The 57,671-nt window shown below is 71.6% G+C and carries 43 protein-coding genes and 1 pseudogene (1 of these 44 running past the window's edge); 13 read left to right on the top strand and 31 right to left on the bottom strand.

Translation table 11 applies throughout. From position 1 onward, the window contains the following. Positions 1-1,448: the 3' portion of a S9 family peptidase gene (locus AAW13_RS38620; protein WP_046733848.1), read on the top strand. Its footprint begins 673 nt before the window's first position; 1,448 of the gene's 2,121 nt are visible here — the last part of the coding sequence; its start codon lies beyond the left edge, outside the window; its stop codon occupies positions 1,446-1,448. Positions 1,449-1,600: 152 nt separating this feature from the next. Here AAW13_RS38620 and AAW13_RS38615 read toward each other — a convergent pair whose 3' ends face one another. From AAW13_RS38615 to AAW13_RS38595, 5 genes are read right to left on the bottom strand one after another with little or no spacing between them, the layout of a single operon-like run. After that, positions 1,601-2,674: an ABC transporter ATP-binding protein gene (locus tag AAW13_RS38615; RefSeq protein WP_046733849.1), complete on the bottom strand. Its 1,074-nt coding sequence runs from the start codon at positions 2,672-2,674 to the stop codon at positions 1,601-1,603. Beyond that, the gene (locus AAW13_RS38610) at positions 2,667-3,641 is read right to left on the bottom strand and encodes an ABC transporter ATP-binding protein (RefSeq protein ID WP_046733872.1); all 975 of its coding nucleotides are present in this window, start codon (positions 3,639-3,641) and stop codon (positions 2,667-2,669) included. Before AAW13_RS38610 ends, AAW13_RS38615 begins: the two co-directional genes overlap by 8 nt. A gap of 8 nt (positions 3,642-3,649) precedes the next feature. After that, on the bottom strand, positions 3,650-4,630 hold the full coding sequence (locus tag AAW13_RS38605; protein ID WP_046733850.1) for an ABC transporter permease: 981 nt from the start codon (positions 4,628-4,630) through the stop codon (positions 3,650-3,652). Further along, on the bottom strand, positions 4,623-5,546 hold the full coding sequence (locus AAW13_RS38600) for an ABC transporter permease (RefSeq protein ID WP_046733851.1): 924 nt from the start codon (positions 5,544-5,546) through the stop codon (positions 4,623-4,625). The genes AAW13_RS38605 and AAW13_RS38600 overlap by 8 nt, the downstream gene beginning before the upstream one ends. Positions 5,547-5,552: 6 nt before the next feature. Further along, positions 5,553-7,181 (bottom strand): peptide ABC transporter substrate-binding protein, encoded by a 1,629-nt coding sequence (locus tag AAW13_RS38595; RefSeq protein WP_046733852.1) that lies wholly within the window; start codon positions 7,179-7,181, stop codon positions 5,553-5,555. 361 nt (positions 7,182-7,542) lie between these two features. Here AAW13_RS38595 and AAW13_RS38590 point away from each other — a divergent pair, with 361 nt between their 5' ends. The 5 genes from AAW13_RS38590 to AAW13_RS38570 are packed head-to-tail and all read left to right on the top strand — an operon-like array spanning position 7,543 to position 13,425. Then, the gene (locus AAW13_RS38590; protein ID WP_079179139.1) at positions 7,543-9,414 is read left to right on the top strand and encodes an ABC transporter substrate-binding protein; all 1,872 of its coding nucleotides are present in this window, start codon (positions 7,543-7,545) and stop codon (positions 9,412-9,414) included. Positions 9,415-9,417: 3 nt separating this feature from the next. After that, a complete protein-coding gene (locus tag AAW13_RS38585) occupies positions 9,418-10,494 on the top strand; it encodes an ABC transporter permease (RefSeq protein ID WP_046733853.1) in 1,077 nt (358 codons plus the stop codon). Next, complete coding sequence (locus AAW13_RS38580) at positions 10,491-11,441, top strand: ABC transporter permease (protein WP_046733854.1); 951 nt, start codon at positions 10,491-10,493, stop codon at positions 11,439-11,441. Before AAW13_RS38585 ends, AAW13_RS38580 begins: the two co-directional genes overlap by 4 nt. Next, positions 11,438-12,436: an ABC transporter ATP-binding protein gene (locus tag AAW13_RS38575; RefSeq protein ID WP_046733855.1), complete on the top strand. Its 999-nt coding sequence runs from the start codon at positions 11,438-11,440 to the stop codon at positions 12,434-12,436. Before AAW13_RS38580 ends, AAW13_RS38575 begins: the two co-directional genes overlap by 4 nt. Further along, positions 12,433-13,425, top strand: a complete 993-nt coding sequence (locus AAW13_RS38570; protein WP_046733856.1) for an ABC transporter ATP-binding protein — start codon at positions 12,433-12,435, stop codon at positions 13,423-13,425. Before AAW13_RS38575 ends, AAW13_RS38570 begins: the two co-directional genes overlap by 4 nt. On the opposite strand, the gene AAW13_RS38565 is transcribed toward AAW13_RS38570, so the two are convergent. The 9 genes from AAW13_RS38565 to AAW13_RS38525 form a co-directional block, all read right to left on the bottom strand. Continuing rightward, the gene (locus AAW13_RS38565; protein WP_046733857.1) at positions 13,415-13,822 is read right to left on the bottom strand and encodes a VOC family protein; all 408 of its coding nucleotides are present in this window, start codon (positions 13,820-13,822) and stop codon (positions 13,415-13,417) included. The two genes, AAW13_RS38570 and AAW13_RS38565, sit on opposite strands and share 11 nt — an antisense overlap. Positions 13,823-13,896: 74 nt before the next feature. Then, positions 13,897-15,045, bottom strand: a complete 1,149-nt coding sequence (locus AAW13_RS38560; protein ID WP_046733858.1) for an ABC transporter ATP-binding protein — start codon at positions 15,043-15,045, stop codon at positions 13,897-13,899. Continuing rightward, on the bottom strand, positions 15,038-16,087 hold the full coding sequence (locus AAW13_RS38555; protein WP_046733859.1) for an ABC transporter ATP-binding protein: 1,050 nt from the start codon (positions 16,085-16,087) through the stop codon (positions 15,038-15,040). Before AAW13_RS38555 ends, AAW13_RS38560 begins: the two co-directional genes overlap by 8 nt. 11 nt (positions 16,088-16,098) lie before the next feature. Further along, a complete protein-coding gene (locus AAW13_RS38550) occupies positions 16,099-17,052 on the bottom strand; it encodes an ABC transporter permease (protein ID WP_046733860.1) in 954 nt (317 codons plus the stop codon). Further along, positions 17,045-17,977, bottom strand: coding sequence for an ABC transporter permease (locus AAW13_RS38545; protein WP_046733861.1), 933 nt, complete (start codon positions 17,975-17,977; stop codon positions 17,045-17,047). Before AAW13_RS38545 ends, AAW13_RS38550 begins: the two co-directional genes overlap by 8 nt. Positions 17,978-18,115: 138 nt before the next feature. Beyond that, complete coding sequence (locus AAW13_RS38540) at positions 18,116-19,741, bottom strand: peptide ABC transporter substrate-binding protein (RefSeq protein WP_046733862.1); 1,626 nt, start codon at positions 19,739-19,741, stop codon at positions 18,116-18,118. Between the two features lie 531 nt (positions 19,742-20,272). Further along, positions 20,273-22,180 (bottom strand): translational GTPase TypA, encoded by a 1,908-nt coding sequence (gene typA / locus AAW13_RS38535; RefSeq protein WP_046733863.1) that lies wholly within the window; start codon positions 22,178-22,180, stop codon positions 20,273-20,275. 158 nt (positions 22,181-22,338) lie between these two features. Continuing rightward, positions 22,339-23,004: a hypothetical protein gene (locus AAW13_RS38530; protein WP_143145072.1), complete on the bottom strand. Its 666-nt coding sequence runs from the start codon at positions 23,002-23,004 to the stop codon at positions 22,339-22,341. A gap of 100 nt (positions 23,005-23,104) precedes the next feature. Beyond that, positions 23,105-25,360, bottom strand: coding sequence for an ABC transporter family substrate-binding protein (locus AAW13_RS38525; RefSeq protein WP_046733864.1), 2,256 nt, complete (start codon positions 25,358-25,360; stop codon positions 23,105-23,107). Between the two features lie 334 nt (positions 25,361-25,694). Between AAW13_RS38525 and AAW13_RS38520 the strand changes: the two genes are divergently transcribed. From AAW13_RS38520 to AAW13_RS38505, 4 genes are read left to right on the top strand one after another with little or no spacing between them, the layout of a single operon-like run. After that, positions 25,695-25,985, top strand: coding sequence for a hypothetical protein (locus tag AAW13_RS38520; protein WP_046733865.1), 291 nt, complete (start codon positions 25,695-25,697; stop codon positions 25,983-25,985). 48 nt (positions 25,986-26,033) lie between these two features. Continuing rightward, a complete protein-coding gene (locus AAW13_RS38515) occupies positions 26,034-26,855 on the top strand; it encodes a hypothetical protein (RefSeq protein ID WP_046733866.1) in 822 nt (273 codons plus the stop codon). A gap of 16 nt (positions 26,856-26,871) precedes the next feature. Continuing rightward, entirely contained in the window at positions 26,872-28,803 is a 1,932-nt protein-coding gene (locus AAW13_RS38510) for a fumarate reductase/succinate dehydrogenase flavoprotein subunit (protein ID WP_046733867.1), read from the top strand. Then, the gene (locus tag AAW13_RS38505) at positions 28,800-29,576 is read left to right on the top strand and encodes a succinate dehydrogenase/fumarate reductase iron-sulfur subunit (RefSeq protein WP_046733868.1); all 777 of its coding nucleotides are present in this window, start codon (positions 28,800-28,802) and stop codon (positions 29,574-29,576) included. The genes AAW13_RS38510 and AAW13_RS38505 overlap by 4 nt, the downstream gene beginning before the upstream one ends. Here the strand turns inward: AAW13_RS38505 and AAW13_RS38500 are convergent. Both AAW13_RS38500 and AAW13_RS38495 read right to left on the bottom strand, forming a co-directional pair. Then, entirely contained in the window at positions 29,551-30,540 is a 990-nt protein-coding gene (locus tag AAW13_RS38500) for a phosphotransferase family protein (RefSeq protein ID WP_046733869.1), read from the bottom strand. The two genes, AAW13_RS38505 and AAW13_RS38500, sit on opposite strands and share 26 nt — an antisense overlap. Continuing rightward, positions 30,537-31,595: a glycoside hydrolase family 18 protein gene (locus AAW13_RS38495; RefSeq protein ID WP_046733875.1), complete on the bottom strand. Its 1,059-nt coding sequence runs from the start codon at positions 31,593-31,595 to the stop codon at positions 30,537-30,539. Before AAW13_RS38495 ends, AAW13_RS38500 begins: the two co-directional genes overlap by 4 nt. Positions 31,596-31,995: 400 nt before the next feature. Here AAW13_RS38495 and AAW13_RS47545 point away from each other — a divergent pair, with 400 nt between their 5' ends. Next, complete coding sequence (locus AAW13_RS47545) at positions 31,996-33,543, top strand: hypothetical protein (protein ID WP_046733870.1); 1,548 nt, start codon at positions 31,996-31,998, stop codon at positions 33,541-33,543. 439 nt (positions 33,544-33,982) lie between these two features. Here the strand turns inward: AAW13_RS47545 and AAW13_RS38485 are convergent, their stop codons facing one another. The 6 genes from AAW13_RS38485 to AAW13_RS38460 all read right to left on the bottom strand — a co-directional run bounded on the left by AAW13_RS38485 (position 33,983) and on the right by AAW13_RS38460 (position 40,511). Next, on the bottom strand, positions 33,983-36,571 hold the full coding sequence (locus AAW13_RS38485) for a SpoIIE family protein phosphatase (protein ID WP_046733998.1): 2,589 nt from the start codon (positions 36,569-36,571) through the stop codon (positions 33,983-33,985). Between the two features lie 259 nt (positions 36,572-36,830). Next, positions 36,831-37,274, bottom strand: coding sequence for an ATP-binding protein (locus AAW13_RS38480; RefSeq protein WP_079179137.1), 444 nt, complete (start codon positions 37,272-37,274; stop codon positions 36,831-36,833). A 148-nt stretch (positions 37,275-37,422) separates the two neighbouring features. Further along, entirely contained in the window at positions 37,423-37,827 is a 405-nt protein-coding gene (locus tag AAW13_RS38475) for a (deoxy)nucleoside triphosphate pyrophosphohydrolase (protein ID WP_046733996.1), read from the bottom strand. Positions 37,828-37,848: 21 nt separating this feature from the next. Beyond that, positions 37,849-38,052: an SPOR domain-containing protein gene (locus AAW13_RS38470; protein ID WP_046733995.1), complete on the bottom strand. Its 204-nt coding sequence runs from the start codon at positions 38,050-38,052 to the stop codon at positions 37,849-37,851. Between the two features lie 329 nt (positions 38,053-38,381). Next, a complete protein-coding gene (locus tag AAW13_RS38465) occupies positions 38,382-39,134 on the bottom strand; it encodes a GntR family transcriptional regulator (protein ID WP_046733994.1) in 753 nt (250 codons plus the stop codon). 147 nt (positions 39,135-39,281) lie between these two features. Continuing rightward, a complete protein-coding gene (locus AAW13_RS38460) occupies positions 39,282-40,511 on the bottom strand; it encodes a DUF4190 domain-containing protein (protein WP_046733993.1) in 1,230 nt (409 codons plus the stop codon). Positions 40,512-40,799: 288 nt separating this feature from the next. On the opposite strand from AAW13_RS38460, the gene AAW13_RS38455 reads away from it, so the two are divergent. Continuing rightward, complete coding sequence (locus AAW13_RS38455) at positions 40,800-41,969, top strand: serpin family protein (RefSeq protein WP_046733992.1); 1,170 nt, start codon at positions 40,800-40,802, stop codon at positions 41,967-41,969. A 168-nt stretch (positions 41,970-42,137) separates the two neighbouring features. Here the strand turns inward: AAW13_RS38455 and AAW13_RS38450 are convergent, their stop codons facing one another. The 7 genes from AAW13_RS38450 to AAW13_RS38420 all read right to left on the bottom strand — a co-directional run bounded on the left by AAW13_RS38450 (position 42,138) and on the right by AAW13_RS38420 (position 53,464). Then, entirely contained in the window at positions 42,138-43,619 is a 1,482-nt protein-coding gene (locus AAW13_RS38450) for a sensor histidine kinase (RefSeq protein ID WP_071659825.1), read from the bottom strand. Between the two features lie 5 nt (positions 43,620-43,624). Beyond that, positions 43,625-44,332, bottom strand: a complete 708-nt coding sequence (locus AAW13_RS38445) for a response regulator transcription factor (RefSeq protein ID WP_046734672.1) — start codon at positions 44,330-44,332, stop codon at positions 43,625-43,627. A gap of 74 nt (positions 44,333-44,406) precedes the next feature. Next, a complete protein-coding gene (locus AAW13_RS38440) occupies positions 44,407-47,385 on the bottom strand; it encodes a glycoside hydrolase family 2 TIM barrel-domain containing protein (RefSeq protein WP_240528860.1) in 2,979 nt (992 codons plus the stop codon). 38 nt (positions 47,386-47,423) lie between these two features. Next, positions 47,424-50,285: a glycoside hydrolase family 38 N-terminal domain-containing protein gene (locus AAW13_RS38435; protein WP_046734675.1), complete on the bottom strand. Its 2,862-nt coding sequence runs from the start codon at positions 50,283-50,285 to the stop codon at positions 47,424-47,426. A gap of 32 nt (positions 50,286-50,317) precedes the next feature. After that, a complete protein-coding gene (locus tag AAW13_RS38430) occupies positions 50,318-51,157 on the bottom strand; it encodes a carbohydrate ABC transporter permease (RefSeq protein ID WP_240528862.1) in 840 nt (279 codons plus the stop codon). A 14-nt stretch (positions 51,158-51,171) separates the two neighbouring features. Beyond that, positions 51,172-52,122 (bottom strand): carbohydrate ABC transporter permease, encoded by a 951-nt coding sequence (locus AAW13_RS38425; protein ID WP_046734670.1) that lies wholly within the window; start codon positions 52,120-52,122, stop codon positions 51,172-51,174. A gap of 7 nt (positions 52,123-52,129) precedes the next feature. After that, complete coding sequence (locus AAW13_RS38420; RefSeq protein WP_046734669.1) at positions 52,130-53,464, bottom strand: ABC transporter substrate-binding protein; 1,335 nt, start codon at positions 53,462-53,464, stop codon at positions 52,130-52,132. Positions 53,465-53,768: 304 nt separating this feature from the next. On the opposite strand from AAW13_RS38420, the gene AAW13_RS38415 reads away from it, so the two are divergent. Then, positions 53,769-54,770: a LacI family DNA-binding transcriptional regulator gene (locus AAW13_RS38415; protein WP_206306352.1), complete on the top strand. Its 1,002-nt coding sequence runs from the start codon at positions 53,769-53,771 to the stop codon at positions 54,768-54,770. A 301-nt stretch (positions 54,771-55,071) separates the two neighbouring features. Here AAW13_RS38415 and AAW13_RS38410 read toward each other — a convergent pair whose 3' ends face one another. Further along, positions 55,072-57,258: a DEAD/DEAH box helicase gene (locus AAW13_RS38410; protein ID WP_046734668.1), complete on the bottom strand. Its 2,187-nt coding sequence runs from the start codon at positions 57,256-57,258 to the stop codon at positions 55,072-55,074. A 77-nt stretch (positions 57,259-57,335) separates the two neighbouring features. After that, positions 57,336-57,671 (bottom strand): annotated as a pseudogene (locus tag AAW13_RS38405) (hypothetical protein); the annotation flags it as partial.

Below are 57,671 nucleotides of genomic sequence, written 5' to 3'. Positions count from 1 at the left end.
AGCGTGACCCGAACCACGTCGCGTACCCCGCGGCGGGCACACCGAACGCGGACGTACGCCTGTTCGTGCACGACCTCGACGGGGGGCGCACGGAGGTCTCCTGGGACCGGGCGCGCTACCCGTACTTGGCGCATGTGCACTGGTCAGACGCGGGTGCCCCGCTGCTGCTCGTACAGGCGCGCGACCAGCGCAGCCAGCTGTTCCTCGCCGTGGACCCGCAGTCGGGAACGACCCGGATGGTGCACGCCGACGAAGATCCAACTTGGCTTGAACTTTTCGCCGGAGTGCCCTGCTGGAGTCCCTCCGGGCGACTCGTGCGGATCGCCGACGAGGGCGGCGCCCGGGTCCTCGCCGTGGGTGAACGCCCGCTCACCGGCGCCCAGTTGCACATCCGCGCGGTACTCGACGTGACCAGCGACGACGTGCTGGTCACGGCGTCCGCCGGCGAGGAGGCCGAGTCCCCGGAGATCGGCGAGGTGCACGTCTACCGGGTCAGCGAACTCGGGGTGGAGCGCGTGTCGCAGGAGCCCGGCGTGCATACGGCGGTTCGCGCCGGGGGCGTGACCGTGCTGGTGTCCGCCACCCTGGACCGGCCGGGCAGCCGCGTCCAGGTACTGCGCGACGGGAAGCCCGCGGCGACTGTCACGTCGTACGCCGAAGATCCCGGTTTGTCCCCGCGCGTGACGCTCACCCAGGGGGGCGCACGGCGAATTCCGTGCGCCGTGCTTATGCCACGGGACTACCACGGGGACACTCCCCTTCCGGTTCTGCTCGACCCCTACGGGGGTCCGCACGGCCAGCGGGTGGTCGCCGCGCACAACGCCCACCTGACCTCGCAGTGGTTCGCCGACCAGGGCTTCGCGGTGGTCGTCGCCGACGGCCGGGGCACCCCGGGCCGCTCCCCCGCCTGGGAGAAGTCCATCAAGGACGACGTCGCGGCGGTCGTCCTCCAGGACCAGGTCGACGCGGTCCAGGCACTCGCCGCCGACTTCCCCCTCGACCTCACCAGGGTCGCGATCCGCGGCTGGTCGTTCGGCGGCTACCTCGCCGCGCTCGCGGCCCTGCGCCGCCCGGACGTCTTCCACGCGGCGGTGGTCGGCGCCCCGGTGACCGACCTGCGCCTGTACGACACCCACTACCAGGAGCGCTACCTCGGCGACCCCGGCGAGCAGCCGGAGGTGTACCGCCGCAACTCGGTGATCGACGACGCGGGCCTGACCGAGGCGGCCGGACCGCACCGCCCGATGATGGTCATCCACGGCCTCGCCGACGACAACGTGGTGGTGGCCCACTCGCTGCGGCTGTCCTCGGCGCTGCTGGCGGCGGGCCGCCCGCACGAGGTGCTGCCCCTGTCGGGCGTGACGCACATGACCCCGCAGGAACAGGTGGCGGAGAACCTGCTGCTGCTCCAGCTGGACTTCCTGAAGCGGTCGCTGGGGCTCGGGTAGGGGTACGGGCACGGGCCGGGACGACATGGCGCGTCCCGGCCCGTTCACGGCACCCGCACGGCCGTACGCTGTTCAGCGTGCCGCGTCCGTATATCGGGACCGGGTCGGCGAAGTTGCCTGCGTGTTAACGCGATTGACCCGCATACGCCCCGCTATGCACCCCCTTCGTCAAGATCGTCCGGCGCTTCCCCGGCCGGCTCCTCCGGCGGCACGACCCGCGTCTCCTCCGCGAAGTGACAGGCCGAGTCGTGCGCCGCCGGCCCCGGCACGTGCCGGAACACGGCCGGTACCGCGAGCAGCGGCACCTCCAGGGCGCACCGCTCCCGCGCCTTCCAGCAGCGCGTGCGGAACCGGCACCCGGACGGCACGTTCGTCGGCGACGGCACGTCCCCGCTCAGGATGATCCGCTCGCGGTGCTCCCGGGCCTCGGGGTCGGGCACCGGCACCGCGGAGAGCAGTGCCTGCGTGTAGGGGTGGGTGGGGTGGTCGTAGATCTCCTCGTCCCTGCCGGTCTCCACGATCCGCCCGAGGTACATCACCCCGACCCGGTCCGAGATGTGCCGCACGATCGACAGGTCGTGGGCGATGAAGACGTACGACAGGTCGAAGTCCTTCTGGAGCCGGGCGAGCAGGTTGATCACCTGGGCCTGGACCGAGACGTCCAGCGCGGAGACGGGCTCGTCGGCGACGATCACCTCGGGGCGCAGCGCCAGCCCCCGCGCGATGCCGATGCGCTGCCGCTGGCCGCCGGAGAACTGGTGCGGATAGCGGTTGACGTACTCGGGGTTGAGTCCGACGACGTCCAGCAGGTCCTGGACCCGTCTGCGCCGGTCGCCCCTGGGTGCCGCCTCGGGGTGGATCTCGTAGGGCTCCCCGATGATGTCGCCGACGGTCATCCTGGGGTTGAGCGAGGTGTACGGGTCCTGGAAGACCATCTGGATGTTGCGGCGGACCGCCTTCAGGGCCCGCCCGCTCAGCCCGGTGATGTCCTCGCCCTTGTACTTGATCAACCCGGCCGTGGGCCGCTCGAGATGGACGAGCATCCTGGCGACGGTCGACTTGCCGCAGCCGGACTCCCCGACGATCCCGAGGGTCTCTCCTTTGTTGAGCACGAAGTCAACACCGTCAACAGCCTTGACGGCACCGACCTGTTTCTTGAAGAGAACGCCCTGGGTCAATGGATAGTGCTTGACCAGTCCATCCACTTCGATGATCGCCTCAACCATTGACGCAGTCCCTCCAGAAGTGACAGGCGCTCCCCCGGTGCCGGTCCACCTCGTACAGCGGCGGTTCGTCGGTGCGGCAGACGTCCTGTGCCATGGGGCAGCGCGGGTTGAAGGCGCAGCCGGGAGGGATGTTCATGAGGTTGGGCGGCAGGCCCTTGATGGCGTAGAGCTCCTGACCCTTCTGGTCCAGGCGCGGGATGGAGTCGAGCAGCCCGCGGGTGTACGGGTGGGCGGGCGCCTTGTAGATGTCGTGCACGGGCGCGGACTCGACGATCCGCCCGGCGTACATGACGGCGATCCGGTCGGCGACGTCAGCGACCACGCCCAGGTCGTGGGTGATCAGGATCAGTCCCATGTGGAACTCGCGCTGCAACTCCGCGAGCAGGTCCATGACCTGGGCCTGCACGGTCACGTCCAGGGCGGTCGTCGGTTCGTCGGCGATGACGAGCGCCGGTTCCAGGGCCAGCGCCATGGCGATCATGATGCGCTGGCGCATCCCGCCGGAGAACTGGTGCGGATAGTCCCGCACCCGCTGGGCCGCGCCCGGGATCCGCACCCGGTCCATCAGCTCGACCGCCCTGGCCCGCGCGTCCTTCTTCGACATGCCACGGTGCACCACGAACATCTCGCCGAGCTGGTCGCCCACCGACAGCACCGGGTTGAGTGCCGACAGCGCGTCCTGGAAGATCATCGCCATCCTGGCGCCCCGGATCCGCCGCCGTTCCTCCTCCTTCAGCTTCAGCAGGTCGCGTCCCTGGAAGAGGATCTCGCCCGCGCCGATCCGCCCCGGCGGGGTGTCGAGGATCCCCATCACGGCCTGCGCGGTCACCGACTTGCCGGACCCGGACTCGCCCAGTACGGCCAGCGTCTCGCCCTCGCCGACGGCGTACGAGACCCCGTTGACCGCCTTCGCCACCCCGTCCCTCGTGACGAACTCCACGTGCAGGTCGCGTACTTCGAGCAGCACGGCGGCGCTCACCTCAGCTTCGGGTCGAGGGCGTCGCGCACCGCGTCGCCGAGCATGATGAAGGCCAGGACGGTCAGCGCGAGGGCCCCGGAGGGCCACAGCAGCGCGTGCGGGGCGTTGCGGATGTACGGGGAGGCCGCCGAGATGTCGATGCCCCAGGAGACGCTGGGCGGCTTCAGACCGACACCCAGGTACGACAGGGTCGCCTCCAGCGCGATGAAGGTGCCGAGGGCGATGGTCGCCACCACGATCACGGGGGCGACGGCGTTGGGCGCGATGTGCCGCAGCAGGATCCGGGAGTGGGAGGCGCCGAGGGCGCGGGCGGCCTGCACGTAGTCGTTCTGCTTGGCGGTGATCACCGAGCCGCGGGCGATCCGGGAGATCTGCGGCCAGCCGAGCAGCACCATGAAGCCGATGACCGGCCAGACCGTGTTGCTGGTGACCACCGAGAGCAGGACGAGACCGCCGAGGACGACCGGGATCGCGAAGAAGACGTCGGTGATCCGGGACAGGATCGAGTCCCAGAAGCCGCCGAAGAACCCGGCGAGGCCGCCGAGGACCGACCCGAGCAGGGCGACCCCGAGCGTGGCGCAGACGCCCACCGTGACGGACGTACGCGCCCCGTAGACGGTCCGGGTGTAGACGTTGCAGCCCTGTCCGTCGTAGCCGAAGGGCGCGCCCGGCTGGGAGCCCTCCTGGGCCTTGGCGAGGTCGCACTGGAGAGGGCTGCCGGAGGCGATCAGGGACGGCCACAGGGAGATGACGACCAGGAAGAGGATGACGAGGGCGGAGACGACGAAGACCGGGTTGCGGCGCAGGTCCCGCCACGCGTCGGACCAGAGTGAGCGGGGCCGGTCGGCCGGGCCGGTGCCGAGCGGGCCGCCCGGTGACCGCTCCAGCGTCTCGGCCTCGGTCGTCGCGAGGTCCATCGCCCCGCCGGCCCCCGTCCCCGCGATCGCCCGGCCGGGCTCGAACGGCTGCTCAGGCATAGCGGATCCTCGGGTCGAGTACGGCGTACAGGAGGTCGACGAGGAGGTTGGCCACCAGGAAGACGAGGACCAGGACGGTCACGAAGCCGACGACGGTCTGCGTGTTCTGCCGCAGGATCCCCTGGTAGAGCTGGTAGCCGACGCCGTGGATGTTGAAGATCCGCTCGGTGACGATCGCGCCGCCCATCAGCGCGCCGATGTCGGTGCCGATGAAGGTGACGACGGGGATGAGGGAGTTGCGCAGCAGATGGCGGGTGACGACCCGGCGCCGGGGCAGGCCCTTGGCGACGGCCGTGCGGACGTAGTCGCTGCGTCTGTTCTCGGCGATGGAGGTCCGGGTCAGCCGGGTCACGTAGGCGAGCGAGACGGAGGCGAGGACGAGCCCCGGCACGATCAGCTCGCCGAAGCCGGCGTCCGGGGAGACGGAGGGTCTGATCCAGCCCCATTCGACGCCGAGCAGCAGCTGGAGCAGCAGACCGGTGACGAAGGTGGGTACGGAGATGACGACCAGGGTGGCGAGCAGCACGCCGGTGTCGACGGGCCGGCCGCGCCGCATCCCGGTGAGCACGCCCAGGGTGATGCCGATGACGATCTCGAAGAGGACGGCCACGATCGTGAGCCTGATGGTGACGGGGAACGCGGTGGACATCAGCTCGGTGACCGGCTGCCCGTTGAACGCCGTGCCGAAGTCGCCGGTGAAGACGTTCCCCATGTAGGTGAGGTATTGCTGCCACACCGGCCTGTCGAGTCCGAACTCCTTCTTCAGCTGGGCGGCGGTCGCCGGGTCGCAGGCGCGTTCGCCGCACAGTCCGGCGATGGGGTCGCCCATGACGTTGACCATCAGGAAGATCAGCAGCGTGGCCCCGACGAACACCGGGATCATCTGGAGCAGCCGCCGGACGACGTAGCGTCCCATGCCGGGTCAGCTGACCTTGATCTCGTTGTAGACGGGGACGCTGAACGGGTTGAGCGCGACGTTCGACAGCCGGTCCGAGTAACCGGCGCTGCCGTTCTGGTACCAGAGCGGGATGGCGGCCATGTTGTCGCGGACCACCCCCTCGGCCTGCTGGAACGTCGAGACGGCCTTGGCGGTGTCGGTCTCGGCGTTCGCCTGGTCGACGAGCTTGTCGAAGTCCTTGTTCGACCACTTGCCGTCGTTGGACGAGGCGTTGGTGTAGTAGAGCGGCTGGAGGAAGTTCTGGATGAGCGGGTAGTCCATCTGCCAGCCCGCGCGGAACGGCCCGCTCATCTTGTGCTGCCCGATCTGGTTGCGGAAGTCGGCGAACGTGCCGACCGGGTTCCCGACGCACGCCTTGTCGTTGCCGAGCGCGTTGTTGATGGAGTTGCACACGGCGTCCACCCACATCCTGTGCGAGCCGGTGTCGGCGTTGTACGTGATCTTGAGCTGGCCGCCGGGGATGCCGCCGCCCTCCTGGACCAGCTTCTTGGCCTGGGCGGGGTCGTACTCGCAGGCGCTCCCGCACAGCCCCTCCTTGAACCCGCCGTCGGCGCCGAGCACCGGCGAGGTCCAGTCGGTGGCCGGGGTGCGGGTGTTCTGGAAGATGGTGTCGGTGATCTGCTTGCGGTTGATGGCCATGGACAGGCCGGTGCGGACCTTCTCCGAGCCGTTCTTGTTCCAGGCGCCGTCGTAGTAGGGGAAGGCGAGTGTCTGGATGATCCCGGCCGGGGTGTTGATGTAACGACCACCGAGGTCGCTCTTGACGTTCTTCAGCTGCGAGGCGGGGACGTCGTCGACGAGGTCCAGGTTGCCGGCGATCAGGTCGGTGTAGGCGGTGTCGCTGTCGGTGTAGACCTTGAGGGTCACGCCGTCGTTCTGCGCCTTGTCGTCCCCCGGGTACAGGTCCCACTTCTTCAGGTTCATCTGCGAGCCCTTGGTGTACGACTCGATGCGGTACGGCCCGTCGCCGACCGGTTGCCGCAGCCAGCCGGCGTGGTCGGTGAAGAACGACTGGGGAAGCGGCGCGAAGGCCGCGTAGCCGAGGGTGTCGGGGAAGCTGGAGAACTTCTGGTTCAGCCGGACCGTGAAGGTCCTGTCGTCGACCACCTGGAGACCGGACAGGGTGTCGGCGCTCTGGTTGCCGCCGGCCGGGTGGACCTTGTCGTAGCCCTGGATGTAGCCGAAGAAGTAGGCGTTCTTCTGGTTGTTCTTCAGGCTGGCGCCGTAGTTCCAGGCGTCCACGAAGGACTTGGCGGTCACCTTCTCGCCGTTGGAGAAGGCCCAGCCGTTCCTGAGGGTGACGGTGAAGTTCTGCGAATCGCTCGTGTCGATCCTGTCGGCGAGCATGTTCTGCGCCTTGCCGGTCTTCGGGTCGTACTTCTTCAGCCCCCGGAAGATCATGTCGAGGACCTTGCCGCCCTGGACCTCGTTGGTGTTGGCGGGCTCCAGGGGGTTCTGGGGGTCGCCCCAGGAGGAGCTGAGCACACCGCTCTCGCCACCACCGCCACCGCTGCCGCCGCCCCCGCAGGCCGTGGCCGCCAGCGCCACCACCACCGCGCAGACCGCCCCCCGGGCGTGCGTCGCTGAACGCATGGCGTGCCTCCTCCATGACGGGTGATCCATTACCGGTCAATATCATCAGAAATAGTGCATAACGCATATTTGCTACGCCCATCCGCAGCAGGACCCACCCGAAGGGGTGGCTCCGCCCGGGTGCGGCGCCACCGGCGCCAGCGCTCTACCAGGCCACCTTCACCGGTACAGACCAAAGGTGATCGCGATGGCCGTCAACTCGCCTTTTGTGCAGGCCACACTGGCTTCACGCGCCGTTGACGCACCCGGACGGCCGCTGATAGACACACTCATCACTCAACTGGCGTCACCAGGGCGAGACCCCGGCCCTGAAGTCCGAACAAGCCGTCCCTGTGCGAGCGATGACGCGAGGTCACCCCCCATGAGCCCACAAGCCCAGCACAGCGCAAGGCGTCCACACCCGAACAGCTCCCGCCTCCGTGCGCCCCGGCCGCTGGCGGCCGCCGGTGCCCTCGCCCTGGCCTTCTCGGCGGTGCTCGCGACCCCGCTCGACCCGTTGACGCGGCAGGCGTCGGCCGCCACCGGCGACAAGGTGCTCACCGTCGCGGTCGCGCAGAGTGTCGACTCCCTGAGCCCCTTCCTGGCGACGCGGCTGCTCAGCACCAGCGTCCAGCGGCTGATGTACGAGTACCTCACCGACTACGACCCCGGGGACGCGCACCCGGTCCCCGGCCTCGCCACCAAGTGGACCGCCTCCGCCGACAAGCTCACCTGGACGTACACGATCCGCTCCGACGCGAAGTGGTCGGACGGACAGAAGGTGACCGCCCAGGACGCGGCGTGGACGTTCCGCAAGCTGATGACGGACCAGGCGGCCGCCACCGCGAACGGCAACTTCGTCACCAACTTCCGCAGCGTGACGGCCCCGAGCCCCACCCAGCTGGTCATCGAACTGAAGAAGCCGCAGGCCACGATGACCGCCCTGGACGTGCCGATCGTGCCCGAGCACATCTGGAAGGACGTGCCGGACTTCTCCAAGTTCAACAACGACACCAAGTTCCCCGTCGTCGGCGACGGGCCGTTCGTCCTCACCGGCTACAAGGCGGACAGCTACGTCCGGCTCCGGGCCAACAAGGACTTCTGGCGCGGGGCCCCCAAGTTCGACGAGCTGGTCTTCCGGTACTACAAGGACCAGGACGCCGCCGTGGCCGCCCTGCGCAAGGGCGAGGTCTCCTTCGTGGCGGGCGCGCCGGCCCTGACCCCCGCCCAGGCGTCCTCGCTCGATGGCCAGAAGAACATCCGCGTCAACGACGCCCCGGGCCGCCGTTTCTACGCCCTCGCCACCAACCCCGGCGCCCGCGCGAAGAACGGCCGGAAGTTCGGCGACGGCGACCCCTCCCTGCTCGACGAGCGGGTGCGGCACGCCCTGTTCCTGGCCGTCGACCGGAAGACCATCATCGACAAGGTGTTCCAGGGCCACGCGGTCGAGGGCCAGGGCTACATCCCGCCGCGCTTCGCCACGTACTTCTGGAAACCGTCCGCGGGCCAGGCGCTCGGCTACGACCCCGCGAAGGCCGCACACCTCCTCGACCAGGCCGGCTACCGGAAGAACGCCGACGGCAGACGGGTCGGCAAGGACGGCAGACCGCTGAACTACCGGGTGCTGTGCCACGCCACCGACCCCAACGACAAGGCCGTGGGCCAGTACCTCAGGGAGTGGTGGGCCAAGCTCGGCATCGGCATGACCCTCGACTGCCTGGACAACGTCACCGACCCCTGGCTCGCGGGCAAGTACGACCTGGCCTTCGACGGCTGGTCCGTCAACCCCGACCCGGACTACGTGCTGTCCATCCACACCTGCGCCGCCCTGCCGGCCACCCCCAAGGACACCGGCCCGACCGACAACTTCGTCTGCGACCGGACCTACGACGACCTGTACGACCGGCAGCTCGCCGAGTACGACCCCGCCAAACGGGCCACTGTCGTCAAACAGCTGGAGTCCCGGCTGTACGACCTGGGGTACATGAACGTCATGGCGTACCCGAACGCCGTCGAGGCCTACCGCACCGACCAGATCGCGTCGATCGAGACGATGCCCGAGGCCGCCGGCAACATCTACGGACAGGACGGCTACTGGAGCTGGTGGTCGGCGGTGCCCGCCGACTCCGCGGGCTCCTCCGGAGGCGGTTCGACGGGGATCGTCGTGGGCGTCGTCGCCGGGGTCGTGGTCCTGGCGGGCGCCGGGGTGTTCCTCGCCAGGCGCCGCCGCGCCACGGCCGACGACCGCGAGTAGCCCATGCAGCCCACCGCTCCCGACGCACCGTCCGCCCCGGCCGGTCCGGACCCGCTGCCGGCCCCGGCCGGTCCGGCGGTCCGCGGACCGCGGGCCCGCACGGCCGCCGCCTACCTGCGCTACGGCGTGGCCAAGGCGGGCGGTGCCGCCGTCTCGCTGTTGGCCGTCCTCGTCACCGGTTTCTTCCTCTTCCGGCTGATCCCCGGCGACCCGGTCCGGACCATGACGGGCGGCAGGCCGATCTCGGCCGCGCAACTCGCCGCGTACCGCGAGGAGTTCGGGCTGGACCTGCCGGTGTGGGAGCAGTTCACGGACTACTGCCGCAAGGCGCTCACCGGCGACCTGGGGACGTCGTACCAGTTCCACGCCCCGGTCGTCGACAAGATCGGCGAGGCACTGCCGAACACGCTGCTGCTGACCGGTACGGCGTTCGTGATCTACACCGCGCTCGGGATGTACCTCGGCACCCGCTCGGCCTGGCGGCACGGCCGGTTCGGCGACCGGCTCAACACCGGTCTGGCGCTGACCCTGTACTCCGTCCCGTCGTTCTGGCTGGGTCTGCTGGCCATCATCGTGTTCGGGGTGGGCCTCGGCCCGGTCCCCGGCCTCTTCCCGACCGGCGGCATGGAGTCGGGCGGCGAGCAGGGCCTCGCCCACGTCCTCGACGTCGCCCATCACCTCGTCCTGCCGGTGCTCACCCTCGTCGCGGTCGAGTACGGGCAGACGCTGCTGGTCACCCGCTCGGCGCTGCTGGACGAGATGGGCAGCGACTACCTCACGACCGCCCGCGCCAAGGGCCTGCGGGACGACCTGGTGCGCCGCCGGCACGCGGTCCCGAACGCCCTGCTGCCCACGGTCACCCTGGTCTTCGTCAACCTCGGCCGGACCGTCGCCGGCGTCATCCTGGTCGAGACGGTCTTCTCCTGGCCCGGCCTCGGCGGCCTCTTCTACCAGGCCCTGAGCGTGCCCGACCTGCCCCTGGTGCAGGGGCTGTTCCTCTTCTTCGCCTCGGCGGTGATCGTCATGAACACTCTGGCCGACCTGTTGTACCCCCTGCTCGACCCCCGGGTGGGCCGATGACGGCCGGCGCCACTCCCCCGGCGCCGGGGGCGGCCGAGGCCGGGGCGCCCGGGGCCGCCGGACCTCGTGCGCTGGCGTGGCGACGGCGCCGCGCCTCCGCCGTACGGTTCTGGCGGCAGTACCGGACCCGGCGTGCCGGGCTGGCCGGCCTGGCCGCGCTGGTCCTGTTCGCCCTGGTGGCGCTGACCGCGCCGCTGACCGTCGGCTCCGGGGTGGCCGGGGTGACCGACGCGCCCGGCGGTCCGCTGGAGGCGCCGAGCGGTGAGTTCCCGCTGGGCACCGACCGGTTCGGGCGCGACCTGCTGGGGCTGGTGGTGTGGGGCTCCCGGGTCTCGCTGCTCGTCGGGCTGCTCGCGGCGGTGCTGTCGGTGGTGATCGGCGCGGTCGTCGGGGTCACCGCGGGCCACTTCCGGGGGGTGTACGCGACCGTGCTGATGCGGATCACGGACTGGTTCCTGGTGATGCCGGCCCTGGTGCTCGCCATCGCGCTGGCCACCGTGATGTCCCGGTCGCTGGGCACGGTGGTGCTGGCCATCGGCGTCACCTCCTGGCCGACGACGGCCCGCCTGGTGCGTGCGCAGACGCTCGCGGTGGAGTCCCGGCCGTACATCGAACGGGCCAGGGCGCTGGGCGGCGGCCACTGGCACGTCATGACCCGGCACGTGCTGCCCAACGTGATGCCGCTGGTCCTCGCCCAGACCACGCTGATGATCTCCTCGTCGATCCTCGCGGAGGCGACGCTGGCCTTCCTGGGGCTCGGTGATCCGACGGTCATCTCGTGGGGCGGGCTGCTTCAGGACGCGCGCGAGGCTGGCGCGGTCAGCGCCGGGGACTGGTGGTACCTGTTGCCGCCGGGCATCGCGATCGCGGTGGTCGCGCTGGCGTTCACACTGTGCGGGCGTGCGGTGGAGGCCGTCCTCGATCCCAGGCTGGGGGTGACCCGTTGACCCTGCTGGAGGTCCGGGACCTGGAGGTCACCTACCCGGGCGGCGCGGCCGCGGTGCGGGGCGTGGACCTGACGCTGGCCGCGGGCCGCAAGCTGGGCATCGCGGGCGAGTCGGGGTGCGGCAAGTCCACACTGGCGCTGGCGCTGCTCAGACTCCTGCCGGCCGGGACGCGGGTGTCCGGGGAGGTCCTGCTGAACGGCGAGGACGTGCTGACCATGCGCTGGGGGCAGGTGCGGGCGGTGCGCTGGGCGGGCGCCTCGATCGTGTTCCAGGGGGCGATGCACTCGCTCAACCCGGTGCACCGGGTCGGCGACCAGATCACCGAGCCGGTCCTGCTGCACCGCGGGGCGACGGCCGCCGCGGCCCGGCGGCGGGCCGGTGAACTGCTGGAGCGCGTGGGCCTGCCGGCGTCCCGGGCCGCCGCGTATCCGCACGAGCTGTCCGGCGGGCAGCGCCAGCGCGTGATGATCGCCATGGCGCTGGCCTGCGACCCGCGGCTGATCGTCGCCGACGAGCCGACGACGGCCCTGGACGTGATGATCCAGGCGCAGATCCTGCGGCTGATCGAGCGGCTGGTGGCGGACCAGGACGTGGGTCTGATCATGATCAGCCACGATCTGGCGGTGCTCGCCGACACCTGTGACCGGCTCACCGTGATGTACGCGGGCCGCGTCGTCGAGGAGGGCCCCGCCCGCCAGGTCTACGAGGACGCCCGGCACCCGTACGCGCGGGCCCTGTCGGCGGCGTTCCCGCGCATCGGCGATCCCGCCTCCCGGTTCGCGCCGCGCGGTCTGCCCGGCGACCCGCCCGATCCGGCGGCGCCGCCCGCCGGCTGCGCGTTCCATCCACGCTGCCCGGTGGCGCTGGACGTGTGCGCCACGCGGGACCAGCCGCTGCGGGACGCCGGACCGGACCGGCGGGCCGCCTGCGTGCACGTGGGGGCGGCGGTCCCCGGACCGGCCCCCGCCGCCGAGGACGCGAGGAGCACCTCATGACGACGACACCGCCGCCGCTGCTCAGCGCCGAGGGCCTGCGCGTGGTCTTCCCCGGACGGCACGGCGCCGCCGGGGTCCGGGCCGTGGACGGCGTCGAACTCGCCGTCCGGGCCGGGGAGATCGTGGCGCTGGTCGGCGAGTCCGGCTGCGGGAAGACGACGCTGGCGCGCTCCCTGCTCGGCCTGGTGAAGCCGGCCGCGGGACGGGTCACCTTCGCCGGGAAGCCCCTGGAGTACTCCTCGCGCGCGCTGAAGGCGTACCGCAGACGGGTCCAGCTGGTGCTGCAAGATCCGACCGGCTCGCTCAACCCCCGGCACACCGTGTACGACGCGGTGGCCGAGGGACTGCGCGTCCACGGCCGTACGGGGGACGAGCGGGCGGCCGTCGCGGCGGCCCTCGCGCACGCGGGGCTGCGACCGCCGGAACGCTTCTTCCTGCGCTATCCGCACCAGTTGTCCGGAGGGCAGCGCCAGCGGGTGGTGATCGCGGGCGCCCTCGTCCTGGAGCCCGAACTGATCGTCGCCGACGAGCCGGTGGCCTCCCTGGACTCCTCCGTGCGCGGCGAGATCCTGGCCCTGCTGCTGCGGCTGCGCGCCGAACTGGGGCTGGCCGCGCTGGTGGTCACCCACGACCTGGGGCTGGCCTGGAACATCGCGGACCGGGTCGCGGTGATGTACCTGGGCCGGATCGTGGAGACGGGGGACGTCGAACAGGTCCTCACGGCTCCCCGGCACCCCTACACCCAGGCGCTGTTGTCGGTGCTGCCGGAGGCGCCGGGCGAGCCCGTGGTGCTGACCGGTGAGCCGCCCGACCCGTCCCGCATCCCCGCCGGCTGCCGCTTCCACGCCCGCTGCCAGATCCTGGCGGACGGCACGGCGGCCCGCGCGGGCGTCGCGGACGCCTGCCGCACCCAGGACCCGGGGGTCCTGGACGGCACCACCGGCCGCCAGGTGGCCTGCCACTGGGCACGGGCCCGGATCACGGCGTGAGCCCGGCCGGCGGTCCGTCCGCGGCGACCAGTTCCACCTCGAAACCGTCGCTGTTCACGAGATAGGCCGCGTAGTGCCGCGGTCCGCCCGCGTGCGGGTAACGGTCGGCGAACAGGGGCGACCACCCGTGCGCGGGCGCGCTGTCCGCCAGCTCGTCGACCCGGGCGGCCGGCCCGGCGTGGAACGCGAGGTGGTTGAGGCCCGGACGGGTCCGCTCGTGCGCGCCGGCCGTCATCGCGGGCGACCGCTCGACGACGAGATAGGTCTCCCCCATGCGCCAGCTACGGCCGTCCGCCCACTCCTGGTACGGGCGGTAGCCGAGCCGGCCCAGCAGCCAGCCCCATTCGCCGGCCGCGCGCGACAGGTCGGGAACCCACAGCTCGACATGGTGCAGCATCCGGGCCGTCTCCTCGGGACATGACGGTTCCCGGTACCCCTCGGGGATACCGGGAACCGTGGCGGGGTGGGGCGTCAGGCCGCGTGGACGACGTCCTTCTCCTCCGCGAAGTGGCAGGCCGACTCGTGGGACGCCGGGGTGTCCGAGGCCTTGAAGCGCTCGGGGATCGCCAGCAGCGGAACCTCCTCGGCGCACTTGTCCTGGGCCTTCCAGCAGCGGGTGCGGAAGTGGCAGCCGGACGGCGGGTTGGCCGGCGAGGGCACGTCACCGGTGAGGATGATCCGCTCGCGGTGCTCACGGGCCTCCGGGTCGGGGACCGGGACCGCCGACAGCAGCGCCTGGGTGTAGGGGTGCGTCGGGTGCTCGTAGATCTGCTCGTCGGAACCGATCTCGGCGATCTTGCCGAGGTACATGACCCCGACCCGGTCCGAGATGTGCCGGACGATCGACAGGTCGTGCGCGATGAAGATGTACGACAGGTTGAACTCGTCCTGGAGCCGCTCCATCAGGTTGATGACCTGTGCCTGGACGGACACGTCCAGCGCGGACACCGGCTCGTCGCAGATGATGATCTCCGGGTTGAGCGCCAGGCCGCGCGCGATGCCGATGCGCTGCCGCTGGCCGCCGGAGAACTGGTGCGGGTACCGGTTGATGTACTCGGGGTTGAGCCCGACGACGTCCAGCAGCTCCTGCACCCGGCGGCGCCGGTCGCCCTTCGGGGCCACCTCGGGGTGGATGTCGAAGGGCTCGCCGATGATGTCACCGACCGTCATACGCGGGTTGAGCGAGGTGTACGGGTCCTGGAACACCATCTGGATGTTGCGGCGGACGGCCTTCAGCGCGCGCCCGGACAGCTTGGTGATGTCCTGGCCCTTGTAGAAGATCTCGCCGGCCGTCGCCTGCTCGAGGTTCATCAGGAGCTTGGCCACCGTCGACTTGCCGCAGCCGGACTCGCCCACGATGCCCAGGGTCTCGCCCTGGTGCAGGTCGAAGGAGACGCCGTCGACGGCCTTGACCGCGCCGATCTGCTTCTTGAACAGGATGCCCTGGGTCAGCGGGAAGTGCTTGACCAGGTTGCGCACCTGGAGGATCGGCTCGCCCCGCTCGACGGTCGCCTCGATCGCGGCGACCGAGGCCTCCTCGGACGCGGCTTCCACCACGTCCACGTCGGAGACGTTCGGCGTGGCGTCCTGCGGCTCGTCGTTCTTGCTGAGCTCAGCCATGGAGCGTCTCCTTCCAGAAGTGGCAGGCCGAGGCCCGGCCCGGCAGTTCGCCGCCGTCCTGCTCGGTCACCGGCAGCAGCGCCGGGATGTCCGTACGGCAGATGTCCTGGGCCTTGGGACAGCGCGGGTTGAAGGCGCAACCGGTCGGGATGCGCAGCAGGTTGGGCGGCAGACCCTTGATCGCGTAGAGCTCCTGGCCCTTCTGGTCCAGGCGCGGGATCGAGTCCAGCAGACCGCGGGTGTAGGGGTGCGCGGGCCGCTTGTACAGCTCGTGGACCGGGGCGGTCTCGACGATCCGGCCCGCGTACATCACGGCGATCTTGTCCGCGACGTCGGCGACGACGCCGAGGTCGTGGGTGATCAGGATCAGACCCATGTTGTACTCGCGCTGTAGCTCCGCGAGCAGGTCCATCACCTGGGCCTGGACCGTCACGTCGAGGGCCGTGGTCGGCTCGTCGGCGATGATCAGCTCGGGCTCCAGGGCCAGCGCCATCGCGATCATGATGCGCTGGCGCATACCGCCCGAGAACTGGTGCGGGTAGTCGTTCACGCGGGCCGCCGCGGCCGGGATCTTCACCCGGTCCATCAGCTCGATGGCCTTGGCCTTGGCGTCCTTCTTGGACATGCCCTGGTGGACCCGGAACATCTCGCCGAGCTGGTAGCCGACGGACAGCACGGGGTTCAGCGAGCTGAGCGCGTCCTGGAAGATCATGGCGATGCGCTGGCCGCGGATCTTGCGGCGCTCGTCGGCGGACATGGTGAGCATGTCCTGGCCGCGGAAGCGGATCTCGCCCTGCGGGATCTTCGCCGGGGGCATGTCGAGGATGCCCATGATGGCCTGCGCGGTCACGGACTTGCCGGAACCGGACTCACCGAGGACGGCGAGGGTCTCGCCCGCGGCGACGTTGTAGTTGACGCCGTTGACTGCCTTGACGACACCCTCGCGGGTGTGGAACTCGACGTGCAGGTCCCGCACTTCGAGGAGCGGGCCGCCGTCGTTGTCGCGCGGCGAGGGCACGAAGGCTTCTTCGATGATGGTCACGTACGCCTCCCTCAGCGCATCTTCGGGTCAAGGGCGTTGCGCACGGCCTCACCGAGCATGATGAACGCCAGCACGGTGACGATCAGCATGATCGAGGGGTACAGCATGATCCACTGCGCCACTCGGATCTGGTTGCCGCCGTCGGAGATGTCGTTGCCCCAGGACACTCCGTTCAGGCCGAGTCCCAGGTACGACAGGGTGGCCTCGGCGGAGATGTAGATGCCGAGCGAGATGGTGGCGACGACGATCACCGGTGCCAGCGTGTTCGGCAGGATGTGCCGGAACATGATGCGCGGTGTGCTCGCGCCCAGCGCCTTGGCGGCGTGCACGTAGTCGGCCTGCTTGGTCGTGATCACCGCGCCGCGCATCACGCGGGCTATCTGCGTCCAGCCGAAGAAGCTCAGGGCGCCGATGACGACCCAGGTCGTGCGGTTCTGGAAGGAGGTGAGGAAGACCATGGTGCCGAGCAGGAACGGGATGCCGAAGAAGACGTCCGTCAGCCGGGACAGGATCGAGTCGACGATGCCGCCGAAGTAACCGGCGATCATGCCGACCAGACCGCCCACGACGGTCACCGCGACCGTCGTGCCGAAGCCGACCGCGATGGAGGCGCGGGCGCCGTAGATGACGCGGGCGTAGACGCTGCGGCCCTGCTGGTCGTAGCCCAGCCAGTCGGCCGAGAAGAAGTTGCCGAGCTTGGGCTTCTGGAGGAAGTGCTTGGCCAGGTCGCCCGAGGTCGGGTTGGCGCCGGTGAACCAGCCGGGGAAGAAGGTGATCGTCAGCAGCAGCAGGATCAGCGCCGCCGAGACGAGGAAGATCCAGCTGCGCCGCAGGTCCTGCCAGGCGTCGCCCCACAGGCTGCGCGTCTTCTCCGGCTTGCTCGGCTCGGGCAGTGCCCCTCCGGCCGCCGCGACGGCGGCGTCCTCGGCGGCGGCCTCGGGCACGGTCTTGGTCACGTCAGGCATAGCGAATCCTCGGGTCAAGGACCGCATAAAGCAGGTCGACGAGCAGGTTGGCGAGCAGGTAGACGAGGACCAGGATGGTCACCAGGCCCACGAGGGTCGTGCCCTCACGGCGCACGATCGACTGGTAGATCGTGCCTCCGATGCCCTGGATGTTGAAGAGGCCCTCGGTGACGACGGCACCGCCCATGAGGGCGCCGATGTCGGTACCCAGGTAGGTGACCACCGGGATCAGCGAGTTGCGCATGAGGTGGACGCCCACCACGCGGCGCTTCGGCAGGCCCTTGGCGATGGCCGTGCGGATGTAGTCGGCGCGCAGGTTCTCGGCGATCGAGGTCCGGGTGAGCCGGGTCACGTACGCGAGTGACGCGGTCGCCAGCACGATGGCCGGCATCAGCATCTCGTTGTAGTTCGTCGGGTCGTTGACGTTCGGTGGCAGCCAGTTCAGGTCGAAGGCGAAAATGACCTTGAGGATGTAACCGAGGACGAACACCGGCACCGAGATCAGCAGCAGGGTGAACAGCAGGATCGCGTTGTCGGTGACACGCCCGGCGCGCAGACCGGCGACGATGCCCAGGGCGATGCCGAACACCATCTCGATGAGGAAGGAGAGACCGGCCAGACGGAGGGTGACGGGGAACGCGTCGCCGAGCACGTCCGTGACCGGACGGCCGCTCGCGATCTGCGTACCGAAGTCGCCGTGCAGGATCATGTTCTTCATGTAGTGCCAGTACTGGACCAGGATCGGCTGGTCCAAGCCGTACTGATGTCTCAGCTGGGCGATCACCTGCGGGCTGCCGCCCTTGTCGCCGAACAGTCCTCGCACGGGGTCGCCGGGCAGGGCGTAGACCATGAGGAAGATCAGCAGGGTTGTCCCGATGAAGACCGGGATCATCTGGAGCAGTCGTCGTGCGACGTAGCGCCCCATCGTGCCTCCATGTCAGTCACAGCGGCAGCCGACGGGCCCTTTCCCCGCGCACCGTTGAATGATGCGTACGGAAAGGGCCCCCAGTTACTGCCGTTGCCCGGGGCGCGGCGGAACCGCGCCCCGGATACGGGCTTGTGATTACTTCTTCGCGACCTGGACGCCGGTGAGCACCGGGTCGCCGGCCTGGTCGAACTTGACTCCGGAAACCTTCTCCGAGTAGCCCGCGTTGACCTTGTAGTACCAGAGCGGAATGCTGGGCATGTAGTTGACCAGCTCCTTCTCGATGGCCTGGTACTTCTGCTCCGAGTCCTCCAGCGAGCTCGCGGAGTCGGCGGCGGCGATGTCCGCGTCGACCTTCGCGTTGGAGAAGCCGCTCTGGTTGCCGTCCGACTTGGAGCCGTACAGGTCACGGATGAAGTTGGCGTTCATCGGGAAGTCCAGCACCCAGCCCGAGCGGTACAGGGACTTGACCTGGTGCGCGTCACGCGCGTTCAGGTCGGCCTGGAAGTCGGCCTTCGAGTCGCCCGCGCACTTCACACCGGTGGCGTTGGTGATGGAGTTGCAGACCGCGTCCACCCAGTCCTTGTGACCGCCGTCCGCGTTGTACTGGATGGTGATGGAGTTGCCCGGAACGCCGCCACCCTCCTTGATGAGCTGCTTGGCCTTCGCCGCGTTGTACGTGGTGACGTCACCGGCCGCGTTCGGCTGGAAGCCGAGGACGCCCTTGGCGACCCAGCCCGTCGCGGGCTCACGGGTGCCGTTGAGCACGGTCTTGGTGATGGTGGCGCGGTCGATCGCCATCGACAGGCCCTGGAGGACCTTCGGGTTGATGTTCTTCCACTGCTTGGTGTAGAACGCCGGCGCGATGGTCTGGATCGCGGAGATCGGCTGGTCGATCGCGCGGTCGCCGAGGTCCTGCTTGTAGACCGGCAGGTCCTTGGGGGCGATCTGGGTCAGGACGTCGACGTTGCCCGACTTCAGGTCCTCGTACGCCGTCTCGGGGGTGGCGTAGTTCTTGAAGATCACGCCACCGTTCTTGGCGGCGTCCGGACCCTTGTAGCCGTCGAACTTGGCGACCTGGATCTGCTTCTTGTGCTGCCAGCTGACGAACTTGTACGGACCGTTGCCGATCGGGTGCTGGCCGGCGGCCTTCGGGTCCTTGTAGAAGGACTCGGGCAGCGGCGAGAAGACCTCGTAGCCGAGCTTGTACACGAAGTACGGCATCGGCTTGGAGAGCGTGATCGTGAAGGTGCTGTCGTCGACGACCTTCAGACCGGAGAGCGAGGTGGCCTTCGGCTTGCCCTTGGCCGGCGCGACGTCGTCGTAGCCCTGGATGTCGGAGAACCAGAAGCTGTTGGTCTGCTTGTTCGCCGGGGCGGCGGCCCAGTTCCACGCCTTGACGTAGGAATCGGCGGTGACCGCGGTGCCGTCGTGGAACTTCCAGCCCGGCTTCAGCTTGACCGTGAAGGTCTTGTTGTCCTTGCTGTCCACCGACTGGGCATTGACCATGACGATCTTGCCCGCGGAGTCGTAGGAGACCAGCTGCGAGAAGAGCGACTTGATGACGATGCTGCCGTAGGACTCCATGGTGTTGGCCGGCTGCAGCGGGTTCTGCGGCTCGCCGGACTCGACCGAAAACACACCGTTAGGGTCGATCGCGGCCTTGCTGCTGCCCTTGTCGTCACCGCCGCCGCCACACGCAGTGGCCCCCAGCGCCACAACCGCAGCTATCGCAACCCACTTGGCGCTCTTGGCACCACGCATGGGGCTCCTCCTCATGAGTCCATTGGTTCACCGCATGGAGGAGCACTTGACACGTCGCCGTCACCGGCGCCTGAAACGGTCAGGTGCTCCCCGCGCCCGCGAGTCGACGCCGCCTACGGCGCACGACTCGTTGATCCGAGCTCTACGCGCCTAACTATCTGCCATCCGCCATGGTCGAACCACACTCGCAAGGTCTCGGTTCGATCACACCTTCGGCGTACATCTTCCAAAATCCGGACAAAGGGTTTGCCGAAAGATCCCTGCGAAACGGACTTGTTACACATCTATCGGTCGCGAATGTTCGCATTCCGAACGCGAGTCGGATGAAAATCCAGTTGCAGAATCCCGGCCGCTGCGGCATGGGCGCAGGGGGGAGCACTCGCTGTGAGAAAGCCTAGTGCCGTACGGTCCGTCTTTGCCGTTCCACGGCAAGACCTAGGGTTTTCCCTATCCCTCGGCCCGGGGGCCTGAACACAGAGAGCCGGGCCCCCGCGGTGCGGGGTGCCCGGCGTCCTGCTGTGGCGGCTCGCGTCAGCCGTGCTTGGCGCGGCTGGCGGCGCGGGCCCGCTCGCGGGCGTCCAGGTTCACCTTGCGGATCCGGACGGCCTCCGGGGTCACCTCGACGCACTCGTCGTCACGGCAGAACTCCAGCGACTGCTCCAGCGAGAGCTTGCGCGGCGGCACGATCGCCTCGAACGTGTCGGCCGAGGACGACCGCATGTTCGTGAGCTTCTTCTCCTTGGTGATGTTGACGTCCATGTCGTCGGAGCGGGAGTTCTCGCCGACGATCATGCCCTCGTACACCTCGGTGCCGGGCTCGGTGAACAGCACACCGCGCTCCTGGAGGTTCGTCATCGCGAACGCGGTGACGGCACCGGAGCGGTCGGCGACCAGGGAGCCGTTGTTGCGGGTCTGGAGGGGGCCGAACCAGGGCTCGTGACCCTCGTGGATGGAGTGCCCGATGCCCGTGCCGCGGGTCTGCGTCAGGAACTCGGTCCGGAAGCCGATGAGACCGCGGGACGGCACCACGAACTCCATGCGCACCCAGCCCGAGCCGTGGTTGGACATGTTGTCCATCCGGCCCTTGCGGACGCCCATGAGCTGCGTGACCGCGCCCATGTGCTCCTCGGGCACGTCGATCGTCATGCGCTCGACCGGCTCGTACGTCTTGCCGTCGACCTGCTTCGTGACGACCTGGGGCTTGCCGATGGTCAGCTCGAAGCCCTCGCGGCGCATCTGCTCGACCAGGATGGCGAGCGCCAGCTCACCACGGCCCTGGACCTCCCAGGCGTCCGGACGCTCGGTGTCGAGCACGCGCAGCGACACGTTACCGATCAGCTCGCGGTCCAGGCGGTCCTTGACCTGGCGGGCGGTCACCTTGCGGTCCTTGACGGCGGCCTTGTTGTCGGCACCCTTGCCGGTACCGCCACGGCCGACCAGCGGCGAGGTGTTCGTGCCGATGACCATCGAGATGGCCGGCTCGTCGACCGTGATCAGCGGCAGCGGGATCGGGTTCTCGGGGTCGGCGAGGGTCTCACCGATCATGATCTCCGCGATACCGGCGACGGCACAGATGTCACCCGGGCCCGCCACCTCGGCGGGCTTGCGGGTGAGCGCCTCGGTCATCAGCAGCTCGGTGATGCGGACGTTGGCCATCGTGCCGTCACGCTTGATCCAGGTGACGGTCTGGCCCTTGCGCAGCTCGCCCTGCTCGACGCGGAGCAGCGCGATACGGCCGAGGAAGTTGTCGGCGTCCAGGTTGGTGACGTGCGCCTGGAGCGGGGCCTCCTCGTCGTACTCGGGGGCCGGGACGTGCGACAGGATGGTGGAGAAGAACGGCTCCAGGCTGTCGCTGTCCTGCGGGACGGTGCCGTCCTCGGGCTTGGTCAGCGAGGCCACGCCGTCACGCGCGCAGGCGTAGACGATCGGGAACTCGATCTGGTCCTCGTCGGCGTCCAGGTCGAGGAAGAGGTCGTAGGTCTCGTTGACGACCTCGTCGATCCGGGAGTCCGGGCGGTCCGTCTTGTTGATGCACAGGATGACGGGCAGGCGCTGCTGGAGGGCCTTGCGCAGCACGAAGCGGGTCTGCGGCAGCGGGCCCTCGGAGGCGTCGACCAGCAGGACCACCGCGTCCACCATCGACAGACCGCGCTCGACCTCGCCACCGAAGTCGGCGTGGCCCGGGGTGTCGATGATGTTGATGGTGATGACGTCGCCGCCATCCTTGGGGTGGTACTTCACGGCCGTGTTCTTGGCCAGGATCGTGATGCCCTTCTCACGCTCCAGGTCGTTCGAGTCCATCATTCGGTCGTCGAGCGACTCGGCGGCGTGCGCCGCGAAGGCACCGGCCTGCTTCAGCATGGCGTCGACGAGGGTCGTCTTCCCGTGGTCGACATGGGCGACGATGGCGACGTTGCGGATGTCGTGGCGCGTGGCCATAGTGCGGCGTACTCCCGGAGTGTGAGGAAGGGGCCTGCGCGTACATCGGTGTCCGCGGACCCTGCCGGGCTGAACACGCCACGGCCTCACCCCATGGTACTGGGCCGCCGCCGCCGCGGCCTCCCGGGGCCCGAACACACGCCCCGGGAGGGGCCGGATCAGCCACTCTTCGCGGCTGCCGCACCCGCCTCACAGGAAAGCCGCGCGGCCTGCCGGGCGAGGGCCTCGTCGACGGCGTCGTCGCAGTCGAGGACCCCGTTCAGGTCGACCTTCCAGCTCCGGGCCCGCCCGGTACTGGAGGCACCGTCGGGGCAGGAGTGGCGGAAGGTGCCGGTCACCTCCCGCACCCCGGCGTAGGCCACGAAGTCCCCGGCCCCGTCGAGTCCGGTGAAACCGGCGTCCAGGGACGGCGCCTCGGCGTGCGCGTCGGTGAAGGCGTAGGTGGTGCCGCTGTCGTCGGCCGCCAGGGTGGCGGCCGTGGAGTCGATCTCACCGATCCGCTTCCCGAGGGAGAAGAGGACCTCGGCCGGGGAGATCGCCGGGCCTTCGGCCCGCACCGAGACGCGCGGGGTGTATACCCGGCGGAGCGGGTTCTTCAGGACGCCGCCGCCGGCTCCCAGCCGTTCGCTCGCGGAGACCCCGGTCAGCCGGTCCGTCTGCGTCACGCCGGACCAGGTGAACGTGCCGTCCGTGCACGCCCCGGCCCTGGCGTCGCGGCCACCGTCACCGCCGCCGTCACCGCCGCCGGTGCAGGCCGTCAGAACCGCCGCCAGAGCCACCGCGGCCGGTCCCGCCACCCGGATCCGTCGCCCCGTGCCACGCATGTGTGCCCCCTGTCCCCCGTGCACGGACGACGGACGCCCGCGGCCTGGATCGTACGATCCAGGCCGCGGGCGCCGGTGGACAGGGGGCGCGCCGCACCGGTCAGCTCTTCGGTGATGGGCTCGCGGAGACCTTCGCGCCCTTCTTCAGGAAGCCCATGTCCTGGTACACGGGGGTCTGGAAGCCGAACGCCCCGACGTTCACCAGGCCGTTGCGGGCGCCCACGATCTGGGGGCGCTGGTACAGCGGCAGCGACCCCGCCGAGGCCCAGATCCGGGAGTCCGCCTTGCGCAGCAGACCGTCCGCCTCGCCCTCGTCCAGGGTGCCCAGTGCCTGGTCGAAGAGCTGGTCCACCTGGTCGGTGCCGATCCGCGTGTAGTTCTGCTCGACGTTCAGCGAGCCGTCGGCCGCCACCACCGGCTTGGCGTAGATCGGCCGCGCGTCGGTCGCCGGGAACGCGGACGCCGGCCAGGAGTAGAGCGCGAGGTCGTACTGCCCGGCGGCGATGTGGTCCTTGAAGTAGCTGTCGTCCGGGACCTTCTTGACCTCGGTCAGGATCCCCACCTTGTCCAGCATCCTCGTGATCTGGTCGGCGACCGCCTGGAGCGTCTCCGAGCCCGGCCCGGACGGCAGCACGAACCGCAGCGAGAGCGCCTGCCCGTCCTTGGCCAGCGGTCCGGCCGGCGCCCCCGCCCCCTTGGGCGCGGCGGTGCCCTTCGGCGCGTACGCCCCCGGTGCCCCGTGCGCGTGGTCCTTCTGGTGGTCGCGGGTGTCCTTGCCGTCGGGTCCCTTGTCGTCCTCCCCGACGACGTACTGGCCGTCCCGCCCGCCGTCGGACTTGTCTTCCTTGTCGCTCTTGTCGCTTTTGTCGCCCTTCTCGCCGTTCCCGGTCTTCTCTTCCGCCGGGCCGGCCGCCTTGCCGCCGGCCTTGACCGGCCCTCCGGCCACCCAGCCCGCGTCGGCGAGCAGCGCCTGCGCCTCGTGGGTGTCGAGGCCGCCGAGCGCTCCGCTGCTGTCGGTGTAGACGGCCTGTCCGGAGAGGCCGAGGTGGCTGCCGACCGGCACGGCGGGCAGGCCCAGCGGGGCGAGGACCAGCTTGGCGAGGGACTGGCGGTCGAGCGCGCGGGCCACGGCGCGGCGCACCCGCTCGTCGGCGAGCGGGCCCTCGGAGCCGTTCAGGGCGAGCTGGGTGTAGGCGGGCTCCAGCGACTTGCGGACGTCGAAGGCGCGCAGTTCCTGCTGCTGCTCCAGCCACTTCGCGATGGTCCTGCGGAGCTTCTTCGGCCCCTTCGGCAGCTTCTCCTCGTCCATGCCGAGGGTCAGCGCCCAGGAGCGCAGCTTCCTCGCGGAGGTCTTGCCGGCGCCCTGCAACGGTGTGCCGGTGCCCTTGCCGCGCCCGGCGATGATGATCCGCTCGGCCTCGGAGGCGTCGATGTCGGCGACGTCCACGGTGCCGGCGGCGAGCGCCGAGGCCCGCTTCTCACGGGAGACGGCGTGCAGGTCGATCTCGTCGAGCTTGGCCGGGCGGCCCCACCAGCGCGGGTTGCGGGTGAGGACCACGTCCTTCTTGGCGGGGTCGACCCGGTCGACCCGGAAGGGTCCGGCCGTGACGGCCAGCTTGCGGCGGGCACCGTCGTTGAAGGTGTCCGGGGTGCCCATGACGTCCTTCGGGTACAGCGGCGAGAACAGCGACTTCCAGTCGGCGTACGGCCGGTCGAAGGTGACCCGGACCTCCAGGTCGTTGGCGCCGCGCTCGATCCGGGCGATGCGGTCGTAGCCGGCGTTGCGGGCGGTCCAGTAGGCGGAGTCCTTGCCGGACAGGGCGCGCCACTGGGCGGCGAAGTCGGCGGCGCCGATCTCCCGGCCGTCGCTCCAGACGGCCTGCTGGTTGAGCTTGTAGAGGACGACCTGGCGCGGCTCGGTCTCGATGACCTTCGCGGACTCCAGGTAGTCGGGGTTGCGGACCGGCTTGCCGGTGGCGTCGATGGTGAACATGGACGGCAGGACGGCCTGGGCGACCCGGGTGGTGCCGGCGTCGGCGTCGGCCTGGAAGGTGTTGAGGGTCTCCGGTACGGCGTCCACGGCCATCTTGAGCGTGCCGCCCTCGGCGACCGAGTCCCGGGCGGCCGCCGCGATGTCCTGCGCGGCGAGCGGCTTGCTGCCCTCGTCGTCGGAGCCGCAGCCGGCGAGGAGGGGGACGGCCAGCGCGCCTGCGGCGAGGAAGCCGACGGCACGGGCGAGGTTCCGCTGGTCGCGCCGGAGGGTGCCGCCGTCGTTCGACTGCCGCGCCGTCGTGGCTGGTCGCGCAGTTCCCCGCGCCCCTGAACGGGCGCTGTGGCCGACGCCGTGGTGAGACATCTCTGCTTACCTCCGGGAGGCCCCGTGAACACGGGTGCGGTCTGTTCACATTTGGGGGTATTTTGGAGTTGATCACATGTACGTCAGAAGTACGGACCCCACTGAAATGGACGGGGTCCGTCGGCCGGGGACGACACGGCGGCGGGGACGGTCAAAGGCCACCCGTGCGGCGCAATGCCCCGGCGCACAGAGAGCGCGTGCGGGCGCGCGACGGAGGCATGCAATCCGCCAATCGCTGCACATGGCTTCACATCGGCAGGTGTGACGCGCAACACTCGCAGGCGCATGAACGTTGCCGCCTTGGACCTGGAGTCCGTGGAAGTGAGGTCACGTCATGTCCGTGCACGACGACCTGACGTCAGTCCAGCGCTGCCTTGAGGACCTGAACCGGTCCGTCGGCCGCCTGGAGCAGCAGCTCGGAAGCGGCGGACTGGAGATGCGCCGTGTCCGCGCCGACGCCGATCACCTGCGCGAGAGCGTGGCACTGCTGCGGGAGGCGGCCCACGCCGGCGCCCCCGGCAAGCGCCCCGATCTCGTCACCATCTCCGACGACCCGTACGACATCAACCTGTGGACGGACACGGACGACGAGGGTCTCGGCGCCCGCGACCGGCGCGCGCCGTAGGAGCGCCGCCCGCAGGCCCCCGATCCCCGAACCGACCGGAGTCATCCGTTGGCCACTGGTACGGAACCACATCCGAACAGCGGCGGCGTACGCACCCGTACGCGCGCCGCGATCTCCGCCCCGCACCTGCGGACCGACCGTTGGTGGCTGGCGCCCGCCGTCACCGCGGCCGGTCTGTTCGCGTTCGTCGTCTACTCGACCTGGCGGGCCTTCGCGAACGCCCACTACTACTCGGCGCCGTACGTCTCGCCGTTCTACTCGCCCTGTCTGGCCGAGAACTGCAAGGACATGCCGTCCGGGCCGAACGCCGACCTGTTCGGCAGCTGGTGGGCGATCTCCCCGGCGATCATCATCCTGATCTTCCCGCTGGGCTTCCGCCTGACCTGCTACTACTACCGCAAGGCCTACTACCGCAGCTTCTGGGCGTCCCCGCCGGCCTGCGCGGTGGCCGAGCCGCACGCCAAGTACACCGGTGAGACCCGCTTCCCGCTGATCCTCCAGAACATCCACCGGTACTTCTTCTACGCCGCCCTGCTGGTCGCCTGCGTGCTGACCTACGACACGGTCCTGTCCTTCCGGGACACCCACGAGAACTGGGGCCACATGGGTCTCGGCACCCTGGTCTTCCTGGTCAACATCACGCTGATCTGGCTGTACACGCTGTCCTGCCACTCCTGCCGGCACATCGTCGGCGGCAAGCTCAAGCACTTCTCCAAACACCCCGTGCGCTACAAGGCGTGGCAGTTCGTCGGCCGGCTCAACGCCCGGCACATGCTGCTCGCCTGGGCGTCGTTGGTGAGCGTGGCGCTCGCCGACTTCTACGTCTATCTGCTCGCGTCCGGTGTCTTCGACGATCCGCGATTCTTCTAACGAGTGGGGCCTTCTGATGGCAGCGGTGGAGCGGCAGCAGTGGGACGTCGTGGTCGTCGGCGCCGGCGGGGCCGGACTGCGCGCCGCGATCGAGGCGCGCGAGCGGGGCGCCCGTACGGCGGTGATCTGCAAGTCGCTGTTCGGCAAGGCGCACACGGTGATGGCCGAGGGCGGCATCGCGGCGGCCATGGCCAACGTCAACGAGCACGACAACTGGCAGGTGCACTTCCGCGACACCCTGCGCGGCGGCAAGTTCCTCAACCAGTGGCGGATGGCCGAACTGCACGCCAAGGAGGCCCCGGACCGGGTCTGGGAGCTGGAGACCTGGGGCGCGCTCTTCGACCGCACGAAGGACGGGAAGATCTCCCAGCGCAACTTCGGCGGCCACGAGTACCCGCGCCTCGCCCACGTCGGCGACCGCACGGGCCTCGAACTGATCCGGACCCTGCAACAGAAGATCGTCTCGCTCCAGCAGGAGGACCACCGCGAGACCGGTGACTACGAGTCCCGGCTGAAGGTCTTCCAGGAGTGCACGGTCACGAGGATCCTCAAGGACGGCACACGGGTCTCCGGCGTCTTCGCCTACGAGCGTGAGACCGGCCGTTTCTTCGTCCTGGAAGCGCCCGCCGTGGTGATCGCGACCGGTGGCATCGGCAAGTCCTTCAAGGTGACGTCGAACTCGTGGGAGTACACGGGCGACGGGCACGCGCTGGCCCTGCTGGCCGGGGCGCCGCTGCTGAACATGGAGTTCGTGCAGTTCCACCCGACGGGCATGGTCTGGCCGCCGTCGGTGAAGGGCATCCTCGTCACCGAGTCGGTGCGCGGCGACGGAGGGGTGCTGCGCAACTCCGAGGGCAAGCGGTTCATGTTCGACTACGTCCCGGACGTCTTCAAGGAGAAGTACGCCGAGTCCGAGGAGGAGGGCGACCGCTGGTACGAGGACCCGGACCACAACCGGCGTCCCCCCGAACTGCTCCCCCGCGACGAGGTGGCACGGGCCATCAACTCCGAGGTGAAGGCGGGCCGCGGCTCCCCGCACGGCGGGGTCTTCCTGGACGTGTCGACGCGGATGCCGGCCGAGGTGATCCGGCGCCGGCTGCCGTCCATGTACCACCAGTTCAAGGAGCTGGCGGACGTCGACATCACCGCGGAGGCCATGGAGGTCGGGCCGACCTGCCACTACGTGATGGGCGGGGTCGCCGTCGACTCGGACACCGCCGCCGCGCGCGGGGTGCCGGGGCTGTTCGCGGCCGGTGAGGTGGCCGGCGGAATGCACGGCTCCAACCGGCTCGGCGGCAACTCCCTGTCCGACCTGCTGGTGTTCGGCCGCCGGGCCGGCTGGCACGCGGCCGAGCACGCGGCGGGCCTCGGCGCCCGGCCCGCGGTGGACGACGGCCAGGTGGACACCGCGGCCGCGGAGGCGCTGCGTCCGTTCTCCGCGGAGAGCGAGGACCCCGACGCCGGCCCGCCGGAGAACCCGTACACCCTCCACCAGGAGCTCCAGCAGTCCATGAACGACCTGGTCGGCATCATCCGCCGGGAGGGCGAGATGGAGCAGGCCCTGGAGCGGCTCGCCGCGCTGCGGGTACGGGCCCGCCGGGCCGGGGTGGAGGGCCACCGCCAGTTCAACCCGGGCTGGCACCTCGCGCTGGACCTCAGGAACATGCTGCTGGTCAGCGAGTGCGTGGCGCGGGCGGCGCTGGAGCGCACCGAGTCGCGCGGCGGGCACACCCGTGAGGACCACCCGGCCATGGACCGCAGGTGGCGCCCGGTGAACCTGCTGTGCCGGCTGGCCGATCCGACGGGCGGCCTGGCGGCCACCGACCCGGTGCGCGGCCAGATCACGCTCGTCCGCGAGAACACCGATCCCGTCCGTCCCGACCTGCTGGCCCTCTTCGAGAAGGAGGAGCTGGTCAAGTACCTCGCCGAAGAGGAGCTGTACGAATGAGCGGCTACACGGCCCGTTTCCGGGTGTGGCGGGGTGACGTCGAGGGCGGCGGCCTGGCGGACTTCGAGGTCGAGGTCAACGAGGGCGAGGTGGTCCTCGACATCATCCACCGCCTCCAGGCCACCCAGGCGCCGGACCTGGCCGTCCGCTGGAACTGCAAGGCGGGCAAGTGCGGTTCGTGCTCGGCGGAGATCAACGGCCGTCCCCGGCTGATGTGCATGACCCGGATGTCCGTCTTCACGCAGGACGAGACCATCACGGTCACCCCGCTGCGCGCCTTCCCGGTGATCCGCGACCTCGTCACCGACGTCGGCTTCAACTACCAGAAGGCCAGGGAGGTCCCGGCGTTCGTACCGCCCGCCGGGGTGGGTCCCGGCGAGTACCGGATGTTCCAGGAGGACGTGGACCGGTCGCAGGAGTTCCGCAAGTGCATCGAGTGCTTCCTGTGCCAGGACACCTGCCATGTGGTGCGCGACCACGAGGAGAACAAACCGGCGTTCGCCGGCCCCCGCTTCCTGATGCGGGTGGCCGAACTGGACATGCACCCGCTGGACGCGGCCGACGCCTCCGGCCTGGACCGCAAGCGCACGGCCCAGGACGAACACGGCCTCGGCTACTGCAACATCACCAAGTGCTGCACGGAGGTGTGCCCCGAGGGCATCCACATCACGGACAACGCGCTGATCCCCCTGAAGGAGCGGGCCGTCGACCGCAAGTACGACCCGCTGGTGTGGCTCGGCTCGAAGATCAGAAGGCGCCCGGCAGCAGGCTGAGTGCCTGCCGCAGGTTGAACTCGGCGATGTCCCGCATCGGTTCCCGCTCCGGGAAGTCGCCGTCGAGCAGCCGGAGCGGCCCCGCGACGAGGTTGAGGTGCATGGCGAGCCGGTACAGCCCCAGCCGGTCCTCGTCGAGGTCGGCGGCGCGCAGCACGTCGTAGGCGGGCCCGAAGCGGTGCTGGAGGAAGACGTGCTCCCACTCGGCGTCGAAGTACATCAGTCCTTCGATGTCGATGAGCGCGGGATCGCCCTGCTCGGTCACCAGGACGTGGTCCGGGCCGAGTTCGCCGTGCACGAGCGAGGCGTGGTCGCGGGGCTCGACCGCGTCGTAGAGCTCGCGGACCCGCTCGGTCAGCGCCCGGCGGGCCGCGCGCACCCGGGGGTCGCGCTCGGCGACCTCCGCGATGTCGTGCACCGCGCGGTCGGCGACGACCTGCTCGCAGGAGTCGCCGAGCGGCTTGCCGCCCTCCTCCACGAGGGCGGCCTTGCCGTATCCGGCGGCGGTGTACTCGCGGAGCACGCCGAGCGTCCCGGCGAGCCGGGCCAGCGGCACCCGTGCCGCGCCCGGGTCGCTGCGCAGCAGCACCTCCAGGCTGCCGCCGCGGACGTCCTCGACGACCGCCGCGTAGGCGGGCAGGTGCTCGGCCTCCTCGTCGGCGAAGAGCAGGCGCGGGGTACGGACGCCGAGTTCGGTGAGCCGGTCGTGGGCGGCCAGGAAGAGACCGAGCCCGGAGGCGTGCGCGAACGGGTCGCGGATGTCGGCGTCGGCCGGCCCCCAGTAGTCCTCCTCCGGGGACCAGACGTAGGCGATCGCGGACCGGCCGTTGTCGAGGGCGAGCCGGTAGACCCCCTTCTTGGATCCGCCGCGCAGCCGGGTGACGACGGCGGGAACCCTGCCGAGGGCCTGGCGGGCGAGCGGTGCGAGGTCGTCACGGGTGAGGTGGGCACGAGCGGTTGTCATGGCGTACGGACCCAGTCCTTCCGATAAGAGGTCCAGTCATCCTCGGTGGCGGCGAAGTCGACGTACAGGGCGACGCCGAAGTTAGCGCGATCCGCGTCCGCGCGTGACAGTCCCAGCCGAACCCCGCGCACGGCCGCCGGCACGGTCTCGGCGTGCGCCCAGTGGCCGAAACGATTCTCGTGGTAGAAGGGCAGCCCCATCAGAAGGTCGGTTCCGGCCGGGGTGACCTCGATCGCGAGGCTGGTCTGCTGGGCGACATAGCCTCCGTACAGGCTCTCCAGCGGCTGCATGGTGTCGTACGACATCACGGCGATCTGGTCCACCCGACGGGCGACCTGGCCGAAATACTCCTGCGACCACCATTTCGGATGACCGGTGAGAGTACCCCAGAAGGAGTGAAAGGCCGGCAGCGGATCGATCTGGTGTGCGGCGACGGACAGCAGCGGGGTCGCGGGGCGCAGGGCGTCGAGAAGGGCGAGGTAGTTCCGGTCGCCGGAGTGCAGGGGCTCCAGGTCGAAGTGAACCCCGTCGAACCCGGCGGCGACGACCTGCCGGGCGGACGCGACGACCGCGGCGCGCGTCTCCTTCCTCTCCAGGTGCATGGCGTACGGCTTCTCGGGCGCGATCTCGTCACCCAGCCAGGCCTGTACGCGCACACCCGGCAGTTTTCGATGCACGGCCGTTATCAGCCAACGCGCCTTGGAATAGGCCGATGTGGGCAGCGTGCCGTTGTGTTCCAGTGGTCCGGCATGGACGTAGAGGTCGCGTATGCCGGTGCCGGCGAGCCGGGCGGCGAGGGCGGTGACGTCGGCGTCGCCCTTGCGCCCGTCGACCCAGGCGTGCCCGAGCCACAGGGCGTCCCTGTCCCGGGTACGGGCGCCCGGCTCCGGGTCGCCGGTGTAGTTGACACGGAGGGCGGTCTCGGCGATGAGGAGGGGGACGAACAGGACGAGGACAGCGAGCAGCGCCCCCCTCCGTGCCCGGCGCCCCCAGCCGCCCCTCTTCCGCCCCGCGGACCCGCCCGACGCACCGCCCCCCTCGCCCTCTGACGCCACCCCGGGCCCCGTTCCTGGTCCGGTCCCGGCGCCCGGTCCCGGTTGGGTGCCGGCTCCCGGTCCGGCGCCGGCCTCCGGTCCTGCTTCGGTGCCGGCTCCCGGTCCTGATTCGGTGCCGGCTCCCGGTCCCGGTTGGGTGCCGGCTTCCGGTCCCGGTTGGGTGCCGGGCTCCGGTCCCGGTTGGGTGCCGGCCTCCGTGCCCGGTTCGGTGCCGGGCTCCGTGCCCGGTTCGGTGCCGGGCTCCGTGCCCGGTTCGGTGCCGGCGCCCAGTCCCGGTTCCGGTTCCGTTCCCCGTTCCGGTTCCGTTCCCCGTTCCATCGTGTGGCCCCCTCTGCTCGCCGGCCCCCGGGTGTCCCCGTCCCGGTCGCGGTGGCGACTGGCTGCCCATACCCTCCGAAATGTGACGTCCTTGATCCGGGGTCGGCCGAGGCATGCCACCGGGCACATAGGTGTGCGGGTGGGGCACGCGGTGCTGGGCGGGGTGGCCGGGGTGGTCTGGCTGGTGTTGCCGGTGATGACGAGCGTGGCTCAAGATCCGGTTCCCGCGACCGGTGGCGGGCCGGTCGCCGCGGCCCCGGCGGATGGCGCGGGCGAGACGGAGGGCACGGGCGGGGCCGAGGGCGCGGGCGAGGCGGAGGGCGCGGGCGAGGCGGAGGGCGCGTCGGCCACCGACTACGTGCTTCCGTTGGTCGCGGTGGCCGCGGCCGGGGCGCTGGGCGGTTACGGATACGTACGCCGGACCCGGCGGGCCCGCTCGCGCACCACACCGGGGATCGTCTCCGCGCAGCCGCCGACCCCGTCGCCCGTCGACCTCGAACGGCAGGCAGGGGCCGCCCTCGTCCTCGCCGACGACTGCGTCCGCACCAGCCGGGAGGCCCTCGGACACGTCGACGCGGACGAGGCCGTGATACGGGCCCTGCGCGCCGCCGGGACGGAGTTGTCGGCCGCGTTCGCGATATGGCAGCGGTACGGGGAGGGGGTGCCTGAGGACCCCGTCGGCCGACGGCAGGCGCTGGTGGGGGTGGTCGGGCGGTGCGCGGAGGCCGGGCGCCAACTGGACGCACAGGCGGCCGCGTTCGACGCCGGGTGGGACACGGCGGACGCGCTGACGGCGGCCGAGGGACGGTTCCGGGAACTGGCCGCACGGGCGGCCGGCGTGCAGGACGCGCTGGCCCGGACGCGGGAACGGTACGGGCCGGCCGCCGTGGACGCCGTCCAGGGATACGTCGAACAGGCCAAGGACCGCTTGGTGTTCGCGACCGGCCGGCTCAACCAGGCACGGCAGGAAGCCGATTCGGGGGACGGGGACGGCTACCGGCGGGGGCTGCGCGCGGCCCAGGGCGCCGTGGCCCAGGCCGGGGTACTGCTGGGCGCGGTGACCCGGTTGGTGGACGAGGTGCGGACGGCGGCGGGGCTGCTGCCGGCCGCGCTCACGGGCGCGGAGGCGGAACTGGCGGGGCTGCGGCGGACCGCGCTCCCGGCCCGGCCGGTCCACGCCGACGTGGTGCTGGCGGCCGTACGGGCGGAGTTGACCGCGGGGCCGTACGACCCGCTGGACGCCCTGCGCCGGGTGGTGCGGGCGGTGGAGGGAACGGGGGGCGGCCGGGCCGGGGTGATCGCGGCGGGGGCGGAACTGGTGACGCGGAGTGCGCTGCGCGCGGCGGACGACTTCGTCGGGGTGCACCGGGGAGCGGTGGGGGCGCAGGCGCGGGCGCTGCTGGCGGCGGCGGGGTCGGCGGCGCCCGCGGACGCCGACCGGCTGGCGCGGCGGGCGCGGGAGCTGGCCGGGCGGGACGTACGGGCGCACGGCAACCCGTTCGCCGGGGAGGCCGCGCACGAGAGCGGGCTTGCGGGGGTGGTGCTCGGCGGTGTGCTGCTGGGCGAGGAGGGGGACGGGGGGCCGGTGGTGGCCTTCGGGGGGCCGGACACGCGGAGACGGCTGGGGTAGCGCGGCAGGGGGTGGGGCGGTGTGCCGTCGGGCGGGTGCGGGTGGGCTGTGGCCGGCCGCGCAGTTCCCCGCGCCCCTGAAGGGGCGCCACAGCTGACGCCCCTGGCAGGAGCACAGGACCGTTCCATGTGCGTGCACGGGAGCGCCCCGAAGGAGCGCCACAACTGACGCCCCTGGCAGGAGCACAGGACCGTTCCATGTGCGTGCACGGGAGCGCCCCCAAGGAGCGCCACAACTGACGCCCCTGGCAGGAGCACAGGACCGTTCCATGTGCGTGCACGGGAGCGCCCCCGAAGGAGCGCCACAGCTGACGCCCCTGGCAGAGGCGCGGGACGGTTTCGATGTGCGTGCGCGGGAGCGCCCCCCCGAAGGGGCGCGGGGGACTGCGCGACCGGCCCTCGCGGCGGCGCGGCGGAACACGGGCCGGACCGCACCGCACTCAGAACAGGCTGAGCAGGGCCTCCGCGGGGTCGGTCAGGCCCGTCTCGCCGTCCGGCAGCGGGAGTTCGAACCACACCGTCTTGCCGCGCGGCGTCCGCCGTGAGCCCCACGCCGCGCTGAGCAGACCGACCAGTTGCAGCCCGCGCCCGCCCTCGTCGGTGTCCCGCGCCCTGCGGCGGCGCGGCTGGACGAGACCGGAGTCCCAGACCTCGCAGACCAGCGTGCGGTCGAGGAGCAGGCGGAGCCGTATCTCGCCCTCGCCGTACCGCAGGGCGTTGGTGACCAGCTCACTGACCAGCAGCTCGGTCGTGTCGACCAGCGGCTCCAGGTCCCAGGTGAGCAGCTGGCCGCGCGCGTACTCCCGGGCCCGCCCCACACTGCGCGGCTCGCGCGGCAGCGTCCAGTCGCCGACTGACTCGGCCGGCAGCCCCTGGACACGTGCCATCAGCAACGCGATGTCGTCCTCGCCGTGGTGTGTGTCGAGGGTGTTGAGGACGTGGTCGCAGACGTCCTCCAGGGGCCGGGACGGGTCGGTGAGGGCGCCGACGAAGGCCTGCAAACCCTCGTCCAGGGGATGGTCGCGGGATTCGACCAGGCCGTCGGTGTAGAGCGCGAGGAGGGAGCCCTCGGGGAGGTCCACCTCCACCTCTTCGAAGGGCTCGCCGCCGACGCCGAGCGGCATGCCCGGCGGGACGTCGAGCATCAGGGCCGCCTCGCCGGGTTCGACCAGTACGGGCGGCAGGTGGCCGGCGTTGGCGAACGTACAGCGCCTGGTGACGGAGTCGTAGACGGCGTACACGCACGTCGCGAGGTAGACCTCGGAGAGGTCGGCGTCCCGGGGCTGGCGGGCCGTGCGGGTGGCCTGCTGGACCCCGCCTGGGGTGCCCAGACCGCGGGCGATCTCGTCCAGCGCGGAGAGCACCTCCGCCGGTTCGAGGTCGAGCAGCGCCAGCGTGCGGACCGCCGTGCGGAGTTCGCCCATCGCGACCGCCGCGCGCAGCCCCCGGCCCATGACGTCGCCCACCACCAGCGCCGTGCGGTGGCCGGGCAGTTCGATGACGTCGAACCAGTCGCCGCCGACCTCGGTCGCCGCGTTGCCGGGCAGGTAGCGGCAGGCGATGTCGAGGCCCGAGGCCTCGGGGTCGCCGGGCGGCAGCAGGGACCGTTGCAGTATCAGCGCGCGTTCGTGCTCGCGGCGGTAGAGACGGGCGTTGTCGATGCAGACGGCGGCGCGGGCGGCGAGTTCGACCGCGAGGTCCCGGTCGCGGTCCCCGAACGGTTCGCTGCCCTTGGTGCGGGCGAACTGGGCGAGGCCTACGACGGTGTCGTGGGCGACCATCGGGACTGCGAGCGTGGACTGCACCAGGCCGCCGTCCGAGGCGGGGACGTACTGCGGCCGGGCGGTGCGCAGGGCGTCCGCGCAGGGCGAGTTGAACGGGTAGTGGTGGACCGCGCCGACGGCGACCGGGGCGCCGCCGCCCACGAAGGGCGCGTCGGAGACCGCGCTGGCGAAGGCGACCCGGCGCAACTCCGCGCTGCCGTCGGCGAGTCCCGGCGGGGCCTCGTCGCCGGCCAGCAGCCCCTGGTAGAGGTCGACGGTGGCGAGGTCGCAGAAGCCGGGCACGACCACGTCGAGGAGTTCGCGGGCGGTGGTCTCCAGGTCGAGGGAGTTGCCGATGCGGGCCCCGGCCTCGTTGAGGAGGGCGAGGTTGCGCCGGGCGGCGGCGGCCTCCCGGGCGGCGGCACGGCGGGCGGTGATGTCCAGGCCCAGCCAGGCGATGCCGATGGGGCGGCCGGTGCCGCTGTGCACCCGGTAGAGGTTGATGGACCAGTGCCGGCGTTCCTCGGAGCCCGGCACGAAGCCCGTGACGTGCATGTCCGTGATGGAGTTGCCGCTCTCCAGGACCCGGCGCAGGGTGGCCGCGACCCGTTCCGCCTCCGAGCGCGGCAGGTAGTCGTGGACGCCCTTGCCCCGGTGGTCGTCGGGGGTGCCGCCGAAGATGGAGGAGAACCGCAGATTGGCGCGGCGGATCCGGAGGTCGGGATCGATCAGCAGGAAGCCGAACGGAGATTGACCGAATATCGACTGCGAGGCGGCCAGGTCGGTCTCGATGCTGCGCAGGGTGCGGACGTCGACGACGATGCACACGGCCGCGTTCTCGCCCTCGGCGGTGCGGGTGGGCATGACGTAGACCTCGGCGAGGCCCTCCTCGCCGCGGGTGCCGTCGGGTCCGTCGGGCATCCGGAACGGGACCACCCCGGTCCACTCCCGCCCGTCGAGGATCTCGGCCATCTTCCGCTGGCCGCGTTCGCGCAGGTCGGGGTCGATGAACGCCTCTATGGGGTCCATGCCGACGGCCCGCTCGGCGGGGATGCCGAAGATCTGCTCGGCGCGCAGGCTCCACTGGTCGACCAGCCCACCGGCGCCGATGGAGAACGAGGCGACCTTGATGTAGTCGTAGATCGAGCCGGGCGGGCTGCTCTGCCACATGGCGTCGCCGGGGACCGCGGCCTCGCCCGCCGTCCCCGCCCTCGCGCCGTCCGACGGGTCCTCGGACTCCGTGGCCTTAGCTGGTATCTCGCTCACGCGAACCGTCCCCTCCAGCTCACCGCGCCCGGCACCGGTCACCGGGTGCGGCTGCCCGCAGTATCCAGCACTACGGCGCCGCCTGACACGGTGTTCACGATCACAGCACGGTCCGGACGATTTCCGGACCGGACCGTGACAACACTTCCAGTCTTCTAACCAGGGAACACGTCCTCGAACCACGCTCTCCGGCACCCGTTGCCGGGCCACTCTCGCGAGTGGACGGCGTAGCACTGCGTGTACATCCCCTTCACCCGGTTCACCCGGGTACGGCCAGCTCGAACCAGACCGTCTTGCCGTTGACGCCGGGGCGGGTGCCCCAGCTGCGCGAGGAGCCGGCGACCAGTTGGAGGCCGCGGCCGCTCTCGTCGTCGGGGCTGGCGGCGCGTTCCCGCGGCGGGTCGGGGAGCGGGTCGGAGACCTCGACGCGCAGGGTTGCGCCGAGGTCGGCGGGGCGGACCAGACGGACGCCGATGGGACCGGTGGCGTGTCGCATGGCGTTGGTGACCAGCTCGCTGACCAGCAGGGCCGTGATGTCGGCGAGGGGGTCGAGGCCCCAGCCGCGCAGTTGGTCTCGGACCGCGGTACGGGCGGTGCGCACGGCGCCCGGTTCCGCGGGAAAGGTCCACTCGACGGTGTCACCTTCGGTGTCGATCACACCGATCACTTCCCGTGCAGCGTGCCCGCCCATGCCCGGTTTCATGGGGTTAATGGGCACATACCCGATATCCCTGGGGCAGTACCGCACACCGGGTCGCACTGTGGTGCGAACGGGGTAAGAGGGGGCTCGTACGCCTGCCGGATCGATAGGCGCGCGCTGCCGGCGGCCGCGGGTCGCGGGGGCCGATCGCCTACGGGGCGCTCCAGGCCGCGGCGACCTCCCGTACCGCCGGGACGTCCTGGTCCAGCCAGTCCACGGACCAGAGCTGCTCCGGTGTCAGCCAGCGGAGTTCGTCGTGGTCCTGGAGGGGCCGGGGAGCGGCGGAGTCCGGGCGGAGTTCGGCCGTCCACACCTGGAGGACGTACGGGTCCCGCAGCGGCCACTCCCCCGGTACGCGGGAGACCGCCGCCGCCTCCACGCCCAACTCCTCGCGCAGTTCGCGCACCAGGGCGTGTTCGGGGGTCTCGCCGGGCTCCACCTTGCCGCCGGGCAGCTCCCAGCGGCCGGCCAGGTCCGGGGGCGCGCTGCGGCGGGCCGCGAGCAGGCGGCCGGCGTCGAGCAGGGCGGCTCCGACCACCACGATCCGTTCGCTCATGGTCCGGAGCCTACGGGAGGCTCAGTTGCGCAAGCCGCCGTCCCCGTTGCCGTTGCTGTGGCCGATGCGCTCGACCCAGTAGAGCTGTTTGTGCCCGCGGTCGTCGAGACTGTCGGCGATCTTCTGCGCCTCGGCCCGGGTCGCGTACCGGCCGACGCGGTACCGATTGCCGTTGTCGTCCTGCCGTATGACGAGCCAGGGGAGAGAGACCGTGCCTTCCGTCATCGCGCCCCTCCGTATCTCCCAGCTCCCGCCCATCCCCGCCCCGCCAAGGAAACCGCACTCCGCATATGCCCGAGCGTACGCCTAACCTTTACGCAGCGAACACGGCTTTTCACAAAGAGGTACGCAACCAGCCAGAACGGTGGGGGCGCACGAGGACGAGTGCGCCGTTCGCGCGCCGCGCGCTTCGGGTCCCGGGCATACCGGGGACAGCCGGGATCACCTGGGAGAACGGCCGGATCGCGGCGGCGCGGCCGCGGTCCGGACCCGGACCGCGCGGGCGCCGATCTCCGCAAGGGTGTGCGCTACTTCACGCACAGGTGGTACGCGCGCTACTTCACCGGCAGATGGTAGGAGGCGCGGTAGCGGTCCGCCGGGACGACGACGTCCGCCGTCTCCACCGGGCGGCCGGAGGCGTAGTAGGTCCGCTGGATGACCAGGACCACATGGCCGGGGACCCCGCCGAGCGTGAGCAGTTCCTCGGCGAGGCCGGGGCGGGCGCCGACCTCCTCGGTGACGTTGTCCACGATGACGTCGATGGCGCGCATCCGCTCGACGACGCCCATCCCGCCGAGCGGGCCCTCCTCGGGCAGCATCACGGGGGTGCGGCCGGTGACGGCGAGGGGCTCCCAGGAGGTGGAGAGCATCATCGGCTCGCCCGCGTCCCGGAACAGATAGCGGGTGCGCATCACCCGGTCGCCGACGTGGATGCCGAGCCGGTCGGCGATCGCGCTGCCCGCCTCGGCCTGCTCACTGCTGGACTCCCAGGTGCCGCGCGCCGCCGCGTCGGCCTGCTCCTGCCGGAACGGCGTCGCGCCGCCCGCCGGGCGGTACCCGGAGCGGGCCACCCGCCGGGGCACGGGCCGCTCGCGCACGTACGTCCCGGAGCCGGAGCGGCCCTCGACCAGGCCCTCGGCCATCAGCACCTTGCGGGCCTCCAGGGCCACGGTGTCCGAGACGCCGTACTCCTCGCGGATGCGGGCCTGGGAGGGCAGCCGGGTGTGCGGGGGCAGCGAACCGTTGACGATCTTCTTGCGGAGATCACCCGCGACTCGCAGATACGCCGGCTGCTCACCGAAAGTCACTGGCCGCTCCCATCAGGTTGTACAGACAGCAACAGCGTGGCAACCGTGGGTTGAGCGGTGCAAGCAAAGGCCAGAGAATCACTCGATGTGATGACATGTGGCCGCGAGAGGCTTTACGCAGGCACTTTCTCCCCGTTATAGCGACGCTCACACCTCGACGCCGGAGCCGCTCCCTCCGCTCCCCGAGCCGTCGCCCGCGCCGCCGCTGCCGTCCTCGTAGGCGGGCGGGACGGCGGTGAGGCCCAGAGCGTCGCGTACCGTCACCGTGCGGTGCGGGTCGATCAGTTTGTACGCCTTGTCATAGTGCGTGAAGAACGTGTCCACGTCCGGCGCCTGGGCGGCCTTCGACCACTCGGCGCGGGCCTTGTCGAGGTCGTCGACGAGCGAGGCCACCGGCTGCTTCGCGTCGGCGCCCCACCGGTGGGCGCGCAGCATCGCCGTCTGCTTGCCGAGCGCCGTGGCCATGCGGGCCGCCCACGCCTTGTTCCCGGACAGGTCGTCCTCGACGTACTCGGAGTCCGGCGCGGTGTCCAGGGCCGCGTTCAGGACGTGCGCCGCCTTCAGGTAGGCGAGTTGGTCGGCGGAGTAGGCCTCGGGGCCCTGGCGGTAGGAGTCGGTGAGCCGGCCGCCCCGGGTGGCGCTGCCGAAGACGCAGACGACGTCCCGGTCCCCGTCGGCCCAACTGTCCCGAGTGGGCGTGAAGTAGTACACGGCGACGTCGTCGGGGACCGCCCAGACGTCCAGGACGTAGGTGTCCTCCAGGCCGTAGCAGCGGTCGCCCGCGGAGTCGCCGACCGCGTCCTCGCCCGGGTAGCCGCCGCCCAGCCGGTAGGTCGCGAAGACCTCGCCGTCGTGCCCGTCGTCGCAGGCCACGGGCGTGACATCGCCGACCAGGTCGTCGTCGAGCGCGTGGTCCGAGGTGTCGAAGCAGTCGCCCGTGGACAGCGACAGGCTGGAGCGCCCGCTCGCGCCCTCCTTGACGCCCTGCCAGAAGTCGGCGGCGCCGCCGGTGGCGAGCATCAGCACCAGCAGGCCCAGGCCGATCGCGGAGAACACCGAGCCGGTCACCGCCATCGCCGTACCGCGCTCGCTCCGCCTGCGGATCTGGACCAGGGCGACCACCCCCAGCACCAGCCCCACCCCCGGCAGACAGCACAGCAGCCCGAGCACTAGGGAGGCGATGGCGAGGCCGTTGACGGGCGCCTGGGCGGGATACGGACCGTAGCCCTGGCCCCAGGGCTGGTACGGCGAGGGGTACGGCGGCGGCTGCTGCCCGTACGGCGCCTGCTGGTACTGCGGGTACTGCGGCTGGCCCGGCCGAGGCGGCTGATACGGCCCTTGTGGCTGATGGGGGCCGGGGGGCGGAGGTATGGACACCGGTACCGTGCTCCTGAGGGGGCGTCTGGCCGCGTGGAAACGGACGGCTGAACTGATGTACGACTGCGCGCATCGTAAGCGCGCCGTGATCGGGGGCGGAACGAGGGTGCGGACGGCGTCCGGGACGGCCGCGGGCGGGCGTCGCGGCGGGGTTCCGTGGCAGGGTCCGGTCACCGGGTCACGGTCGCCCGGTCACGGAGCCCCCGTTCACCGGGGCACGGATGCCCTGCCCTTTCCCGAGCGCCCAAGTGTCCCAAGTGTCCCCAACTGTCCCTGGGAGGACGACCGATGAACGACACCGTCAGCGCCGTCAACGCGCTCACCGCACGCTGGGCCCGGCAGACCAGACAGGGCACGGTCTTCTCGGCCGCCGGTGTCTGGCCGCTGCTCGCCTTCCTCGCCGCCGGCGCCACCGGGCCCGCCCGTGACGAGCTGACCAGGGCCGTAGGGCTGCCGGCGGACCAGGCCGCGGCCGGTGCGCGGGAGTTACTCGACGGGCTCGACGCCATGTCCGGCGTGGCGTCGGCGCTGGGGCTGTGGACCGACCGTGCGCTGGAACTGCGCGAGCAGTGGGCGGCCGGGCTCCCCGCCGACGCGCACGGCGTGCTCGGCCCTGACCCGGCGGCCTCCCGGGAGGCGCTGGACGCGTGGGCGGCCAAGCGCACCGGCGGGCTGGTCGAGCGGATGCCGGTCCGGCTGCCCGAGGGGGCCCGGCTGGTCCTGGCGACCGCGCTGGCGCTGCGCGCGGACTGGCGGCACCCGTTCCGGGAGACCGTGCTGCGGCCCGGCTCGGGGCCGTGGCAGGGCCGTACGCTGACCGGTCTGCACCGCAGCAGTGTCCGCCCGGACCGGCTCGGGGTGGCCGCGGGCCCGGACGGACCGGTCACCACCGTGAAGGTGCCCGGCGACGCCGGCCTCGACGTGCATCTCCTGCTCGGCGCGGAGGGGATGGCGCCCGGCCAGGTGCTGCACACCGGTATCGGCGTCCTGGAACGCGCCCTGCCGGTGACGACCGGCGGCCGCCTGCCCTACGGGGCCGCGGGACCCGGCGTGACCGTGGAACGGCAGCCGTCGGTCGCCCCGGATCCGACGCGGCTGGACGTGACGACCGTCGGCTTCGCGGTGCGCGCGGACCACGATCTGCTGCAACTGCACGGCCTGTTCGGGCTGTCCACGGCCGCCGACGCCCGCGAGGGGCACTTCCCCGGGGTCTGTGCGGCACCGCTCGCCATCGGGGCCGCCGGGCAGTCCGCGGTCGCGGAGTTCGGCCCGCTGGGCTTCCGGGCGGCCGCGGTGACGGCCGTGGTGGCGGCGCCGGGCGGCGGGCCGCCGCGGTACCAGTACGAGTCCACCGTGGTCCGGGCCGTCTTCGACCGGCCGTTCGGCTTCCTCGCCGTGCACCGTGCGAGCCGCCTGGTTCTGGCGGCGGGGTGGGTCACGGAGCCGACGGCGGGGTGAGCGACGCCCAGCGGGCTGCCGTGGTGGGTCGTCGGGCGGCTGCGGGTGTGTGGTGGGTCGTCGGGCGGGTGCGGGTGTGCGGTGGGTCGTCGGGCGGCTGCGGGTGTGTGGTGGGTCGTCGGGCGGCTGCGGGTGTGTGGGGGCTGGTCGCGCAGTTCCCCGCGCCCCTTACGGGGCGCTCTGGTCAGCCCCTGTCGGGTGCAGGGGCAGGTGGATCGTGAAGGTCGTGCGGCCCGGTTCGCTGGTGGCCTCGGCATGGCCTCCGTGGGCCGCGGAGACCGCGGCGACGATGGCGAGGCCGAGGCCGCTGCTGCCGGTGGCGCGGGAGCGGGAGGCGTCGCCGCGGGCGAAGCGTTCGAAGACCCGGGGCAGCAGGTCGGGCGGGATGCCGGGGCCGTCGTCGGCCACGCGGATCACCGCATGGGCGTCGTCGGTACGGACGGTGACGGTGACCCTGGTACCGGGCGGGGTGTGGGTGCGGGCGTTGGCGAGGAGGTTGGCGGCGACCTGGTGCAGGCGGTCCGGGTCGCCCTCGACCAGCACCAGGTTCCCGGGCATCAGGAACTCCCAGCGGTGGTCGGGCCCGGCCGCGCGGGCGTCGGCGACCGCCTCGGCGAGCAGCGGGCCGAGGCCCACCTCCTCGCGGGCCAGCGGGCGGCCGGTGTCCAGGCGGGCGAGGAGCAGCAGGTCCTCGACGAGGGTGCGCATCCGGCCGATACCGGACTCCATGCGGCCGAGCGCGTACTCGGCCTGCGGGGCCGCCGACTTCGGGGCGCGGCGCACCAGTTGGAGGTGGCCGGCGACGGAGGCGAGCGGGGTGCGCAGTTCGTGGCCGGCGTCGGCGAGGAAGTCCCGCATCCGCAGTTCGGTGGCGTAACGGTCGGCGAGGGCGTTCTCGACGTGCCCGAGCAGCCGGTTGACGGCCTCGGCGAGCCGGCCCGTCTCGGTGGCGCACTCGTCCTGCGGCACCCGTTCCAGGGAGCGGACCGCACCGTGGCCGAGGGGTTCGCGGGAGATCCGGGTGGCGGTGGCGGCGACGCGTTGCAGGGGCCGTAGCTGACGGTCGATCACGGTGGCCGCGACCAGGGCGGCGACGAGCAGAGCGGTGGCCGCCACCGCCGACTCGACGGCCAGCAGTCCGCCGAGCATGTGGTCCACGGGGTGCACCGGCACGGCGGTGACGATGGTGATCTCGGCTTCCCTGGTGTCGGCGCGTACCGCCTTGACCCGGTAGGTGCCGCGGCCGGGCAGGTCCCTGGTGTGGCGGTGGCCGTCGGGCTCGACCAGGGCCAGGATCCGCTGCTGCCGGACGGTCGGCGCGGTCAGCTCCCCGGAGTCGTCGACGAGCGCCGCGTGCCGGACGGCGCCCCGCCGGCCGGCCACGGAGACGCCGACGGTGCCCGCCGGGACACCGAACGCCCGCAGGTACGGCAGTCCCGCGGTCGGGGCCCCGATCTGTTCACGGGCGGCCGTCGAGTGCTCGGCCAGCGCGTCGAGGCGCTGGTCCAGGCCGGTCATCAGGTAGGTGCGCATGGCCAGTCCGGTGATGGCGATGATCACGACGGACAGCGCGGCCAGCAGCAGGCTGCTGGAGAGGATCATCCGGGAGCGCAGGCTGCGCGGCCCGCGGTCACCGCCCGGCGTTCTCATCCCGGTCACCGCCGTGCGTCGGCGGGCTTCATCAGGTAGCCGACGCCGCGCACGGTGTGGATGAGGACGGACCGGTCGCGCTCGATCTTGCGGCGCAGGTAGCTGACGTAGCTCTCGACGATCCCGGGGTGCCGGTCGTCCTCCGACGCCCAGACGTTGTCGAGGAGTTCCTCTCGGCCGAGGACCCGGCCGGTGTGCCGCATGAGGTAGCGGAGCAGCTCGAACTCCCGGCCGGTGAGCCGGACCGGGGTACCGGCCCGGTGCACCCGCCGGGTCTCCTCGTCGAGGGTGAGGTCGCCGACCACGAGCAGCGAGCCGCCGGGCCGGCCCGTCTCGCAGCGGCGCAGCAGGGCGCGCAGCCGCAGCACCACCTCGTCCAGGTCGAACGGCTTGGGCACGTAGTCGTCGGCTCCGGCGCGCAGCCCGGCGATCCGGTCCTCGACGCCCTCCCGCGCGGTCAGGAACAGGACGGGCAGGTCCGGCCGGTGGGCCCGGAGGCGCCGTAGCACCTCCAGGCCCTCCAGGTCGGGCAGTCCGCGGTCCAGGACGACCGCGTCGGGCCGGAAACCGCGGTTCGTGCGCACCGCCGCGGCGCCGTCCAGGGCCGGTTCGGCCCGCCAGCCCTCGGCGCGCAGCACCGTCACCAGCAGGTCGGTCAGGTCCTTCTCGTCGTCCACGACCAGGATCCGTGGGGTACCGGTGGATAACTTCATGGCCGGTGACCGTCCACCTCCCGGCCGTGAGAGGCGTGGGGGCGGACTGTGAAAGGGCTGTCGGGTTCTGTTGCTCAGCCTGCCCGGGTGATGCGCAGCCTCAGGGTGCGGGCCTCGGGGCGCAGCGCGAACTCGGGCCACACGTCGGGTCCGCAGGCCCGGGAGCCGAGGCCGTGCTGGGCCGCGTCGATGATCAGGTGGCTGGTGGTGGACTCCGGGAGTTCGAAGGGGTGGGCGGCTCGGGCGAGCTGCTGCGGGGTGTGCCGGGCGAGGGTGAAACCGGGGCGGCGCCCGCGGCGGTCGGGCAGCGCCGTGACGTGCAGGACGTCGGCGGTGCCGCTGGTCAGCGTGAGGTGCCGCAGCGCGGAGCGGTGGCCGGTCTCCTGGGGGCGCGCGTACTCCACCGAGAGGTCGGCCACGCCGGCCGAGAAGTGACCGGTGCGGGCCGCGCGCATGCTGTCGGGGTAGGACTCCAGCGGGCCGAGGCCGAACCAGCGGGCGCCGTCCACCGGGGCCGTCGCGTCGGGCAGTTCGAAGCGCACCCCGATCCGCGGCCACACCGTCCGCCAGCCGCGCGAGGGTTCGATCTCCACCCGCAGTTCCAGCTCGCCGTCCTCGATCGTCCAGACCGACTCCACCGTGACCGCCAGGGCGGAGTCCGCGGCGGAGACCCGGTCGACGGTGCGCAGGGCGTCGGTGGCGTGTTCCACGCTGATCCGCCGGGTGGTCAGCCGGTCGAGTCCGTCGCGCCGCCAGAGTTCGGCGCTGGACACCTCGGGGAGACTGGCGTCGCTGCCCTCCAGCCGGTCGGCGGTGCCCTCGTCGTTGTCGGTGGGCGCCCGGAACAGCTCCAGCCGCGGGCCGCTCACCGGGCGTCCGGCGAGGCGGGTGAGGGTGCCGCCGGTGAACTCGGCGATGCCGAGGGCGAGGGTGCCCTCGCCCGGCCGCCAGCCGGCGCGGGGCCGGACCGCGGGCACCGGCCGCCGTACCGAGCAGTCCAGTTGGGCGGTGGCCACCTCGTGTCCCTCGGGGGCCCAGGCGGTTCCGGCCGCGAGCACGGCCTCGACGGTCAGCCAGGTCTCGGCGTCCGCCGCCACCGCGAGCGGTGGCAGCGCCACCCGGGCCGACTCCCCCGCCGCCACCGCGGGCACCTCCAGGTCCCCCGCGTCCACGGGGGTCCCGTCGTGTTCGACGCGCCAGCGGAACCGCAGGTCGGACGTGTCGGCGGAGTGCCGCAGGTTGGTGACGGCGAGCTTGCCGCCGTCGAAGGCGAAGCGGACCGGCTGCACGACCGCCTTGAACTCGTACAGGCCGGGCGTCGGCACGTCGTCGCTCAGCACCATGCCGTCCATCACGAAGTTGCCGTCGTGGACGACCTCCCCGAAGTCACCGCCGTAGGCGTGGTACGGCGTCCCGTCCGGGGCGGTGGCCGCGATGCCGTGGTCGCGCCACTCCCAGACGAAGCCGCCGTGCAGCCTCGGGTGGCGGTGGACCAGTTCCTCGTACTGGTCGAGGGCGCCGGGGCCGTTGCCCATCGCGTGGGCGTACTCGCACAGCAGGAACGGCTTGGTGCGCTGCCGGGCGCCCTGGGCCGGGGTGCAGCCCAGCAGCGGGGCGGTGGAGCCGTCGGTGCCGATCTGCTCGGTCTCCGGCACCGTCGAGTACATCCGGGAGTACACGTCGGTGTAGTCGCCGGTGTAGTCGCCCTCGTAGTGCACGGGACGCTCGGGGTCGCGGGCGTGGACCCAGGCCGACATGGCGGCGAGGTTGGCGCCGGTGCCGGCCTCGTTGCCGAGCGACCAGAGCACGACGGCGGGGTGGTTCTTGTCCCGTTCCACGGTGCGCTCGACGCGGTCCAGGCAGGCGGCGCGCCAGGCCGGGTCCTCGGTGGGGTTGCCGGCCCAGCCGACCTTCTCGAAGCCGTGGGTCTCCAGGTCGCATTCGAGGACGACCCAGAAGCCGAGTTCGTCGGCGAGGTCGAGCAGCCGGGGGTGCGGCGGGTAGTGGCTGGTGCGGATGGCGTTCACGTTGAACCGCTTCATCCGGGCCAGGTCCGCGCGGGCGTGCGCCTCGTCGAAGACCCGGCCGCGCTCGGGGTGCGCCTCGTGCCGGTTCATCCCGTGGAAGACCACCCGGCGCCCGTTGACCAGGAACCGGTCCCCGCGGATCTCGACGGTGCGGAAGCCGACCCGCAGCGCGATGCTCTCGGCGGCCGAGGACACGGTCGCGTCGTACAGCCGGGGCAGCTCCGCCGACCACGGCTCCACGGCGGCCACCTCGACCGGCGTCACGTCGGCCGGTGTCTCCCAGATCTGCTCGACGCCCAGTCCGGGGATGCGCAGGGTGACCGGGAAGGCGCTCGCCTCGGCGGTGATCTCCGCCTCGACGCGGCCGCGCCCGTCGTCGTACCCCGTCCGCAGCCAGACGTCCTCGATGCCGCCGGCCGGGCGAGCCAGCAGGGTGACGTCCCGGAAGATGCCCGGCAGCCACCACTGGTCCTGGTCCTCCAGGTAGCTGGCCGCCGACCACTGGTGCACGCGGACGGCGACGACGTTGTCACCGGGGCGGACCGCGGACGTCACGTCGAACTCGTGGGCCAGCCGGCTGCCGCTCGCGCTGCCGATCTCGACGCCGTTCACCCATACCCGGAACAGCGACTCCACGCCGTCGAACCGCAGCAGGACCCGCTCCGCGTCCGCCCAGTCCCCGGGCAGGTCGAAGTGGCGGCGGTAGTCGCCGGTGGGGTTCTCGTCGGGGACGTGCGGCGGGTCGATGGGGAACGGGAACTGGATGTTCGTGTAGATGGGACGGCCGTAGGCGCCGTCGCCCTCCAGCACCCAGTGGGCGGGCACCGGGATGCTGTCCCAGCCGCGGTCGTCGAACTCCTCGGCGGCGAAGTCCTCGGCCGCCGCCGCGGTCGGCGACAGACGGAACTGCCAGGGTCCGTTCAGCGTGCGGGACGGGGCGTCGGAGTGCAGCCAGGATCGGGCCGGGCGCAGGGCGCCGTGCCAGGGCGCGGGGTCGGACACGTACGTGGCGAGCGGGGAGGGCAAGAGGTCACAACTTTCTTGTCGGCGGGGGGTGTCGGGGGCTAGCGGAGGACGACGGTGCGGATCTCCCAGGGGCCGAGGGCGAGTTCCAGCCCGTCGCGCACCGGCTCGGGGGCGATCGGCCGGCCGAGCAGGTCGACGGTGGTGGCTTCGGTGAAGGCGCCGGTCACGCGGACGGTCGAGGCGGTGTCGCGCAGCGCGGCCAGCCGGATCTCGGTGCCGGGTCCGTGGTCGGGGTCGCCGACCCGGCGGATGCTCGACACCTGGACGTCCGGTCCGTCGACCCGTATCCCGGGGGTGTCCGGGGGCAGTTGTCCGCCGCCGGGCGCGGTCCCCCGGGTGACGAGCACGTCACCGCGGAACTCCTCGGCGAGGGCGACCGCGTTGGCGCCCCGCCGGCCGGTCGCCGAGGGCAGCACGGCGAACCGGTTCTCGATGCGCATGCCCAGTTCCTGGGCGCCCGGCGCGGGGATCTCGCTCGCCGCCGGTTCGTCGCGCAGGGGGTGGATGTTGACGCTGATCGAGCCGATGGCGCGCAGCAGGGTGACGGCGAGTTCACGGCCGTCGTCGACGAGTTCGTACTCGGCGGAGTGGTCGAGCAGGACGGTGGCCGGGCCCGCCGCCACGAAGGAGCTCGCTGGGAAGGTCGGGATCGGGTACTCGCCCCAGCCGCCCTCCGCGGTCAGCCCGCGCTCGGTGACCGCGAACTGTCCGGCCGACGCGGACGTGGTCACGGGCCGGGGCAGCGGGACGTGGAGGCGCAGCCGGTGGTCGGCGGAGCGGTTGAGGAACGCCGTGGAGATCCGGACGAACGGCTCACCCGCGCGGACCTCCACGAGCATGTCCACGGGGGTCGGGACGGTACGGCCGGACCGCCGGTCCCGGTCGCCGGCGGCGAGCGCCTCGGGCCAGTCGTAGACGCGGGTGACGCGCAGCCGGGCCCGCAGCGGACCGCTCTCGACCAGTTCGACGTCGACCCGGGCCGGCTCGGACACCGGTAGGTCGTGGGCCGGCGGGGCGTAGTTGTAGCTGTCGCCGCGGTCCCCGCCGTCGACCAGCCGGCCGACCCCCGTGAGCACGGTGCCGTCGGCACCGGTCACCGTCAGGGTGCCGTCGGCGGCTACACGGACCCCGACGAGACCGTTGGAGAGGCTGTCGGCCGTCGCGGTGGCGGGAGTCGACACCGGGAGCACCGCCACCGGCGCGGGTTTCGCCACCGGCGAGGGCTCCGTCGTCCGGGCGGGCACCGCCACCGGAGCGGGCCCCGTCGCCGGGGTCGTGGGCCGGCCGGCGCCGGGTCCGGCCGGGTCCGCGTCGCCGTGGAGGGCCGGGGTGTCCGGGACCGACGCCACCCGGAAGGCCGCCAGCCCGCAGGCCGGGACCGGGACGGCCGCCAGGGCGGTGGCGCGGGGCTGGGCGAGGGTCCGTACCCGCCACTGCCCGGGGTGCGCGGCCGCCGCGGCGGCCACCTCGCCGCGCAGGGTCATCAGGTCGAAGGGCCCGGCCGGTACCTCGGCCAGGTGGAGGACCAGGGCGTTCGGAGTGAGTTCGTAGCGGTCGATCAGCAGACCGAAGAGTTCGCGGCGGTGGATCCGGCGCAGCACACGCTCCAGCTCCGCGGCGTCGAGCCGTTCGTCGCTGAGGACGGTCGGCGCCTGCGAGACCGGCTGCACGGGGTGGACGGCGCCGTCGGCGGTGGTCGCGACCAGCGTGCTGCCCTCCGGCGCGGCCACCACGTCCACCTCGACCAGCGCGGTGCGCGGCACCGGCAACGGGTTGGCGGCCAGATGGGCGTCGCTCGGCACCCGGGCGGCGGGTTCGGCGAGGGCCGTGTCCCGGACGGCGCGGGCGGTCTGCGCGGCCTCGGCGAGGCGGGCGGCGACCTGGTCGCAGGTCTCGTCGGTGCCGGAGCCGACCACCGAGTCGTGCGCGGTCGACTCGATGATCTTGTGCCAGGCGAGGGCGAGGAAGTTCGTCTCGTCGCGCGTGGACCACAGGGCGTTCATCCGCTCGGCGTGGTCGACGGTCCGCTCGGCGAGGGCCATCCGCTGCTTCAGGCCGAGCCGCACGGACAGCACGCCCGGCAGGATGTTGCCGCGTACGTGGCTGCGCAGTTCGCCGGTGACGACGGCGGTCGCCGGGTCCCGCACGTGCTCCCGGACGTACTCGTCCAGCGTGGCGACGGTGATCGGCCGTTCCTCGCTGGAGGCCTGCCGCAGCCAGTCCGCCAGCCGCGGGTCGGGCGCGTTGTGGTCGGTGCCGGACATGGCGAGCACCGGGTCGCCGCCCCACCGCCCCGCCGTCATCCCGGCGTACTCGGCGAGCGCGCCGCGGATCCGGTCCGGGACCAGCAGGACGTCGAGTCCGTTGTCGTACCCGTCGAAGAGGAACTCGGTGCGGACCTCGGAGCCGTCCGGGGCGCGCCAGCGGAAGGCGTGGCCGTCGACCGTGCCGGGGACCCCGCGCCACAGCGCCGCGTGTGCGATGCCGGCCCTGGCCAGGATCTGCGGCATCTGCGCGATGTGGCCGAACATGTCCGGCAGGTAGCCGACCGGCATCGCGCCGCCGAGCCGTTCGGCCGCCGCCCAGCCCATCTGGAGGTTGCGGACGATGGTCTCGCCGGAGCAGAGGAACTCGTCGAGGAGGATGAGCCAGGGGCCGACGGCGAGCCGTCCCTCGCGGACCAGGGCCGCGAGACGGTCCCGGTGTTCGGGGCGCATCTCCAGGTAGTCCTCGACGGCGGCCATCTGCCCGTCGACGGTGAACCGGAAGTCCGGGTCGGCCTCGGCCGTCTCCAGCACGGCGTCGAGGGCGGTGACGAGCCGGTGCCGGAACACCTGGAACGGCTCGTACCACTCCCGGTCCCAGTGGAAGTGGGGCACGAAGACTGCCGGGTTGGGCATCGCGGAGGGCACCTTCTGTTCGGGGGCGGGCGTCACTTGAGGGAACCGGCGGCGAGTCCGGACCGCCAGAACCGCTGGAGGAGCACGAACACGACGATCACCGGCAGGACGGAGACCAGCGAGCCGGTGATGATGGACTGCTGGAGCAGCGGGGCGCGGGCGGTCTGGCCGTTCCACTCGTACAGGCCGAGCGTGATCGGGAACAGGGACTCCTTCTGGAGCATCACCATCGGCAGGAAGAAGTTGTTCCAGATGGCCACGAACTGGAAGAGGAAGATGGTCACCAGGGCCGGTGTCATCAGCCGGAACGCGACCGAGAAGAACGTGCGGAACTCGCCCGCGCCGTCCAGCCGCGCCGACTCCAGCAGTTCCTGCGGGACGGCCGCGTCGGCGAAGATCCGGGCGAGGTAGACGCCGAACGGGCTGACGATGCTGGGCAGGAAGACCGCGAGGTAGGTGTTGACCAGGCCGGTCGCCGAGAACAGCAGGAACAGCGGGAGGGCGAGCGCGGTGGTGGGCACCAGGACCCCGCCGAGGATCACGGAGAACAGGAACTCCCGTCCCCGGAACCGGAACTTGGCGAGGGCGTAGCCGCACAGCGCGGAGATCAGGGTGCCGACGGCGGCGCCCAGCACCGCGTAGAGCACGGTGTTCAGGGCCCAGCGGCCGAAGATGCCGTCGCTGCGGGTGAACAGGGTGTGCAGGTTGTCGAACAGGTCGAAGTGCGAGAACAGCAGGCCGTTGGTGGCGGCCAGGTCGCCCTGCGGCTTGGTCGACGCGACGACGAGGAAGTAGACCGGCAGCAGGAAGTAGACGGCCAGCAGCAGCATCAGGGCCGTGGCCGCCGTACGGCCGGCCCGGCTTTCACGCATCACGGAGGGCTTGCTCACAGTCCGGCCTTCTTCGAGGTCAGTCGCATGAACCCGAAGCTCAAGACGAAGGTGATGACGGCGATGACGACGGAGATGGCCGCCGCCTGCTGGTAGTTGTTCCCGGAGGCCACCGTGTAGGCGAGCATGTTCGGGGTGAACGTGCTGGAGATGTTCGAGGAGATCTGGCGCAGCACGGCCGGCTCGGCGTACAGCTGGAGCGTGCCGATGATCGAGAACACGGTGGTCAGGACGATCGACGGCGCGATGATCGGGACCTTCACCCGCCAGGCGATGACCCAGTTGGAGGCGCCGTCGAGCTTGGCGGCCTCGTAGAGCTCCTGCGGGATCGACTGGAGCGCCGAGAACATGATCAGCATGTTGTAGCCGGTCCACAGCCAGGTGGAGACGTTGGCGGCGGACCAGAGCACGGCGCCGGGACCGAGGAAGTCGGGGTGCAGCCCGATGCCGTCCAGCAGGTCGACGACCGGGCTGAGCTGCGGTGAGTACAGGTACGACCACATGATCGCGGCGATCACGCCGGGTACCGCGTACGGCATGAACGCCACGATGCGGAAGAAGCCCTTGGCCCGCAGCAGGGGCGTGTCCAGCAGCAGCGCGATGACCAGCGCCACGAACAGCATGACCGGCACCTGCACGATGCCGAACAGGCCGATGCGGCCGATGCTCGACCAGAACTCGGTGTTCTGGAACACCTGCCCGTACTGCTCGAAGCCGCCGAAGGCCGTGTACGACGTCCCGTACTGCCCGCCGGAGCGGCGCACCACGCGGAAGCTCTGCCAGAGCGCGTAGCCGACCGGCACCAGGTAGAACAACAGGAACGGCAGGAAGAACGGGGTGACGAAGGCGGCGACGGTGCCCACCCGGGGGCCGCCGCCGCCCGGTCGGCGGCGGCGGTTCCCGGTCGGCGCCACCGCGTGGGTCGGGCGGGTAGCGATGTCGGTCATACGGTGGTCACTTGCCTGCCTCGGCCGGGATGGCCTGGTCCTTCATCGACTTCAGCGCGGCGGCCTGGGCGGCGGCGAGCGCGTCGTCGAGGGTGCCGCTGCCGCCCGCGGCCTTGGCCATCGCGTCCTGGAGCGCCAGGTTCACCGTCTTCTGGGTGGGGCCCCAGGCGAAACTGGTGTCGATCTTCTTGGAGGAGGCGGCGAAGACGTCGAAGATCTTCTCGTTGCCGTAGTACGGCACGCCCTGCTTCAGCGCCGGCAGGTCCAGCCCCGCCGTGGCCGCCGGGTAGAGGCCGCCGAGCTTGTTCTCCAGGGCCAGGGCGTCCGGGTCGGTGTTGAGCCAGGTGTTGAACTCCACCGACTCGTACAGGTGCTTGCTCCCCTTCATGAAGGCGACGGTCGAGCCGCCCCAGTCACCGGAGGAGCCGCTGGTGCCCCAGGTCGGCATCGGTACGACGGTCCACTTCCCGGCCTGCTTGGGCAGGTTGTCGCGGAACATGCTGTAGCCCCAGGCGGCGCCGACGTAGGTGGCGATCTGGTCCTTCTGGTAGGCGGCGTACATCTGTGTCGAGCCGTGCGCGAGGTCGGTGCGCACGACCTTCTCGGAGATCAGCTTCTGCCAGTAGTCGGCGACCTGCCGGCTCTGCGCCGAGTCGACACTGACCTGCCACTTGTCGCCGGAGTAGCCGTACATCTCGGCGCTGTTCTGCCACAGCAACCCGTTGAACCACTCGGCGTTGTTCGGGTCGAAGAACGTGATGTCGAGCGCGGGGTCCGCCTTGTGCAGCTTCTGGGCCGCCGTCGCGTACTCGTCCCAGGTGGTGGGGATGGCAACGTCGTACTTCTTGAAGAGGTCGCCGCGGACGTAGAGGGCCATCGGACCGGTGTCCTGCGGGACGGCGAACACGCCGGTGCCGCCGAAGCTGGTCTGCGACCAGGTCCAGGGGACGAACTTCGACTTGGCGGCGGTGGCCGCCTTGCAGGCGGAGGCGTCCACGAAGGCGCTCTGGGTGCGCAGGTTCGGGAGTTCGTCGTAGCCGACCTGGGCGAGGTCCGGCGCCTTGCCCGCCTTGAGGGCGTTGCCGAGGGTGCCGTACTGGTCGTTGGAGATGTTCTTCGTCTCGACCTGCACGTTCGGGTGCTGCTTGTTCCAGAGTGCGACGACCTTGTCCATGCCCGGCACGGTGTTCCAGTACTGGAGGGTGACCTTGCCCTTCGCCGGGGCGCAGGACGAGCCGGACGCCTGGTCCGACGAGCCGGACGAGGAACACCCGGCGAGTACGACGATTCCGGCCGTGGCGGTCGCGACGGCGAGGCGGGTGCGCGTGACTGTGGTGCTCATATCTTCCGTTCCAGAGATCGTCCGGCGAGAGGGGCCGGGCGGGTCGACGTTGACACCTGGAGGCGGATGCCTTCTGGTCGGAGTGCTCCTGGTTTCGGAGTGCTCCTGGTTGGAGTGCTCCTGGTTGGAATGTGGGTCCGTGAGCGGTACCGTGAGCGCTCACGGGAGCGGTAACGGGCGGCGATCTGGAGTGTGGGCTCAGGCCCGCCGGAGTGTCAAGGCTCAGGAACCGGGACACGGCATACTCGGTGTCCCTGCGACGGCCCCGCGACCGGGCCCGTCGGCAATTTCGCGGAGGTGAGTGATGGTGTCGTCGGGGACCGGACCCCGCAGGGTGACGATCGACGACGTGGCCGAGGCCGCCGGTGTGTCCCGGCAGACCGTGTCACGGGCGCTCAACGACAAGGGCGAGATCGGCGTCTCCACCAAGCAGCGCGTCCTCGACGCGGCCCTCGAACTGGGCTACCGGCCGAGCCGGTTCGCCCGGGGACTGGTACGGCAGGACACGTTCAGCGTCGGCCTGGTGATCCCGGACCTGCTCAACCCGTTCTTCACCGAGGTCGCCGCCGCCGCGCTGGACGCGGCCCGGGGCCGTGGCTGGCACGTGGTGGTCTACGACACCGGCGACCGCGTCGAGGAGGAGCGCGGCACCCTGGAGGTGATCGCCTCCCAGGTGGACGCGGTCGTGGGCTACCTGAGCCTGCCGGAGGACGAGATCGCCCGGCTCACCCGGGGACTGCCCGTCGTCCTCATCGACCGCAAGCACCGCACCGAACGGTTCAGCTCGATCCGGATCGACGGCGAGGCGGGCGTCCACGCGGCGATCCGGCACCTCGTCGCGGCGGGGCACCGGCGCATCGGCATGCTCGACCACGCCGAGCGGTCCGAACCGAGCGTCCGGCACGAGTGGTTCGACGCCGCGATGGCCGCGTGCGGGCTGGACGCCGGCTCGGTGGCCCGCGCCGACCAGAGCGTGGAGGGCGGGGAACAGGCGCTCCAGGAACTCCTCGCGGCGCACCCCGAGCTGACCGCGGTGTTCATCTTCAACGACATCATCGCCTTCGGGGCGTTGCGCGCCGCGCGACGGCTGGGCCGCTCGGTCCCCGGAGACCTCGCGGTGATCGGCTTCGACGGCCTGCGGCTGGGCGCGCTCGTCGAGCCGCCGCTGACCACGGTGGCCCTGGACACCCGCGGACTCGGCGCGCTCGCGGTCGAACAGGCGGCGCGGCTGCTGACCGGGAGCGGCCCGCTGCACGCCGACGAACTGGTGGTGGGGGCGCAGCTGCGGCTGCGGGAGTCGGGGTAGGGGCGCGGCCAAGGGTGCCGGGGTAGGGGCGTGGCCGAAGGTGCCGGGGCAGGGGCGCGGCCGAAGGTGCCGGGGTAGGGGCGCGGCCGAAGGTGCCGGGGCAGGGGCGCGGCCGAGGGTGCCGGGGCAGGGGCGCGGCTGCGGGAGTCGGGGTAGGAGCGCGGCCAAGGGTGCCGGGGCAGGGGCGCGGTTGTGGGAGTCGGGGTAGGAGCGCGGCCGAGGGTGCCGGGGCAGGGGGCGCGGTTGTGGGAGTCGGGAGGGGTGCGGGGCGGGGTGCCGGAGCCGTCGTCCTCCCCGGGGCTCACTCGGTGGCGGTGGCCGTGGCCGTGGCCGTGGCGCTCGCCACCGGCAGGCCCAGGCGGGCCTGTTCCTCCTCGACGATCCGGCGCGCCAGGTCGGCGTCCGACACGTCGATCGCGTCCGGGGTGGCCTCGGCCACCGCGCTGCGGCGGGCGTAGGCGTCGAACAGGCGGGTCTTCCGCTCCAGGATCCGCACCAGGCGTTCGTCCACTCCCCCGGTGGCGAGCAGGCGGTGCACGCGCACCGGCCTGACCTGGCCCATCCGGTGGGCGCGGGCCACTGCCTGGTGCTCGATGGTGGGCTTGACCTGGGGTTCGCAGAGGACGACGACGGAGGCCGCCTGCATGTTCAGGCCGACGCCCGCCGCCTGGATCTGCGCCAGGAGCACGGCGGGGCCCGGGGCGGCGGCGTACTCGTCGACGATCCGCTGCCGCCGGGCCGCGGGCACGGCACCGGTGAGGGGGCCGAAGACCGCGGTGCCGTCGGCGAGCGCTGCCCGGACCACCTGGAGGACGTCCTTGAAGTAGGAGAAGACCACGGTCTTCTGCCCGTTCTCGCCTGCCTCGCCGACGATCTCCAGGAGCCGCTCCAGCTTGGCCGACCGCTCCGGGCACGCGTAAGCGGCCCTGCGCATCGCCATGAAGTTCCCGGCGCGCACGGCCTCGCGGTACGCCTCCTCGTCCGCGGCGCTCAGCTCCTCCCACTCGTCGGTCCGTTGCAGGCTCGGGAGTTCCGTCAGCACGTCCTGCTGGTTGCGCCGCAGGTAGACGGGGGCGACGGCCTTGCGGAAGGCGACCGAGCCGGCCAGGGCGTCCCCGTCGTCCAGGGCCTGCGCGACACCGCGGTCGAGCATTCCGACCAGGTTGCGGAACTCCGCGACCCGGTTCTCCATCGGGGTGCCGGTCATGAAGAGGGTGCGCTCGCACCGCTCGGCCCACTCGGCGACCGCCTGGGACCGCTTGGCCTTGGGGTTCTTGACGGTGTGCGCCTCGTCGACCACGAACAGGCCGACCTCGCCGCCGCCCGGTGCGGGGAATCCGCGCAGGGCGTCGAACGTGGTCACCGCGACCCCGCCGCGCCCCTTCCAGTCGGCGAACCCGTCCCGCCGGTCCGGGCCGTGCAGCAGCAGGACGCGCAGGGCGCTGCGGGCCTCGATCTCCCGGATCCAGTTGACGAGGACGCTCGCCGGGCACACCACCATGAAGTGGCTCCGCCCCTCGGCGGCCAGGTGGGCCAGCACGGCGATCGCCTGGATGGTCTTACCCAGGCCCATCTCGTCGCCGAGGATCACGTTGCGCTGCGCGAGGGCGAACCGCGCGCCGAACGCCTGGTAGCCGCGCAGGGAGACGCGTCGCTGCGAGTCGTCGAGGCGCTGGGTCCGTACCCGCTCGGCGATCTCGTCCGGCAGGAAGCCCTCGGCGGCGGCGGTGTCGGGCGACCGCCCGGAGATCTCGGCGAGCAGGCCGTAGTAGTCGGCGGAGCGCAGTTCGAAGTCCGCCCAGGCGGCGAGGTCGGACGAGGGTCCGCGGAGCAGGTCCACCGAGGCCTGCGCGAACAGCACGGGCAGCTCCGCCCGCTCCGCCTCGTCCAGCAGCGAACGGATCTCCGTCACCGCCGCCATGGCGCGCGCCTTCTTCTCCCGGCCCGCCAGGAGCATCCGGAACCACCCCGCGGCGGGCCCGGCGTCGGCCAGCAGCGGGCCCAGCCGCCCGGCAAGCGCGCCGGCCCGGTCGACGGCGCGCCGCGCCTCCGGGCCCGCCTCCACCAGGACGTGCAGGGCCATGACGAGCGCGGTGGTCTCCGGCTCCGGCCGGTCCACGTCGATGTGGACGGCCACCGTCTCGTGCACGGCGTCGGAGAGCCTGCGGGCCGCGGCGAGCATCTGGTCGACGGTGCGCTGCCCCACGCCGGGGATCTGCCGCAGCCGGTAGGAGCCCGCGTCGAGCACCGCGCCCACCGTGCGCAGCCCGCTCTGCTCGACACTGCCCAGCCGCAGCCGGCCTTCGGTGACGTCCTGGAGCCGGGTGACCGGTATGGCGTCGAGGTCCCGGCGCACCGCCGCGTCGTGGATCGGCGCCAGCGCGGCCCGTACCGCCTCGACGGCCCTGCCGTGGTCCGCGACCACGTTCCGGGCCGCGTCGCACAGCCGCGCCCCCCGCCCGGCCGCCTCCCGCTCGTCCCGCCCCACGCGCCCCCGCCCCTCACTCGCCGTCCCCGCATCCTCCCACCGTGTGTGGGTGACGGGGCTCGGGACGGGTCCGGTTGTCAGTTCGTCGCCGTGGATCCGCGCGAGGTGCGGTTGCGCCAGCGGGTGACCAGCCACAGGACGTTGACGCCGCCCAGGGTGACGAGCACCGCCGCCGCGTCGGCGTTGCGCGCGAGGCCGTGGCCGGGTCCCAGCCCGCGGGCCGCGCGGACCAGCAGGGTCACGTCGGCGGGGAGGGTGACGGCGGCCATGAACGCCAGGCAGGCCACCGTTCCGGTCACGAGGACCACGCTGTACAGACGGACGGCCCGGCGCTCGTGCGGGGGCAGCCCGGTACTCGGATCAGCGAGCCGGCCGGTGCTCTGATCGGCGTGCGGACCGGTGCTGCCGGTGCT

The organism is Streptomyces humi, assembly GCF_001005085.2.
Lineage (GTDB): Bacteria > Actinomycetota > Actinomycetes > Streptomycetales > Streptomycetaceae > Streptomyces > Streptomyces humi.
This window is presented reverse-complemented; position numbering and strand designations above follow the sequence as displayed.

Excerpts from the sequence above, each read along its gene's own strand:
- AAW13_RS38615 (WP_046733849.1), bottom strand. The coding sequence starts at position 2,674 with ATGGTTGAGGCGATCATCGAAGTGGATGGACTGGTCAAGCACTATCCA.
- AAW13_RS38605 (WP_046733850.1), bottom strand. The coding sequence starts at position 4,630 with ATGCCTGAGCAGCCGTTCGAGCCCGGCCGGGCGATCGCGGGGACGGGG.
- AAW13_RS38600 (WP_046733851.1), bottom strand. The coding sequence starts at position 5,546 with ATGGGACGCTACGTCGTCCGGCGGCTGCTCCAGATGATCCCGGTGTTC.
- AAW13_RS38595 (WP_046733852.1), bottom strand. The coding sequence starts at position 7,181 with ATGCGTTCAGCGACGCACGCCCGGGGGGCGGTCTGCGCGGTGGTGGTG.
- AAW13_RS38590 (WP_079179139.1), top strand. The coding sequence starts at position 7,543 with ATGAGCCCACAAGCCCAGCACAGCGCAAGGCGTCCACACCCGAACAGC.
- AAW13_RS38585 (WP_046733853.1), top strand. The coding sequence starts at position 9,418 with ATGCAGCCCACCGCTCCCGACGCACCGTCCGCCCCGGCCGGTCCGGAC.
- AAW13_RS38580 (WP_046733854.1), top strand. The coding sequence starts at position 10,491 with ATGACGGCCGGCGCCACTCCCCCGGCGCCGGGGGCGGCCGAGGCCGGG.
- AAW13_RS38570 (WP_046733856.1), top strand. The coding sequence starts at position 12,433 with ATGACGACGACACCGCCGCCGCTGCTCAGCGCCGAGGGCCTGCGCGTG.
- AAW13_RS38565 (WP_046733857.1), bottom strand. The coding sequence starts at position 13,822 with ATGCTGCACCATGTCGAGCTGTGGGTTCCCGACCTGTCGCGCGCGGCC.
- AAW13_RS38560 (WP_046733858.1), bottom strand. The coding sequence starts at position 15,045 with ATGGCTGAGCTCAGCAAGAACGACGAGCCGCAGGACGCCACGCCGAAC.
- AAW13_RS38550 (WP_046733860.1), bottom strand. The coding sequence starts at position 17,052 with ATGCCTGACGTGACCAAGACCGTGCCCGAGGCCGCCGCCGAGGACGCC.
- AAW13_RS38545 (WP_046733861.1), bottom strand. The coding sequence starts at position 17,977 with ATGGGGCGCTACGTCGCACGACGACTGCTCCAGATGATCCCGGTCTTC.
- AAW13_RS38540 (WP_046733862.1), bottom strand. The coding sequence starts at position 19,741 with ATGCGTGGTGCCAAGAGCGCCAAGTGGGTTGCGATAGCTGCGGTTGTG.
- typA (WP_046733863.1), bottom strand. The coding sequence starts at position 22,180 with ATGGCCACGCGCCACGACATCCGCAACGTCGCCATCGTCGCCCATGTC.
- AAW13_RS38530 (WP_143145072.1), bottom strand. The coding sequence starts at position 23,004 with ATGCGTGGCACGGGGCGACGGATCCGGGTGGCGGGACCGGCCGCGGTG.
- AAW13_RS38525 (WP_046733864.1), bottom strand. The coding sequence starts at position 25,360 with ATGTCTCACCACGGCGTCGGCCACAGCGCCCGTTCAGGGGCGCGGGGA.
- AAW13_RS38520 (WP_046733865.1), top strand. The coding sequence starts at position 25,695 with ATGTCCGTGCACGACGACCTGACGTCAGTCCAGCGCTGCCTTGAGGAC.
- AAW13_RS38510 (WP_046733867.1), top strand. The coding sequence starts at position 26,872 with ATGGCAGCGGTGGAGCGGCAGCAGTGGGACGTCGTGGTCGTCGGCGCC.
- AAW13_RS38505 (WP_046733868.1), top strand. The coding sequence starts at position 28,800 with ATGAGCGGCTACACGGCCCGTTTCCGGGTGTGGCGGGGTGACGTCGAG.
- AAW13_RS38500 (WP_046733869.1), bottom strand. The coding sequence starts at position 30,540 with ATGACAACCGCTCGTGCCCACCTCACCCGTGACGACCTCGCACCGCTC.
- AAW13_RS38480 (WP_079179137.1), bottom strand. The coding sequence starts at position 37,274 with ATGAAACCGGGCATGGGCGGGCACGCTGCACGGGAAGTGATCGGTGTG.
- AAW13_RS38475 (WP_046733996.1), bottom strand. The coding sequence starts at position 37,827 with ATGAGCGAACGGATCGTGGTGGTCGGAGCCGCCCTGCTCGACGCCGGC.
- AAW13_RS38470 (WP_046733995.1), bottom strand. The coding sequence starts at position 38,052 with ATGACGGAAGGCACGGTCTCTCTCCCCTGGCTCGTCATACGGCAGGAC.
- AAW13_RS38455 (WP_046733992.1), top strand. The coding sequence starts at position 40,800 with ATGAACGACACCGTCAGCGCCGTCAACGCGCTCACCGCACGCTGGGCC.
- AAW13_RS38450 (WP_071659825.1), bottom strand. The coding sequence starts at position 43,619 with ATGAGAACGCCGGGCGGTGACCGCGGGCCGCGCAGCCTGCGCTCCCGG.
- AAW13_RS38445 (WP_046734672.1), bottom strand. The coding sequence starts at position 44,332 with ATGAAGTTATCCACCGGTACCCCACGGATCCTGGTCGTGGACGACGAG.
- AAW13_RS38435 (WP_046734675.1), bottom strand. The coding sequence starts at position 50,285 with ATGCCCAACCCGGCAGTCTTCGTGCCCCACTTCCACTGGGACCGGGAG.
- AAW13_RS38430 (WP_240528862.1), bottom strand. The coding sequence starts at position 51,157 with ATGCGTGAAAGCCGGGCCGGCCGTACGGCGGCCACGGCCCTGATGCTG.
- AAW13_RS38425 (WP_046734670.1), bottom strand. The coding sequence starts at position 52,122 with ATGACCGACATCGCTACCCGCCCGACCCACGCGGTGGCGCCGACCGGG.
- AAW13_RS38420 (WP_046734669.1), bottom strand. The coding sequence starts at position 53,464 with ATGAGCACCACAGTCACGCGCACCCGCCTCGCCGTCGCGACCGCCACG.
- AAW13_RS38415 (WP_206306352.1), top strand. The coding sequence starts at position 53,769 with ATGGTGTCGTCGGGGACCGGACCCCGCAGGGTGACGATCGACGACGTG.